This window comes from Tateyamaria sp. LSS28 (genome assembly GCF_059611725.1).
The window spans coordinates 507,601-561,765 of the sequence record NZ_JCAPFI010000004.1; the positions used below are offsets into that span (position 1 = coordinate 507,601).

63 protein-coding genes and 1 riboswitch (2 of these 64 cut by a window edge) are annotated in these 54,165 nt (G+C 60.0%); of the genes, 22 read left to right on the plus strand and 41 right to left on the minus strand.

What is annotated here, in order from left to right; genetic code table 11:
- From AC53L6_RS14990 to AC53L6_RS15000, 3 genes are all read left to right on the plus strand, one after another.
- Positions 1-143 carry the 3' end of a helix-turn-helix domain-containing protein gene (locus AC53L6_RS14990; RefSeq protein WP_299598603.1) on the plus strand. The gene continues 256 nt to the left of window position 1, outside the view, so the window shows 143 of its 399 coding nt (coding positions 257-399); its start codon lies off the left edge, out of view; the stop codon is at positions 141-143.
- Entirely contained in the window at positions 136-402 is a 267-nt protein-coding gene (locus AC53L6_RS14995) for a succinate dehydrogenase assembly factor 2 (RefSeq protein WP_299698985.1), read from the plus strand. The genes AC53L6_RS14990 and AC53L6_RS14995 overlap by 8 nt, the downstream gene beginning before the upstream one ends.
- A gap of 79 nt (positions 403-481) precedes the next feature.
- Positions 482-1,003 (plus strand): MarR family winged helix-turn-helix transcriptional regulator, encoded by a 522-nt coding sequence (locus tag AC53L6_RS15000; RefSeq protein ID WP_472728528.1) that lies wholly within the window; start codon positions 482-484, stop codon positions 1,001-1,003.
- Here AC53L6_RS15000 and AC53L6_RS15005 read toward each other — a convergent pair.
- The 5 genes from AC53L6_RS15005 to AC53L6_RS15025 form a co-directional block, all read right to left on the minus strand.
- Complete coding sequence (locus AC53L6_RS15005) at positions 997-1,752, minus strand: DUF1194 domain-containing protein (RefSeq protein WP_496908416.1); 756 nt, start codon at positions 1,750-1,752, stop codon at positions 997-999. The two genes, AC53L6_RS15000 and AC53L6_RS15005, sit on opposite strands and share 7 nt — an antisense overlap.
- Positions 1,749-2,477 carry a DUF1194 domain-containing protein gene (locus tag AC53L6_RS15010; RefSeq protein WP_496908417.1) on the minus strand — a complete coding sequence of 243 codons (729 nt, stop codon included), beginning with the start codon at positions 2,475-2,477 and terminating at the stop codon, positions 1,749-1,751. The genes AC53L6_RS15005 and AC53L6_RS15010 overlap by 4 nt, the downstream gene beginning before the upstream one ends.
- The gene (locus AC53L6_RS15015; RefSeq protein ID WP_496908418.1) at positions 2,444-2,872 is read right to left on the minus strand and encodes a VOC family protein; all 429 of its coding nucleotides are present in this window, start codon (positions 2,870-2,872) and stop codon (positions 2,444-2,446) included. Before AC53L6_RS15015 ends, AC53L6_RS15010 begins: the two co-directional genes overlap by 34 nt.
- A gap of 70 nt (positions 2,873-2,942) precedes the next feature.
- On the minus strand, positions 2,943-4,322 hold the full coding sequence (locus AC53L6_RS15020; protein WP_496908419.1) for a tetratricopeptide repeat protein: 1,380 nt from the start codon (positions 4,320-4,322) through the stop codon (positions 2,943-2,945).
- Positions 4,323-4,327: 5 nt separating this feature from the next.
- The gene (locus AC53L6_RS15025; protein ID WP_496908420.1) at positions 4,328-5,293 is read right to left on the minus strand and encodes a hypothetical protein; all 966 of its coding nucleotides are present in this window, start codon (positions 5,291-5,293) and stop codon (positions 4,328-4,330) included.
- Positions 5,294-5,500: 207 nt separating this feature from the next.
- Here AC53L6_RS15025 and thyX point away from each other — a divergent pair, with 207 nt between their 5' ends.
- From thyX to AC53L6_RS15040, 3 genes are all read left to right on the plus strand, one after another.
- On the plus strand, positions 5,501-6,406 hold the full coding sequence (thyX, locus tag AC53L6_RS15030) for an FAD-dependent thymidylate synthase (protein WP_496908421.1): 906 nt from the start codon (positions 5,501-5,503) through the stop codon (positions 6,404-6,406).
- On the plus strand, positions 6,403-7,662 hold the full coding sequence (locus tag AC53L6_RS15035) for a hypothetical protein (protein WP_496908422.1): 1,260 nt from the start codon (positions 6,403-6,405) through the stop codon (positions 7,660-7,662). The genes thyX and AC53L6_RS15035 overlap by 4 nt, the downstream gene beginning before the upstream one ends.
- Before the next feature lie 375 nt (positions 7,663-8,037).
- On the plus strand, positions 8,038-8,511 hold the full coding sequence (locus AC53L6_RS15040) for a TraR/DksA family transcriptional regulator (protein WP_496908423.1): 474 nt from the start codon (positions 8,038-8,040) through the stop codon (positions 8,509-8,511).
- Here AC53L6_RS15040 and AC53L6_RS15045 read toward each other — a convergent pair.
- On the minus strand, positions 8,508-8,816 hold the full coding sequence (locus AC53L6_RS15045) for a hypothetical protein (protein WP_496908424.1): 309 nt from the start codon (positions 8,814-8,816) through the stop codon (positions 8,508-8,510). The genes AC53L6_RS15040 and AC53L6_RS15045 overlap by 4 nt on opposite strands.
- Positions 8,817-8,916: 100 nt before the next feature.
- On the opposite strand from AC53L6_RS15045, the gene AC53L6_RS15050 reads away from it, so the two are divergent.
- Entirely contained in the window at positions 8,917-9,204 is a 288-nt protein-coding gene (locus AC53L6_RS15050) for a hypothetical protein (protein ID WP_496908425.1), read from the plus strand.
- A gap of 69 nt (positions 9,205-9,273) precedes the next feature.
- Here AC53L6_RS15050 and AC53L6_RS15055 read toward each other — a convergent pair whose 3' ends face one another.
- Positions 9,274-9,480 (minus strand): cold-shock protein, encoded by a 207-nt coding sequence (locus AC53L6_RS15055; protein ID WP_039682550.1) that lies wholly within the window; start codon positions 9,478-9,480, stop codon positions 9,274-9,276.
- Positions 9,481-9,670: 190 nt separating this feature from the next.
- Here AC53L6_RS15055 and AC53L6_RS15060 point away from each other — a divergent pair, with 190 nt between their 5' ends.
- On the plus strand, positions 9,671-9,988 hold the full coding sequence (locus AC53L6_RS15060; RefSeq protein WP_496908426.1) for an arsenate reductase family protein: 318 nt from the start codon (positions 9,671-9,673) through the stop codon (positions 9,986-9,988).
- Here the strand turns inward: AC53L6_RS15060 and AC53L6_RS15065 are convergent.
- From AC53L6_RS15065 to thrS, 5 genes are all read right to left on the minus strand, one after another.
- On the minus strand, positions 9,985-10,548 hold the full coding sequence (locus AC53L6_RS15065) for a DoxX family protein (RefSeq protein ID WP_299698996.1): 564 nt from the start codon (positions 10,546-10,548) through the stop codon (positions 9,985-9,987). The two genes, AC53L6_RS15060 and AC53L6_RS15065, sit on opposite strands and share 4 nt — an antisense overlap.
- A gap of 4 nt (positions 10,549-10,552) precedes the next feature.
- Positions 10,553-11,311 carry an HvfC/BufC N-terminal domain-containing protein gene (locus AC53L6_RS15070; protein WP_496908427.1) on the minus strand — a complete coding sequence of 253 codons (759 nt, stop codon included), beginning with the start codon at positions 11,309-11,311 and terminating at the stop codon, positions 10,553-10,555.
- 4 nt (positions 11,312-11,315) lie between these two features.
- Positions 11,316-12,176, minus strand: a complete 861-nt coding sequence (gene bufB, locus AC53L6_RS15075; RefSeq protein ID WP_496908428.1) for an MNIO family bufferin maturase — start codon at positions 12,174-12,176, stop codon at positions 11,316-11,318.
- A 76-nt stretch (positions 12,177-12,252) separates the two neighbouring features.
- Complete coding sequence (locus AC53L6_RS15080) at positions 12,253-12,558, minus strand: BufA1 family periplasmic bufferin-type metallophore (protein ID WP_299207321.1); 306 nt, start codon at positions 12,556-12,558, stop codon at positions 12,253-12,255.
- 191 nt (positions 12,559-12,749) lie between these two features.
- The gene (thrS, locus tag AC53L6_RS15085) at positions 12,750-14,708 is read right to left on the minus strand and encodes a threonine--tRNA ligase (protein ID WP_496908429.1); all 1,959 of its coding nucleotides are present in this window, start codon (positions 14,706-14,708) and stop codon (positions 12,750-12,752) included.
- Between the two features lie 270 nt (positions 14,709-14,978).
- Between thrS and AC53L6_RS15090 the strand changes: the two genes are divergently transcribed.
- Positions 14,979-15,191, plus strand: a complete 213-nt coding sequence (locus AC53L6_RS15090) for a hypothetical protein (protein ID WP_299598548.1) — start codon at positions 14,979-14,981, stop codon at positions 15,189-15,191.
- On the opposite strand, the gene AC53L6_RS15095 is transcribed toward AC53L6_RS15090, so the two are convergent.
- From AC53L6_RS15095 to AC53L6_RS15105, 3 genes are all read right to left on the minus strand, one after another.
- The gene (locus AC53L6_RS15095; protein ID WP_496908430.1) at positions 15,176-15,757 is read right to left on the minus strand and encodes a GNAT family N-acetyltransferase; all 582 of its coding nucleotides are present in this window, start codon (positions 15,755-15,757) and stop codon (positions 15,176-15,178) included. The genes AC53L6_RS15090 and AC53L6_RS15095 overlap by 16 nt on opposite strands.
- 81 nt (positions 15,758-15,838) lie before the next feature.
- Positions 15,839-16,255, minus strand: a complete 417-nt coding sequence (locus AC53L6_RS15100) for an MAPEG family protein (protein WP_496908431.1) — start codon at positions 16,253-16,255, stop codon at positions 15,839-15,841.
- 3 nt (positions 16,256-16,258) lie between these two features.
- On the minus strand, positions 16,259-17,032 hold the full coding sequence (locus AC53L6_RS15105) for an ArsR/SmtB family transcription factor (protein WP_299598536.1): 774 nt from the start codon (positions 17,030-17,032) through the stop codon (positions 16,259-16,261).
- 122 nt (positions 17,033-17,154) lie between these two features.
- Here AC53L6_RS15105 and AC53L6_RS15110 point away from each other — a divergent pair, with 122 nt between their 5' ends.
- From AC53L6_RS15110 to AC53L6_RS15140, 7 genes are all read left to right on the plus strand, one after another.
- Entirely contained in the window at positions 17,155-17,904 is a 750-nt protein-coding gene (locus AC53L6_RS15110) for an alpha/beta fold hydrolase (protein WP_496908432.1), read from the plus strand.
- Positions 17,901-18,881, plus strand: a complete 981-nt coding sequence (locus AC53L6_RS15115) for an alpha/beta hydrolase (RefSeq protein WP_496908433.1) — start codon at positions 17,901-17,903, stop codon at positions 18,879-18,881. Before AC53L6_RS15110 ends, AC53L6_RS15115 begins: the two co-directional genes overlap by 4 nt.
- 1 nt (position 18,882) lies before the next feature.
- Positions 18,883-19,311 (plus strand): VOC family protein, encoded by a 429-nt coding sequence (locus AC53L6_RS15120; protein ID WP_496908434.1) that lies wholly within the window; start codon positions 18,883-18,885, stop codon positions 19,309-19,311.
- Positions 19,312-19,329: 18 nt separating this feature from the next.
- Positions 19,330-19,944 carry a hypothetical protein gene (locus AC53L6_RS15125; RefSeq protein ID WP_496908520.1) on the plus strand — a complete coding sequence of 205 codons (615 nt, stop codon included), beginning with the start codon at positions 19,330-19,332 and terminating at the stop codon, positions 19,942-19,944.
- Positions 19,945-20,066: 122 nt separating this feature from the next.
- On the plus strand, positions 20,067-21,134 hold the full coding sequence (locus AC53L6_RS15130) for a peptidoglycan-binding protein LysM (RefSeq protein ID WP_496908435.1): 1,068 nt from the start codon (positions 20,067-20,069) through the stop codon (positions 21,132-21,134).
- Positions 21,134-22,183, plus strand: coding sequence for a transporter substrate-binding domain-containing protein (locus AC53L6_RS15135; protein WP_496908436.1), 1,050 nt, complete (start codon positions 21,134-21,136; stop codon positions 22,181-22,183). Before AC53L6_RS15130 ends, AC53L6_RS15135 begins: the two co-directional genes overlap by 1 nt.
- A 96-nt stretch (positions 22,184-22,279) precedes the next feature.
- Positions 22,280-22,990, plus strand: coding sequence for an alpha/beta fold hydrolase (locus tag AC53L6_RS15140; RefSeq protein WP_496908437.1), 711 nt, complete (start codon positions 22,280-22,282; stop codon positions 22,988-22,990).
- A 486-nt stretch (positions 22,991-23,476) separates the two neighbouring features.
- Here the strand turns inward: AC53L6_RS15140 and AC53L6_RS15145 are convergent, their stop codons facing one another.
- Positions 23,477-28,420 (minus strand): ExeM/NucH family extracellular endonuclease, encoded by a 4,944-nt coding sequence (locus tag AC53L6_RS15145; protein ID WP_496908438.1) that lies wholly within the window; start codon positions 28,418-28,420, stop codon positions 23,477-23,479.
- Between the two features lie 354 nt (positions 28,421-28,774).
- Between AC53L6_RS15145 and AC53L6_RS15150 the strand changes: the two genes are divergently transcribed.
- The gene (locus AC53L6_RS15150) at positions 28,775-29,995 is read left to right on the plus strand and encodes an alpha-D-ribose 1-methylphosphonate 5-triphosphate diphosphatase (protein ID WP_496908439.1); all 1,221 of its coding nucleotides are present in this window, start codon (positions 28,775-28,777) and stop codon (positions 29,993-29,995) included.
- Positions 29,996-30,236: 241 nt separating this feature from the next.
- Here the strand turns inward: AC53L6_RS15150 and AC53L6_RS15155 are convergent, their stop codons facing one another.
- Entirely contained in the window at positions 30,237-30,818 is a 582-nt protein-coding gene (locus tag AC53L6_RS15155) for a DUF6151 family protein (protein WP_496908440.1), read from the minus strand.
- A 3-nt stretch (positions 30,819-30,821) separates the two neighbouring features.
- Positions 30,822-32,096: a polyhydroxyalkanoate depolymerase gene (gene phaZ, locus AC53L6_RS15160; protein ID WP_496908441.1), complete on the minus strand. Its 1,275-nt coding sequence runs from the start codon at positions 32,094-32,096 to the stop codon at positions 30,822-30,824.
- Positions 32,097-32,245: 149 nt separating this feature from the next.
- Between phaZ and AC53L6_RS15165 the strand changes: the two genes are divergently transcribed.
- On the plus strand, positions 32,246-34,051 hold the full coding sequence (locus tag AC53L6_RS15165) for a PHA/PHB synthase family protein (RefSeq protein WP_496908442.1): 1,806 nt from the start codon (positions 32,246-32,248) through the stop codon (positions 34,049-34,051).
- 142 nt (positions 34,052-34,193) lie between these two features.
- Positions 34,194-34,640 (plus strand): phasin family protein, encoded by a 447-nt coding sequence (locus AC53L6_RS15170; RefSeq protein WP_496908443.1) that lies wholly within the window; start codon positions 34,194-34,196, stop codon positions 34,638-34,640.
- Between the two features lie 88 nt (positions 34,641-34,728).
- On the opposite strand, the gene AC53L6_RS15175 is transcribed toward AC53L6_RS15170, so the two are convergent.
- Positions 34,729-35,601: a LysR family transcriptional regulator gene (locus AC53L6_RS15175; protein ID WP_496908444.1), complete on the minus strand. Its 873-nt coding sequence runs from the start codon at positions 35,599-35,601 to the stop codon at positions 34,729-34,731.
- 99 nt (positions 35,602-35,700) lie between these two features.
- On the opposite strand from AC53L6_RS15175, the gene AC53L6_RS15180 reads away from it, so the two are divergent.
- Positions 35,701-36,612: an NAD-dependent epimerase/dehydratase family protein gene (locus AC53L6_RS15180; protein WP_496908445.1), complete on the plus strand. Its 912-nt coding sequence runs from the start codon at positions 35,701-35,703 to the stop codon at positions 36,610-36,612.
- A gap of 53 nt (positions 36,613-36,665) precedes the next feature.
- A complete protein-coding gene (gene phaR / locus AC53L6_RS15185) occupies positions 36,666-37,274 on the plus strand; it encodes a polyhydroxyalkanoate synthesis repressor PhaR (protein ID WP_496908446.1) in 609 nt (202 codons plus the stop codon).
- A 101-nt stretch (positions 37,275-37,375) separates the two neighbouring features.
- Here the strand turns inward: phaR and ureG are convergent, their stop codons facing one another.
- From ureG to cbiE, 18 genes are all read right to left on the minus strand, one after another.
- Positions 37,376-38,002, minus strand: coding sequence for an urease accessory protein UreG (gene ureG / locus AC53L6_RS15190; RefSeq protein WP_299207386.1), 627 nt, complete (start codon positions 38,000-38,002; stop codon positions 37,376-37,378).
- On the minus strand, positions 37,999-38,628 hold the full coding sequence (locus AC53L6_RS15195) for an urease accessory protein UreF (RefSeq protein ID WP_496908447.1): 630 nt from the start codon (positions 38,626-38,628) through the stop codon (positions 37,999-38,001). Before AC53L6_RS15195 ends, ureG begins: the two co-directional genes overlap by 4 nt.
- Positions 38,625-39,080 carry an urease accessory protein UreE gene (gene ureE / locus AC53L6_RS15200; RefSeq protein WP_472728497.1) on the minus strand — a complete coding sequence of 152 codons (456 nt, stop codon included), beginning with the start codon at positions 39,078-39,080 and terminating at the stop codon, positions 38,625-38,627. Before ureE ends, AC53L6_RS15195 begins: the two co-directional genes overlap by 4 nt.
- Positions 39,081-39,096: 16 nt before the next feature.
- A complete protein-coding gene (locus tag AC53L6_RS15205) occupies positions 39,097-39,267 on the minus strand; it encodes a hypothetical protein (protein ID WP_472728496.1) in 171 nt (56 codons plus the stop codon).
- A 222-nt stretch (positions 39,268-39,489) separates the two neighbouring features.
- Positions 39,490-41,250: an urease subunit alpha gene (gene ureC / locus AC53L6_RS15210; protein WP_496908448.1), complete on the minus strand. Its 1,761-nt coding sequence runs from the start codon at positions 41,248-41,250 to the stop codon at positions 39,490-39,492.
- A 367-nt stretch (positions 41,251-41,617) separates the two neighbouring features.
- Entirely contained in the window at positions 41,618-42,013 is a 396-nt protein-coding gene (locus tag AC53L6_RS15215) for a carboxymuconolactone decarboxylase family protein (protein WP_299742832.1), read from the minus strand.
- Positions 42,013-42,834, minus strand: a complete 822-nt coding sequence (locus AC53L6_RS15220; RefSeq protein ID WP_496908449.1) for a cyclase family protein — start codon at positions 42,832-42,834, stop codon at positions 42,013-42,015. The genes AC53L6_RS15215 and AC53L6_RS15220 overlap by 1 nt, the downstream gene beginning before the upstream one ends.
- A 30-nt stretch (positions 42,835-42,864) precedes the next feature.
- Complete coding sequence (locus AC53L6_RS15225; protein WP_299598470.1) at positions 42,865-43,170, minus strand: urease subunit beta; 306 nt, start codon at positions 43,168-43,170, stop codon at positions 42,865-42,867.
- Positions 43,167-43,331, minus strand: coding sequence for an LPXTG cell wall anchor domain-containing protein (locus AC53L6_RS15230; RefSeq protein ID WP_496908450.1), 165 nt, complete (start codon positions 43,329-43,331; stop codon positions 43,167-43,169). Before AC53L6_RS15230 ends, AC53L6_RS15225 begins: the two co-directional genes overlap by 4 nt.
- Positions 43,332-43,351: 20 nt before the next feature.
- Positions 43,352-43,654: an urease subunit gamma gene (locus AC53L6_RS15235; RefSeq protein ID WP_076628231.1), complete on the minus strand. Its 303-nt coding sequence runs from the start codon at positions 43,652-43,654 to the stop codon at positions 43,352-43,354.
- Positions 43,655-43,657: 3 nt separating this feature from the next.
- Positions 43,658-44,491: an urease accessory protein UreD gene (locus AC53L6_RS15240; protein ID WP_496908451.1), complete on the minus strand. Its 834-nt coding sequence runs from the start codon at positions 44,489-44,491 to the stop codon at positions 43,658-43,660.
- Positions 44,492-44,589: 98 nt separating this feature from the next.
- Positions 44,590-45,333, minus strand: a complete 744-nt coding sequence (cobF, locus tag AC53L6_RS15245) for a precorrin-6A synthase (deacetylating) (protein ID WP_496908452.1) — start codon at positions 45,331-45,333, stop codon at positions 44,590-44,592.
- Between the two features lie 54 nt (positions 45,334-45,387).
- The gene (locus AC53L6_RS15250) at positions 45,388-46,065 is read right to left on the minus strand and encodes an energy-coupling factor ABC transporter permease (RefSeq protein WP_299598458.1); all 678 of its coding nucleotides are present in this window, start codon (positions 46,063-46,065) and stop codon (positions 45,388-45,390) included.
- 52 nt (positions 46,066-46,117) lie between these two features.
- A riboswitch (cobalamin riboswitch) is annotated at positions 46,118-46,307 on the minus strand.
- 60 nt (positions 46,308-46,367) lie between these two features.
- Positions 46,368-47,087 (minus strand): uroporphyrinogen-III C-methyltransferase, encoded by a 720-nt coding sequence (cobA, locus tag AC53L6_RS15255; protein ID WP_299598455.1) that lies wholly within the window; start codon positions 47,085-47,087, stop codon positions 46,368-46,370.
- Positions 47,084-48,391 (minus strand): cobyrinic acid a,c-diamide synthase CobB, encoded by a 1,308-nt coding sequence (locus tag AC53L6_RS15260; protein WP_496908453.1) that lies wholly within the window; start codon positions 48,389-48,391, stop codon positions 47,084-47,086. The genes cobA and AC53L6_RS15260 overlap by 4 nt, the downstream gene beginning before the upstream one ends.
- Positions 48,384-49,178 (minus strand): precorrin-4 C(11)-methyltransferase, encoded by a 795-nt coding sequence (gene cobM / locus AC53L6_RS15265; RefSeq protein WP_496908454.1) that lies wholly within the window; start codon positions 49,176-49,178, stop codon positions 48,384-48,386. Before cobM ends, AC53L6_RS15260 begins: the two co-directional genes overlap by 8 nt.
- Positions 49,175-49,531, minus strand: a complete 357-nt coding sequence (locus AC53L6_RS15270) for a cobalamin biosynthesis protein (RefSeq protein ID WP_496908455.1) — start codon at positions 49,529-49,531, stop codon at positions 49,175-49,177. Before AC53L6_RS15270 ends, cobM begins: the two co-directional genes overlap by 4 nt.
- Entirely contained in the window at positions 49,528-50,739 is a 1,212-nt protein-coding gene (gene cbiE / locus AC53L6_RS15275; RefSeq protein WP_496908456.1) for a precorrin-6y C5,15-methyltransferase (decarboxylating) subunit CbiE, read from the minus strand. Before cbiE ends, AC53L6_RS15270 begins: the two co-directional genes overlap by 4 nt.
- Here cbiE and AC53L6_RS15280 point away from each other — a divergent pair.
- Positions 50,738-51,493: a cobalt-precorrin-6A reductase gene (locus tag AC53L6_RS15280; RefSeq protein WP_496908457.1), complete on the plus strand. Its 756-nt coding sequence runs from the start codon at positions 50,738-50,740 to the stop codon at positions 51,491-51,493. The genes cbiE and AC53L6_RS15280 overlap by 2 nt on opposite strands.
- Here the strand turns inward: AC53L6_RS15280 and cobJ are convergent.
- The 4 genes in view from cobJ to cobG are tightly spaced (at most 1 nt apart) and all read right to left on the minus strand, a layout consistent with a single transcriptional unit that may run on beyond the window.
- On the minus strand, positions 51,466-52,218 hold the full coding sequence (cobJ, locus tag AC53L6_RS15285; RefSeq protein ID WP_496908458.1) for a precorrin-3B C(17)-methyltransferase: 753 nt from the start codon (positions 52,216-52,218) through the stop codon (positions 51,466-51,468). The two genes, AC53L6_RS15280 and cobJ, sit on opposite strands and share 28 nt — an antisense overlap.
- Positions 52,215-52,949: a precorrin-2 C(20)-methyltransferase gene (gene cobI / locus AC53L6_RS15290; protein ID WP_496908459.1), complete on the minus strand. Its 735-nt coding sequence runs from the start codon at positions 52,947-52,949 to the stop codon at positions 52,215-52,217. Before cobI ends, cobJ begins: the two co-directional genes overlap by 4 nt.
- Positions 52,949-53,578: a precorrin-8X methylmutase gene (locus AC53L6_RS15295; RefSeq protein WP_496908460.1), complete on the minus strand. Its 630-nt coding sequence runs from the start codon at positions 53,576-53,578 to the stop codon at positions 52,949-52,951. Before AC53L6_RS15295 ends, cobI begins: the two co-directional genes overlap by 1 nt.
- A 1-nt stretch (position 53,579) precedes the next feature.
- Positions 53,580-54,165, minus strand: partial view of a precorrin-3B synthase gene (gene cobG, locus AC53L6_RS15300; protein WP_496908461.1) — the 3' portion only. It continues 533 nt past the right edge of the window; the window shows 586 of its 1,119 coding nt (coding positions 534-1,119); its start codon lies beyond the right edge, outside the window — the gene reads right to left on this strand; the stop codon is at positions 53,580-53,582.

The following is a 54,165-nucleotide window of genomic DNA, read 5'->3' on the forward strand; positions in this document are numbered from 1 at the left end:
TCGAAGAGCCGCTGACCGCCGATATGCGTGATCTGCTGACCGAAGTGCGCGACATGCGTTCGGACATGCTGGCGCGTGCCGAACAGCTAGGGCGGCTTGAGAAAAAGCTGCGCGTCGCGATGCAGACCCCAACCGATGTCTGACGAGCCGCGTGAACATCGCTTGAAGCGGCTGCACATGCGATCGATGCGCCGCGGGATCAAGGAAATGGACCTGATCCTGTCAACCTATGCCGGGCGGCATCTGGCGGACATGACAGATGCCGAACTGGACGTGTATGACACCTTGCTGAACGAGAACGATCAGGATCTGTATCGGTGGGTGACCGGGCAAGAGGCTGCGCCAACACATCTCGCTGATCTGGTCGGTGCGGTGTCACGCACGTTTCAGCCCGAAAAATAAGGGCCCCGGCGCATTTAACTGAATATTTCCGAATCAACCGCATCTTCTGGCCAGAGCAGATGATGTCGGAGAAAAACGGATGAGCATTCAGGACCCTATCGGCCAGGTCCCAGGCATGGCCGACAAAACGGCTTCCAACGCAGGTTTCATGGTGGGTTACCTTGAGGCGCTATCGCTGGTCGAACGGCTGCACCGTTTGCTGCTTGATGTGATCAAGGACGAATTCGAACGGGTCGGTGTGCTCGAAATCAACGCGGTCCAGGCGCTGCTGCTGTTCAATATCGGCGACAACGAGGTGACGGCAGGCGAATTGAAAAGCCGCGGTTATTACCAGGGCTCGAATGTCAGCTACAACCTCAAGAAGCTGGTCGAAATGGGCTACATGCACCACCAGCGGTGCGAAATTGACCGCCGGTCTGTCCGGGTGCGCCTGACGGAAAAGGGGCGCAAGATCCGCGACGTGGTGAACGAACTGTTCCTGCGCCATGCAGATGGCCTGCAATCCAAGGGCGTGCTTGGCCCCGAAGGGATTATTGATATCACCGCGTCGCTCAAGCGCATGGAACGGTATTGGACAGACCAGATCCGCTATATCTATTGATCGTCTTGGCCCGGAATACCGGGCCCTGACGGTGGGGACGCTGCCCCAAGGATCAGCGTTTCCAGTTCCCGTTCCAGCTTGCGGGCCATGGCAGCGGCGTAATCCTCGAAACCCAGCGCGGTTTCAACGAAGCTGTCCGATCCAACAATCACATTGTTCTGGAAATAGGTGGAAAGCGCTGAGATTTCGCCTTGCTGCACATCGCCCATGCCCGGCGCGTCCACCCCGATCACCAGGGCATTGATGGTAATGCCTGTATCTTCCAACTCAGGCTTCACATCCACGGGGCGGATACCAAGGTTCGACTTGCCATCCCCCGACAAGTCCAGCGTACGCTTCCAGCAGTCCGGACGTTGTGCCAGATGCGCCGCGCCCTCGCGCATGGCCAGACCAAGCGCCGTGCCGGGGCTAGCCTGTCGCCGCTCGGTCGCCCGCAACTGACCGATCACAGCATTCAGAACCGCAGTATTGTCAATCGCTGTCCAGGGCAGGATCACTTCCGGGTCTCCCGGCCCACTCCATTCATAGACCAGCAGATGCACAGGCGCGGACGGCACCTGCAACAGGGCCTGGCGCACCTTGCTGCTGTCCAGAGCAGCCGCCAACCCGTCCATCTGCAAACGATACTCCAGGGCATCGACCGATCCCGACACATCCAGCCCCAACGCCAGTGCCTGACGACAGGCCGTCTCGGCTCCGGCACTTGTTGCGGCCATGCACGCGGCCCAGATAAGTGCCGCGCGGATCATCCGTCGCTGCGGTGCAGGTCAAGCGCACCGATCACGGGCGGCGTCAGCTCGCGCTCAAGTTTCCGGCGCATCGCACGCTCGTAGTCCTCAAACCCCTGCGCCACCTCCAGAAAGGCACCGGGGCCACGCAACACCTCACGCTCGTAGAACTCGATCAACATGGTCTCCGATGTAAATTCGGCTGCATTCACAACCAAACCATTCACCGTCACTTCGTCAAAGGCAAACTCGCGATAGGCAAGTTGGGGACCAAAGCCTTCGTTGTTCTGCCCGTCTCCGGCCATATCAATGGTGCGATACAGGCAGGACGGCGCACGCCCCAGCATCTCGGCCCCGAAACCAAGAGCATAGCCCATCGCCGTAGGAAACTCGTTGTGGGACCGCTTGCTCGCGGCGACGGTTTCTGCAGCGCTCAGCAGCGCCGAGGGACTGTCGATCAGGGTCCAGTCCAGCACAACCTCCTGATTGTACCGCCCCGACCATTCGTACACGGCCAGTGCCACGGGCGCATCAACGGCAAAGAAAGCTGCGCGCACCTCGGGGGCCGTCAGGGCAGCCACCAGGCCGCCCCGCTGCAACTGGTCCTCGGTCGCGTCGACGGATGATGACACATCAAGGGCCAACAGCAACGCCAGCCGACACGCCGCCGCGGGGGATGCGGCGACGCAGATGGCCAAAACGGCCGAAATTCTTACCAATGGCCTGTGTTTTCCATGCTGGCCCATGGCTCGGCCGGGGGTAGGGGATCGCCGGCCTGCAACAGCTCGACCGACACGTTGTCAGGCGACCGGACAAAGGCCATGTGCCCGTCCCGCGGCGGACGGTTGATGGTCACACCATTGTCCATCAGGTGTTTGCACGTCTCGTAGATATTATCGACGCGGTAGGCGAGGTGTCCGAAATGACGACTGTCATCGGGCAAGCCTTCATCGCCATCCCAGTTGTAGGTCAACTCGACAGGGCATTCCGGCTGTCCGGGCGGGGCCATGAAGATCAGCGAAAACCGACCGCCTTCGCTGTCATGGCGCCGCGTCTCCTCGAGGCCCAACAGTTTGTAAAATGCCATCGAGGCGTCCAGGTCCTTCACCCGGACCATTGTATGCAGATAGGTCAGTGCCATGTGGGCGGTCTCCGTCAGGGGATTGATGTCGTCCTAACCTAACACACGGCCCCAAAGGGGCCAGCACCTCTCAGAACTTTGATTGGATACCCAGAGTGATGGTGGTTTCGTCGATCTCAAACCGGTTCACATTGGACGACCTGCGGCCCGTGCGAAGGCGGATCGTGGGTGCGAAACCCGCGAAATCATAATCGGCAAAGAACAGGGATACGTCACCATACAGGCTTTCGTCTTGGCGCCCACCGTCCACAGTGCGAACAAGACGGTAGTCCTCGTAATCCGTGTAACCAAATGTCAGGCCAGTCGAAATCTGGATCGGTCCCAGTTGTTTGCCAAATGTATAGTTCGCACGCAGGCTGGCTGTCTGGTAATCGGCATTTACAAAGTCACCCGTAACGTCTTGCACGGTCAAGCCAACGCTGACCTTGTCGCCTCTTTTCAGTTTGTGGCTCACAGTCGCACCCAAAGTCACCACGTCAGTGTCGCGAATTGTTCCACGCGTGGAAAAGCGTCTTTCGGCACCGGTGCGGAGCGTCAGATTGCTTGAAGGCGACAATTTGATTCCGCGGCTGAGGTTCAACTTCAAGAAATCATATGACCGATCACCCCCGAACCAACTGGCCCCCAACGCGCCACCAAGGCGCAAGGAATTCCCCGGCGCACCAAGCGCAAACGCGTGATCGATCCCGGCTTCGACATAAGTCGACGCGAAATCACTGTTTTTCACGTTCGGAGCAATATCCTCGGCACTTTCCGACAGATCGACCCGTCGCGTATACAGGCGTCCCATTACCGACGTCTGGCTTTTTTTACTCTGCGCGATGCGGTACCGCAGCTGAACATCCAGGGTGCCGACAGTCCCGGGCAAGGCGCGCGAACTGCCATTGAATACGCCCAATGTCGGTACGTCGTTGATCACTTCAAGCACATTATCGGTGCCGTTATTCACATTGTCGGATGGGGCAACCGACAGATTGATGTTGAACCGCAGCGGATTGGCCCTGCGCACCTTGGCGTAGTCTCGCGATAGCACTTCTTCCTGCTTGGGATTTTCCGCATGTGTTGCTGCCAGTCGCAACCAGATCTGTGACGCCGTCGGGCGTTCCTGCTGAAACGCAATGCTGGCCGCAGTCCGGGCTGCTCCGAACTTTTGCGCCGGCGTTTCGCTGTGTTTATAGGAAAGGCGCGCCGCCGAGCGCGCCTGCTTGTGGGCTTTTAACCGCGACTGAGCTGCCGCAAGGATACGATAGGCATACGCATCTTCGGGATTGGTACGGACCAACACTGTAGCCACATCCCGTGCCAGATCGAAGCGGCCTGCATAGAGTGCTTGACGCGCAAGGACGCGCGCCTGCTCAACCGTGAAGGTTTGGCTGTCTTCCTTTTTGGGGTCCGTTGCACCTGCTGACGCCAAAAGCGTCAGCAGAGCGGCCAAAAGCGCGCGCTTCATGGGCCTTACGGCTGCAGCGCGTTGACACAGATCGGGTCGGTGTTCCCTGCGACGCAAAGATCAAGAACGAAAACACCGATCTCGATTTCATTGTCGAAGTCTTCGAGCACTTCAGTCACCCGCGTGCCACCGGCCATAAATTCGCCGGACGGCCCGCCAATCACACCTGCAAAGTCCCCGATGTCTTGTCCAGTACCGCTGTCGGGGAAGCTGATGTCGCTTTCGTCAAGCTCGATGTTACCGCTGAACGTGCCTTCGCCGGTCAGCGTCCCGTCGATCAATACGATGTCCTGCATGTCGAAGTTGCCTGCGCCGGTCACGGCAGTGCGGTCGTAGATTTCGCCTTCGACCGACATTTCGTTCAAATCGACGTTCACGAACATCAACCCACGGACATAGGCCGCCTGTTCCGGCGTGTTCACATCTTCGTCCACGCCCGGCGTGGGGAAGATATCTGTTTCAGGGCCCGCTGTGTTTAGGCCAGCTGCATAATTCCCGTAGTACGTGACGTCGAAGCGGCTTTCGGGGGCTGTCGGAGCAACATACGCTCCGGATCGTTCAAAAAACGCACCACCAAAAAATGTGTTGAACTGAGGCCCGGTCAGTACGACACCGGCCTGAACACCGTCACGGCTGGCAACAAAAGCCGTAGCATGACGCCCCAACGGATCGTTCTGCCCCGTAAATGTCTCATAGCCATCGACAAAGCTTGTGCTGACATGCCGATATTCATTCACAAGCGGCACACCGTCCTGGGACAGCCCTGTGACCGTCAGTGTATTGGTCGATGCATCGAAGCTGATGGAGTCCAGATCACCCGCAATGGCCTCTGGAACGGCAAGCGAGTTCGTTGGGTCCGTTGGTGTGGTCGGTGTACCACCGCCATCTGTCTCATCCTCGGTTTCCCGAGGGCCATTGCCACATGCCGCCACCAGAGCGGTCAGTGCGCACACTGCTACTATCCGTTTCATGCCTGAAAACCTTTGCGGTCTATGTCCTGCCTCTTTTGTGGCAAGAAAGCGCCGTAACCCCCCAAAAGTCAACGATTTCGTGGTCACACTGATTCGCACCGCCCGTGAACCGTTGCCAAAAAACGACCCCGATCTAGCGGTTCTCATCAGCCAATCCACAATATAAGGTGTAGGCCTGATAGATTCTGTGGATAAAGGACGCGCCCCATGCCGCTCAGCCCCGAACAGCTTGCCGAAATCGAAGAGCTGCGCAGCCACACGCAGCCCACACTCCGTGCCACCGTCCCAGGGATGGAGGCACATCTCTACAAAGCCCAGCCTGTGCTCGACCACGGCTTTGTCCGCGTCATCGACTACATGGGCGACGACAGCGCCATCTGCCAGGCCGCGCGCGTCAGCTACGGCAAAGGCACCAAATCCGTCCAGAACGACGAAGGGCTGATCCGCTACCTCATGCGCCACTGGCACTCGACGCCCTTCGAGATGTGCGAGATCAAGCTGCACGTCAAACTGCCCGTCTTCGTGGCCCGCCAGTGGATCCGCCACCGCACCGCCAACGTGAACGAATACTCGGCCCGCTACTCGATCCTCGACCGCGAATTCTACATCCCCGAACCGGATGCACTCGCCGCCCAATCGGTCGTCAACAACCAGGGCAGGGGCGAGATGCTGCAGGGCCAAGAAGCCGCCCGCGTCCTCGAAATCCTCAAGGCCGACAGCACCCGCGCCTATGACAATTACGAGGCGATGATCAGTCAGGAGGGGCAATCCGGCCTCGCCCGCGAACTCGCCCGCATGAACCTGCCCGCGAATATCTATACCCAATGGTATTGGAAAGTGGACCTGCACAACCTGTTCCATTTCCTGCGGCTGCGCGCGGATGCGCACGCGCAATACGAAATCCGCGTTTATGCGGATGCGATCTGCGAAATGGTCAAGGATTGGGTGCCTGCGGCGTATTCGGCGTTCGAGGATTATCGCATGGGTGGTGCAACGCTAAGCGCTACAGCTCTTGCGTGTATTCAGAGAATGTTGAAAGGTGAGGAAGTAACGCAGGAGAATTCCGGCATGTCCAAGGGGGAATGGCGGGAGTTTATGGGGGTTATTGGGTGACAGCTGAAATTGCGATTTTAAATCGCTCCGCGATTGCGCTTGCTGCTGATAGTGCGGTAACCATTGGGCGAGATCGCGTATGGAAAAATACGAACAAGCTATTCCATTTGAGTTCGGCATCAGATGTTGGTGTAATGATTTTCGGCTCTGGTGATTTTTGCGGCGTTCCTTGGGATGTTTTAATTAAAGAATACCGACGAAAGATTGAGAATTCAGTGCTAAAGACACTGGAAGAGTATAAGGATTCATTTCTTGATTTTTTAGACGAGTTTAAGATGCCGAACCGTGACGGAGAGATGATCCATCTATATTCCTTTGTGGTAGAAGTCGCCGAAGATCTCTCCTCGCAAATCAAGTCAAGAAACAAACTTGACCGACGAGCGGAATTTTTGAGAGTTCTAGAGGATTTAAAAGACGAACTTAACGAGCAAGAGAAAATCAAAAACACTTCTCCGAAGCGCTATTTTGATGCACAAAATCGCTCAGACATCCGTGATTTACTGACCGAAGTTGTTGGAGCTCATGCTACCAACGAAGTGTGTGATAGGTTTGAAGACGTTTTCTTAGATATCTTATCCACTCCATGCGAGTCGTCGCAATCAACAGGAGTTGTTTTTGGTGGATTCGGGGCAGGAGATGTATTTCCTAAGCTTGTTGAGGTCGTGGTAGATGGCAAGAACTCTAGCGGAAGTAGATACTGGATTCGACGTATTAGAGATCTAAATGAAGAAAACTCACCAAATTCTTTGATAGTACCATTTGCTCAAGCTGACCTGGCTCAAGTGTTCATGGAGGGAGTACTTTCAGACTATATCACGTACTTGCATGGGCTTTTTGAGAAAACTGCGGAGCAGATCATTTCCGAGGTGGTTGAGGCCTATGTCCCGATTGAGGAGAAGGTTGTGGAGAAAGTTCGACAAAATACAGGCGCCAAGGCTGCTGTTGACGCCATGTTTGAAGAGTTTCTAGAGACACGACAGAAGCATTTCATTCAACCCCTCATGAAAGTGGTTGGTTCTTTACCGAAGGAGGAGATGGCAGCAATGGCAGAAGCTTTGGTTGAGATCACCTCACTTCGCAGGAAGATGGACTCGCCGCTGGAGACAGTCGGCGGACCAGTTGACGTTGCCGTGATCTCAAAGTCTGACGGCTTTATCTGGATAAAACGGAAACACTACTTCGATATAGACAGAAACCCAGACTTCATTGATAGAAAGCAATTGCGTCTTCAAGAGGCGGGAGGGCAAAGTGTCTAAGTTCAGGAACATGCTGGGTCAGGCAAGGGTTTCACAACTTGTAGACCCAGAGGGTAACTCATTGTCACTGGAGAGTGTTATTGATGTGTCAGTTGCGAATGTTCTTTCCGCTAGAGCAAAGGCGATGAATGAAACTTCATGCCGAAGCGGCCAGCAGGATGCGCAAGAGGCGGAGACTTAGTATCGGTTTCCCTTGATGTCTTTTTGTCGACAGCAGCCTATCGGTGGCAAAGCGAACGTGGGTTCACGCGCCCACCTCCAGTCCCGTCTCTCGACTCTCGATGCCGAGGCTGCCTTGGCTCCGACGCATTGCAACGCCGCATGATGGTATGAAATCCCTTCTTACAAAGACATGCCAACGGGTCGCATGCCGGGATGAAATCCCGCCCTACCGGGGCAGGCCAACCCACCGTAGGGCGGGATTTTACCCCGCTGTTCACACCCGCCGAACCTTCCACCAAATGCGCCGCGCATCGCCTCACCGGGGATGGCCTTGCGCCATGGACCTTCCAAAGCCTACGCTCCCCCATGGACCCGCGCACCCAACTCCTCGCCCGCCTCGAATCCCTCGATGCCGAGGATGCCGCAGGCGCACACGCCCAGGCCACCGTGGAACTCGACCAGCAGGCTGTTGGCCGTCTTTCTCGCATGGATGCGCTCCAGAACCAGGCCATGGCGCAGGCCCAGGCCCGGATGCGCAATGCCGAACGCCAGCGCATCCACGCCGCCCTCAAACGTATTGATGATGGAGAATACGGTTACTGCACAGATTGTGGCGAAGATGTTGAGCCAAAAAGGCTGGATGCCCACCCGACAATCGCCCGTTGCCTTGACTGCATGCGAGGTTAGGGTGCTGCGCGATCTCGCAATTGGGCCACCAGCACGCCGTTGTCATCTTCCCACATTTTCCACGCCCGATACCCTTCGATCTGCGCCCGCGGTCCGGTCAGATCACCCGCAAAATGCGCTTTCACGGCATGATAATGCCCCATGCAGCGCGCCCATTCCGTGGGCGAGGGGAATTGCGTCTCAGCCGACACTTCGCACGCGTAGTAGAGGGACAGCAGGCGCATCAATTCGGTCATCGGGATACCCGTGGGTTGTGGTGACTGTTTCCAGCCTAGCCACAAACCGACAAATTCCGAGTAAATCATGCGTGCGGTGGTGTGATCCGCCAAAAAAACTGGACTTGTGACCAGCCAAACGGCATCGTTTGCATAGATTTCGTGGTGTGTTGAAGGAATGAGGGAAGATATGCCATTCACCAAAGTGATGACGGCCGCTGCGGCCTTTGCGCTTCTCGGGGCAGGGGCGGCCCTGGCGCAGGATCAAGCCGGCCCCAAGATTTACGCCTTTCACAGCCAGCACAATTACTGCCCAACCGGTCTGCAACCCGTGACAATCGATGGCACCATCTGCTGTGGCCGTCCAAACCAGGACATCAGCTACCAACAGGCGCTGGCCCACGCAGCGGCCAAGAAACGGCATCGCGTGCGCCAAAGCAGCTGCCCGGTCGGTGCAAAGGGCTGCTCGTTCAACTGATCACTGCGCCCACCAATGCAAGCGGCGCAGGATAGGCTCGTGCGCCGCTTTGTCGCTTGTCTCAGGGGGTCAGAGCAGTTTCAGTTCGCCCGCCATCTGGCGCCCATCCCTGCCTTCCAGCAGTTCAAAACTGACTTTTTGATTGTCGGCCAGCCCGGTAAGCCCGGACCGTTCGACGGCTGAAATATGTACAAAAACGTCTTTGCCGCCCTCATCCGGAGCAATAAATCCGTAGCCTTTCGTGGTGTTGAACCACTTCACGGTGCCAGTTGGCATGTTCCCGTGCCTCCTTTACCTTGCAGTCTCCCCCAAACGCGGAACATCGTGCCAGGGGCCGTCATCGCGCCAGCAATATCCAGACGCTGCCGCCACTTAATGAGATTGCACTTATGGCGCGAAATTCAAGGTTGAGGGGTGTAATCCGCGCGGGTTGCCGCTTAATTCAACGCAAAGGGCAGAGGTGGATATGGAAATATACGGATTGAAAACATGCGACACCTGTCGCAAGACGATCAAGGCGCTTCCAGAGGCGCGTTTTGTTGACGTGCGGGCCGATGGCGTGCCCGCAGATGTGATGGCTGCGGCCCTTGCCACGTTTGGCGACAAGCTGGTGAATACGCGGTCCACAACATGGCGCGGCCTGTCGGAGGCTGAGCGTCAGGGAACGCCGCAAGACTTGCTTGGAGCACACCCCACATTGATGAAACGGCCGTTGGTCGCTGATGGCGACACTCTGCACCTTGGATGGACCAAAGATGTGCAGGCGGCGCTCGGCGTGGCCTAGGCTTCGGCAAGCGCAGGTTTCGGGGCAAGGGCGCGGTCAAAGGACAGCGGCCCGGCCCCCTTGACCACCAGCACCAGCAGCAGGAACACCCACAATGAACGCTGGTCCATGATCAGGCTGTTTGATGGCGCATCGAACCACGCCCCCAAAACCAGCCCGTCGCCCCATTTGTCATGGCCATTCAGGTCGGTCAGCGATTGCACCACGATGAAGCCAATCATCCCAAGCGACGCGAGGCGCGTCAGCAAACCCGCGATGATCAGCAAGGGCAATACGAATTCTGCAACCGTGCCTGCCGTGACCACAGCCCAGTGATACAGGCTCAGCTGGGTCACGTCGTAGCCCACATTCTCCATTACCTTGGGAAAGATCTGTGCATAGGCGCCCAGCGAAGGCTGGAAGATGCCAAAGAACCCGTCGCCCAGTTTTGTCATCCCGGAGACCCAGAAATACACCGCAAGCACTGCGGCAAACAGGAAACGGGCCAACGTCGGCAGCAACCAATCAGCGCGTTCAAGCGGGCCAAAGATCGCAGTATGTAGACGGGAAAGGGCGGTCATTGGGTCATTCCTTTGGGGTGATCATGTCAGTAAGGGCGTTGTGCTGGATCAGAAGGGTCAGCAACGGGCCAAGGTCAAACTCGGGGTCCATTTCCGTGGCCGCATCTACGGCCTCTTCCAATGTGGTATTTGCACGGATGGCACTCAGCCATGCGAATTGCGCGTCCGAGATAGCATGGCGTTCCGGGTCGAATTCCGTGCGGGTCACCAATACAGACTGGGCAATCCCGCGCGGCTTCTGCGCGCCGTCTTCCATATTGTAACGCCAGATATCAAGGATCGGCCAGCGGGACGACAACACCTGCACGGCTGGGGCCAGCCTAAGGCGGGTGCGCATCAAGACATCGGGGGCGATTGCCCCCAGTCGGGCCGCGTCCAGCGGTGTACTGTCCGCCGCGTGATAGGATTGGCGCACCGCCAACTCCAATCTTGCGACATCCGAAAGATAGCCGATATGTGCCAGCGGTTCGAACCTGTCGAGAAACGCAGGCAACAGATCTCCATAGTGCATCATCAGCGGGGACGCAGGCGGATGCGCGCGCGCAAAAAACCGGGCCAGTTGGTCAAAATTCTGATCACCCAACAGCTTCACCAGAACCGGAAAACCAGTCCGCATTGCATCGATCAGGGCGACCGTCACGTTGTTGCGATACACCGAAAAGCGGCGGGTCGTTGGGCGCCCATCTCCGTCAGTCAGGCCATCTGGCACCGGACGGTCCGGATCAAGGATGGCCGCGCGAAAGTCGGTTTGCGAGGATGCCATGGCGCTACCCGGCGTTGATCGTGGCCAGCGCGGCCGCGGCACGATCAGCTTCGGCGCGCAGGATGGGCCATTCTGGCACGTCATTGTCCCATTCAACCAGAACAGGGGCAGGGCCCGTGCCTGCCAGTGCATGATCCAGCAGGGCCCAAACAGGCTCTGCGGCCTCGCGCCCATGACTGTCGATCAACAGTGGCGCGCCATGATCATCCTCATCTTCGTCATGGCCGCCAATATGGATTTCACCGACGGCGGACAGGGGATAGGCATCCAGATATGACTGCGGCGTGTAGCCAAGGTTGGTGGCTGAGATGAACACGTTGTTCACATCCAGCAGCAACCCGCAGCCCGTGCGGCGCACCAGTTCAGCAAGGAAATCCGTCTCGGACCACGTGCTTTCGGCAAAGGCCAGATAGCTCGACGGGTTCTCAAGCAGCATCCGGCGGCCCAGTGTCTTTTGCACCTCGTCGATGTGATCCGCAACGCGGGTCAGGGTCGCGTCGGTATAGGGCAGGGGCAGCAGGTCATCCAGAAACTCGGCACCATGGGTGGACCACGCCAGATGCTCGGAAAAGCTGGCGGGTTCCAGCCAGCCGACAAGATGTTTCAAACGGGCAAGGTGATCCGGATCAAGGTGGCCTTCGCCACCGATCGACAGACCCACGCCATGCACAGAGATAGCAAAGTCATCACGTAGTGCGCGCAATTGAGCATGTGGGCGTCCACCGTCGCCCATGTAGTTTTCTGCGTGCACTTCGAGCCACTTGACGGGGCCGGGGGCGGTGCGCAGTTCGGTGAAATGCTGGGCTTTGTAGCCAACGCCGGGGGCGGATGGCAGGCGAGGCGGTGTCAATGTCGCATCCAGCATGTCTGAGCCTCCAGAACGTCGTTGGAAACAGATGCGCCGGACCTGTTCAGGTCCGGCGAAGGCGTGTGACGTCGCCTTATGCGGGCAGGTCGCGGCTGAGTTCTTCCAGCGAACCTTGACGCGGTGTGCCGTCCGCCAGTGCGGGCAGTTCGATCTCGGCACATGTGCCTGCGTCAACAAGTGTCCAGGCGTTGCCCTGGTAATCTACAGTCGACGTGCCGGCGCAGGTGGTTCCAGCGCCTGCGGCACAGTCGTTTTCGCCAGCCAGCGAAATGCCATAGCATTTCTCTTTGCCTGCAGCGGATGCAGTGGTTGTGGAATGTGCGGTCATTGCGGCAGCAACTGCGCCAACAATCGCAACGGATTTCATCGTCTTCGACATCTTCAACGTCCCTTTCGGATATCGGTTACAGTACGGTCGTGAGCCTTACATAGGTCGGCTTGGATGGAAGTTACCACTCACGAGCCGGTGTGTCACAGAGCCGTTATCACTTGTTAGAAAAAGGGCCGAAATCCACGCAGATTTCGGCCCAATTGTTGCAATGCGGTGTGCAGATGTTGCAGGCGCAGGTGTCAGCGCATGTCCGGTGGCGTGGCATCGACGCCAAGTTGCGCCGCGACCTCTGCCAGGGGATGCACACTTGTCCGCTTCTCGCCTAGGCGTCTTACGGACACGGTCTTTTCCTCGACCTCGCGCGCACCGACAGCAAGAATGACCGGCACCTTGCCGACAGAGTGTTCGCGGACCTTGTAGTTGATCTTTTCGTTGCGAATATCGGCTTCGGCCCGCACGCCTGCCGCTTGCAGGGTCTCGACAACCTCGGCCACATAATCATCCGCCTCGGACGTGATCGACGCAACGACGACTTGGCGCGGGGCCAGCCAGAAGGGCAGCTTGCCCGCGTGTTCCTCGATCATGATGCCCACGAACCGTTCGAAGGATCCAAGGCAGGCGCGGTGCAGCATGTAGGGGCGCTGCTTGCTGCCATCGGCGGCGATATAGGTGGCCCCCAGTCGCTCGGGCAAGTTCGGGTCGACCTGGAACGTGCCGCACTGCCAGACCCTGCCAATGGCGTCGGTCAGATAGAAGTCGAGCTTGGGGCCATAAAAAGCGCCGTCGCCCGGCTCCAGCGTGAACTCGCGACCGGTCGCCTTGATCGCACCTTCAAGCGCGCCTTCGACGTGATCCCAGCTTTCATCGCTGCCAACGCGCTTTTCGGGGCGTGTGGCGAATTTGATCTCGAACTTCTCGAAACCCAGATCGGCATAGACATCGGCGAGGTAATTGATGAACTTGGCGCATTCATCTTCGATCTGATCTTCGGTGCAGAAGATGTGGCCATCATCCTGCGTGAAACCGCGCACGCGCATGATGCCATGCAGCGCACCCGAAGGTTCATAGCGTGAACATGATCCGAATTCGGCCAACCGCAGCGGCAGGTCACGATAGGATTTCAGGCCCTGATTGAATACCTGCACATGGCATGGGCAGTTCATTGGCTTAAGCGCGTTGACCGCCTTTTCCTTGGCATGTTCCTCTTCGACCTCGACGATAAACATGTGCTCTTGGTACTTGTCCCAGTGCCCCGAAGCTTCCCAGAGCTTGCGGTCAACGACCTGCGGCGTGTTGATCTCTTTATAGCCGCCAGCGCGTTGTTTGCGGCGCATGTAGTCCTGCAACTCGGTATAGATCGTCCAGCCGTTTGGGTGCCAGAAAACTTGGCCGGGTGCCTCTTCCTGCATGTGGAACAGGTCCATCTCGCGGCCCAGCTTGCGGTGATCGCGCTTGGCGGCCTCTTCCAGCATGTTCAGATGCGCGCGCAGCTTCTCCTTACCGGTAAAGGCCACGCCATAGATGCGCTGCAACATCGCCCGGTTGCTGTCGCCGCGCCAATAGGCACCCGCGATGGACATCAGCTTGAACGAATCCCCCGGCACCTGCCCGGTATGCTGCAAATGCGGCCCGCGACACAGGTCCTGCCAGTCGCCATGCCAGTACATGCGCAGCGGCTCGTCGCCCGGAATGCTTTCGATCAACTCGACCTTGTAGGGTTCCCCACGGTCCTCGTAATACTTGATCGCCACATCACGGTCCCACACCTCAGTGGTGACAGGATCACGCTTGTTGATGATCTCCTTCATCTTTTTTTCGATCAGGCCGAGGTCCTCAGGGGTGAACGGCTCTTCCCGGTCAAAGTCATAGTACCAGCCCTTGTCGATCACCGGGCCGATGGTGACCTTGGTGTCGGGCCAGACTTCCTGCACGGCACGCGCCATGATGTGGGCCAGATCGTGGCGGACCAGCTCATTGGCCTGCACCTCATCTTGCATGGTGTGGATGGCGACCTGCGCATCGGCATCAATGGGCCATTGCAAGTCCCAGTGTTGACCATCGACGGTCGCACTGATGGCTTTCTTGGACAGGCTCTTGGAAATGCTCTCTGCCACGGCGGCAGGGGTTACGCCTGCGTCATAGGCACGCGCATTGCCGTCTGGAAAGGTAAGGGAAATCTGGTGCTGATCTTTGGCCATATCGGCATCCTCGTCAGTTTGGCGCCCACGGAACGCCCGGTTGCTAGGTTATGTTATAAGGCGATGTGACAGGGTGGGCCGATGTCGTCAAGGTTCATGGCATAAGGGCCGCCACATTTTGAGGCGCCATTTGTCCGGCATACAAAGGCATGCCGAAAAAGCGACAAAAAACTGTCGATTTGCGACGGTTTGCACTGGACGCGCGGACGCGAATCCTTAATTACAAGGGTGTTCACTATCGGAAACTTCTGATCGCGAGAGGAACGCGCAGTGCCCAAGTACAACAAGACGTTTGAGTTGTCCGTTGAAGACCTGGACCTGATCGAGGATGCGCTGCGCGCGTCCAAAAACGCTTCTATCAATGACGACCTTGCCGAAAAGGCCGCCAATGACAATGTCCGCCAGATCCACGATCTGCTGGGGCGGTTGCACAATCAAAAGACATTCTACCGCCCCGCCAAAGGGCCTTATGTCGGTGGCTGATCCAGCCGCAGGCTAAAACGAGGGCCGGTGCCACTGCGGCGCAGAAACCCCTCACGTTCATAGAAGCGTCCGGCCTTGCGATTGTCGGGATGCGTGCCCACGGTCATGAAGCTGCAGTCTTGCTCTCGCGCCTCCGTTTGACAGGCGCGCACAAGCGCCGCGCCTACACCGTTGCCCCGTGCATCTCGGCAAACAAACAGGTGGTGCATGTCCATCCCGCGCACGCCGAATTGCAGCTGCGCCATGGGCAAAAGAGCGGCATAACCCAACAACTGCGATCCGCCATCGGCCACCAGAACTGTGGCCCACGGATGGGACCCCAGCGCGTCGCGGGCCAAGCGTTCCACGTCAATATCCGGCACATCGTCGTGGCACGTGGCCAAGCCGTTGATCATGGTCACGACCTCCGGCACGTCGTCCTCGGTCATCTTTCGTATGGTGATGGGCATCTCTGCCTCCTTCTTGTTAAACGCGCCGCGTTCGGGAAGGCAGGGGAAAAGCCGCTCGAACGCGGCTTTGGGTGGTCTAAGCAGGCACACCAAAAGCACGCAGGGAATGCGTGCCATAGTAATACTGATGCGCAATGCGGTTGATCATGGGAGCACTGAAACCGGCAAATCCGCGCCCGTCAAGGGCGCGGACCGGCATTAAGCGGCAAAAAATGCCCAGGCCATCAATAGGCAACACACCCAACCGCCGGTAAAGATCAGCGGTCGGGCTGGGAAACGGGCGGTGCCCGTGATGTAGCCCACGGCATGAGCCACGCGCAGCAGCAGAAAGGCGACGCTGACCCAAAGCGTCATGGCAGTAAATCCGTTCGCCCGGTCCACCAGCAGCACCAGAATGGCAAAAGGCACTGATTGTTCCAGCAGGTTCAAATGCGCCCGGTACGCACGGCGGACCCAGGGACGGTGTACATTCGGATCCGGTGGGATGATGAAGCCATCGGGCGCATCTGCCGGGATTGACCCTTCGGGCGCGGTGTTGATCCCGACGATGTACGGGATCCACAGGGACGCTGCCAAAACGGCCAGAACACCCAGAATGGTAAGCTCGGTTGGCATGTCTTACGCCTCCGCCGCGTCCATGGGGCCGATATGGGCATCCTCGCCTGTCTCAAGCCAGGTTTTCAGGCCCGCCGCCCAGCGCACCCATCCATCCGCGACACCCTCGCCGGGCACGGCAGGTACACCCAGATCATAGTGCTCGATGGTCAGACGGATGAACTCCCCTTCGTTTCGCAGCAGATAGATGACGCGGCTTGCGGGAATGTCGGCGGTGGGGTCCCAATGCGGCTCGAATGTCCATTCCTGGCGGCTTTTGGGGTCTGATGACAGCAGCCGGTTGGTCAACATGGGCGATCCATCGGGAAGGTGCATGGTGATGGCATCACCGTTGCGCGTCGCCTTGCTGCAGATGAAGTGGTAATGCGGGATCGCATCTTCATCCAGCAGCACATCCCACAAACGGTCTTGCGTGGTCTTGATGTACGTCTCCATCACAAAATCGGGTTTCGACATCTCGGGGTCTCCTTCGTCTTCAAGCTGATATTTGAGGTCGAGTACCGCTCGGGCCGCAGGTTTCACCCTGTAAGGGTCGATCCAACGGTCAATCGCTTCCTGCAGGGGCAGGGCGTTGAGGTAGTGATGCTTGAAGCGCCCCACCTTTTTCGTGGTGATCAGTCCGGCCTCTTCCAGAACACCCAGATGCTTCATGACGCCGAACCGGGTCATGTCGAGCAGCCCCTGCAAATCCTGCAGTGTCTGACCGTCTCGATCCCGCAGGCTGTCCAACAGCGTGCGGCGCGCGGGGTCTGACAAGGCTTTGAACAGATCATCCATACAGTGTCTATATGTGATTCTTTAGTCACGTGACAAGATGGTCACGTATAAAAATCCCCTAGCGTCAGGATGGACAGATGCGGTGCGCTTGCAGATGATCCGCCAAACGAAGGGGAGGGGACATGAGCGGACCAGACTATCTCGACACGCCGCAAGGGCGGCGGCTCGCCTATCATCGAAGCGAAGGAACAGGGCCATGGGTTGTGTTCCTCGGTGGTTTGAAGTCCGACATGGAAGGGACCAAGGCGATCCACCTTGAAGCTTGGTGCCGCGCCCAAGGCCGCGCGTTTCTGCGGTTCGATTATTCCGGCCACGGTGAAAGTTCCGGCACCTTCGAGGAAGGCTGCATCGGCGACTGGGCAGAGGACACGGCCCACGCTTTGAGTAGCCTGACCGACGGCAAGTTGATCGTGGTAGGTAGTTCCATGGGCGGCTGGCAATCGCTGCTCTACGCGCGCGCGCACCCGGATCGCATTGCCGGGCTGGTGACCATTGCTGCCGCCCCCGACTTCACCGAAGATGGCTATTGGGCCTCCTTCACCGACGCGCAAAAAGCAACGCTGGAAGCCGAAGGCCAGATCGCTATGCCGTCGGATTACATGGAGCCTTACATCATCACCAAGCGCCTGATCGAAGACGGGCTTAACAACCTCGTTTTGCGCGACCCGCTGCCGCTGCCGTTCCCCGTGCGCTGCCTCCAGGGCACCGCCGACACCGCTGTCACCACCGAAACCGCCATCCGCCTCCTGAACCACGCCGACAGCCCCGATATGCGGCTGACATTGGTCAAGGACGCCGATCACCGCTTTTCCGATGGCCCCTGCCTCGACCTGATCGAAGATGCCATAACTGACATTCCGGAGCGCGCATGAAAACCTTCGGCAAGGCGCTCGGCCGCATCCTCCTGATCCTCGTCCTGCTAATCGCGGGCCTGTGGCTCTTCGGTCCCTACGAAAAGGCGCCACTGACCCCCACGATCACCGAGATCAACGAAGACCTCGACGCACATTTCGCAACCGTCGAAAGCCGGTTCGACGATATCACCCCCGGCACGGAAAAGCGGATCGTCTGGGCCGGCGACACAGGCACTCAAACCGACTGGTCGATCCTCTATGTCCACGGCTTCTCCGCCACCTCCGAAGAAATCCGCCCCGTCCCCGACAGCATCGCCACGGCGCTGGGCGCAAACCTGATCTACACCCGGCTCCAAGGCCACGGGCGCAGCAGCGACGCACTTGCCGAAGGCACGGTGCAGGGCTGGGTCAACGATCTCTTCGAAGGGCTGACCGCCGCGCGCGCCGCTGGGACCAAGGTACTGATCCTCTCCACCTCCACCGGGGCCACACTCGTCACCGCCACGGCCCAAGACGCAGACCTCATGGAAAACGTTGCGGGCATCATCCTCGTTTCACCCAATTACGGGCTCAGCAACCCGCTCGCCAAACTGCTCAGCTGGCCCGCCGCCCGCCACTGGCTGCCCCGGCTGGCAGGTGACCGGCGCAGCTTCACCCCCCGGAACGAAGAACACGGCATCTACTGGACAACCGAGTATCCAAGCGTCGCCGTCATGCCGATGGCGGCCCTGATTGACGCGGTCGCCGACATGGACCATAGCGCCCAAACGATCCCGGCGCTCTTCTGGTACGCGCAAGCCGACGAAGTCGTACGCCCGGACCTGACAGCCCAAGTCGTCCAAGCATGGGGCGCACCCACCCAGACGGTCAACCCGACCATGGGTGCGCAGGACGACCCGGAATCCCACGTCATCTCGGGCAACATCATGTCTCCCGGCCAGACAGACGCGACAGTTCAGGGTATGCTCGACTGGATTGTCACTCTGGAGAACTGATATGGACCAACGCGTCTCGCTTATCACGCTCGGAGCCCGCGACATGGAAAAGCTGGCGGCGTTCTACGTGGCACTGGGCTGGCAACGGGTCGACAGCCCCGATGGGGTCATTGCCTTTGACCTAATCGGGCAGACGCTTGGGCTTTACCCGCTGCAGGCCCTCGCGGACGAGATCGGACTGCCCATCGATCAACTGGGGCGCGGGGCCATAACCCTCGCGCACAATGTCCCGGACAAGTCCGATGTCGCTACGCTCCTCGCGCAGGCCGAGGCCGTTGGGGCCAACATCCTAAAACCGGCCCAAGACGTGTTCTGGGGCGGTCACCACGGGTATTTCGCAGACCCCGAAGGGCACATTTGGGAAATCGCCCACAACCCGTTCTCCCCGCTTGGACCAAAGGGCGAGTTCCAATGGAACGGGGCCGCTTGAATGCGCCGCCCCGGCAGCATGTGGAGCCTTGAAAACCTTGGCCGCGTGCGGCTTTCGAAACATTTCTACATGCGCGATTTCCTCTATTCAGAGATTGGTAACTATCACCAAATTCAGAACCTGCCCCGCGACCCGGACCTTGCCATCGCCAACGGCAAACAGCTCAGCACCGAATTGCTTGACCCGCTGGAAGAGACCTTTGGCCGTCTCGCCATCCGCTCCGGCTACCGCTCGCCTGAACTCAACCAGTACGGCAATGAAAACAAGCTGAACTGCGCCCGCAATGACAATCCCATTGAATGTCACGTCTGGGATTGGGGGCAGGGGGATGCGGCCATCGCGGGCACATCACTGGCGATCCCATGGTTCACCGACCAATACGAACAGGGTCGCGACTGGCGCGATCTGGCATGGTGGATCCACGACCATTTGCCCTATTCCGGCATGTGGTTCTTTCCAAAACTCTGCGCCTTCAACCTTGATTGGCGCCCAACACCACAACGCATGATCGGCAGCTACATAGCGCCCAAGGGTCTGCTCGTGCGGCGTGGTGACGACCCTGCCGAGCCACTGAGGCAAAGACAGCGCCGCTATGCCGATTTCCCACCCTTCCGCGGAATCGCCTACCCTTGATGCAGTGGGTGCGATGCAATATGTGTCAACCTGTATACTTTGCCCCAATATCTGGTTTGTGAGTTGACGTAGCCCAGCAAAATAAGGGATTTTGCGCTCCAATACACCTGGGGGAACAGGCAATGAAACGATTCTTGGGGGCGGCGGCGCTGGCATTGGCAGCGTCGGGCACGACGGTTGCGGCACAGGCATGCGGCGGGATCTACACGGTGGAACGGGGCGACAGCCTGTCCGTGATCGCCGAACAGCAATACAAAAACGCGACCAAGTGGACAGAGGTGCACCGCAACAACCTGTCCGTCATCGGCGAGAACCCCAATGCCCTACTGGTTGGGATGGAGCTGCGGCTGGGCTGTATCGACGGTCTGCCGGTCGGACTTGCCGGTGCAACGACTGCCACCGCCCCGGTCGCGCAGACGGCGTCGACCCCGACACGGCGCAAACTCGAACAGTCGATCAATATCGTCACGGCTGGTGACTTTGCCCCTTTCACCGACCAAGCCCTGGAAAACGAAGGGCTCATTACGGATGTCGTCCACACGGCGATGCGCAGCTCACAATCGAATGACAACTACCGTGTGCATTGGGTTAACGACTGGTCATCGCACCTCGATCCGCTGATGACCAACGCCATGATGGACATGGCTTTTCCCTGGTACAAACCCGATTGCGCAGGCTCCCCGGACAATTACCGCTGTACGAATTTCCACTTCTCGGACCCGATGTTCGAGATGCTGATCCTGCTCTTTGTGGACAAAACCCGGCCCATCCCCTTTGCGCAGGACAGCGATATCGAGGGGCGCACACTTTGCCGTCCGGCAGGGTATTTCACCCATGATCTCGACCGCGCTGACCGGCGTTGGATCACCGATGGCAAAATCACTTTGAAGCAGCCTCAGACCGTGAAGGGATGTTTTGACATGCTGGTCGCAGGTGAGGTGGACGCCGTTGCGATGAACGAATTCACGGGCCGCGCCGCGATCAAGGATCTGGGTCTCAAGGATCAGGTCGAAGTGGTGCAGGGCCGCCCGGTGTCTATCGAAGGGTTGCACGTCCTTGTGCACAAGGATCACCCTAATGCTGACGCGCTCTTGTCCACCATCAACGGTGGCTTGGACGCCATCAAACTTTCTGGTGAATACCAGCAGGTGATCGACCGACACATGTCAAAGATCTGGGCAGATTTCTGATGTTACGTCGTCTCGGTCTCTCCACTGCTGCGGCTTTTGGGTTTGGTTCGGCGGCCATGGCCTGCCAGTCCTCACTGGTTGTTGCGCCGGGCGATACGCTTTTTTCCATTGCCGAAGACCAGCTTGGTGATCTGTCGCGCTGGTCTTTGATTTTCTACAACAATCCCGACATTCAGGGGGGCAGCCTGCTGGACCTGCCTGCGGGCACCGTGTTGTCCATTCCGTGCCGGGATGTGGTTGCACAACCCCAAGCACCAACACCGACAGTGCAGGCGGACCCCAAACCCTTGCAGCAAGAGGTCGAAGCCGAGATCAAGCTGGTTACCGCCTCGAACTATGCGCCATTCACCGATCTGGATTGGCCGGGGCAGGGGATGCTGACCGAATTGGTCAACGCTGCGTTTGAAACCACGCCGAACCCGCTGACTTATTCCATCGAATGGGAAAATGACTGGTCCAAGCATCTCTTTCCAATGCTCGACAGCAAGGAGTTTGACATGGGGTTCCCGTGGTTCAAACCGGACTGCGCGGGCAATCCGTCAAACGAACGCTGCGCCAATTTCCATTTCTCCGAACCGCTTGTCGATCTTGTGATCCTGCTGTTTGCTCGAGCCGAGGACCGGTTCACGTTTGCGCAGGACACGGACTTGCACGGGAAAACCCTGTGTCGGCCTGCCGGGTATTTTACCCATGATCTGGATCGCGCCGACCGCCGTTGGCTGAGCGATGGGTTGGTCACGCTGGCGCAACCCGCCACACCTGACGATTGCTTCAAGATGCTTGTGGCGGGTGACGTGGACGCCGTGGCCTTGAATGAATTTCTTGGCGTGCAAAAGATGTTCGAGATGGGGCTGACGGACAAGGTGGCACCTTTGTCCCGGCCCGTGTCGATCGAGGGGTTGCATGTGTTGATTTCCAAGAAGCACTGGCGGGGAACAGCGCATCTGTATCGTTTCAACGCGGGGCTCGCGAAACTCAAGCAAAGCGACCGCTACAACGAGATTGTCAGCCGGCACCTTGCTCTCTTTTGGGACCAGATCAAGAGTTGACGGACCGGCAGGGCTTGCCGCCGCCCGCGTGGCAGGTCATGGTAAACAAAACGTTAATCAGCAGGCAGCAGATGGCGCGAATGGCAGGGCAGGGGCATGGCTGAGCCCCTTGTTTTTCTTCCCGGAATGATGTGCGACGCGCGGCTCTTTGGCCCGCAGATCGCCGAATTGTCCTCTGAATTTTCGGTCATGGTCTCACCCGTTACCCGCGGGGAACGGATCGAAGAGATCGCAAGCGGCCTGCTGGATGAATTGCCCCAACGCTTCGCGCTTGCGGGACTGTCGATGGGGGGGATCGTCGCGATGGAAATCCTGCGCCGCGCTCCGGATCGCGTCACCCGGCTGGCGTTGATGGACACCAACCCGCTGGCTGAAACACCCCAGGTCGCTGCCGCGCGTGAGCCTCAGATCGTGAAGGTCCGGACGGGGCGGATGGACGAGGTGATGCGGGACGAGATGAAGCCCAACTACCTCGCGCCTGGTCCCTATGTGAACGAGATCCTCGACCTCGTGATGGACATGGCGTCCGCCCTTGGGCCGGAAGTGTTCGTCCGCCAGTCCCGCGCTCTGCAACGCCGCCGGGACCAGCAAGGCACGCTCAGGAAATGCAAGGTTCCGACCCTCGTTCTGTGTGGTGCGCATGATGAATTGTGCCCGGTCAAACGGCATACGTTCATGGCGGAATTGATCCCGGGAGCCGAGCTGAAAGTGTTGGATGACGCGGGGCATTTGCCGACGCTGGAGATGCCAGCGGAGACGACACAAGCGTTGCGAGACTGGTTGAAACAGCCGCTGATTTTGCGTTGAGAACGGGTTTGTCCCCGCGGGGACAAGCTGTTCGGTACAGTGATAAAATCTCAATGACTTCGGAATTGTCCAGAAGAAAGACAGGGTTAGCCCTGCGCACGGTGTGATATGTGCATGTTAACCGGTGGCGAGGCAGACTGACCCCCGAAGGGGGCGGCATTGTGACGGCTGGAATTAAGTCTGTCGCAAAGACCCCACATTGGACTGTTAAGTCGGTACGCCCAGACGCGGGTTTTGTGCAATCCGGCTGAGTGTCTCTCCGAGCCCATCTGAATCATTGCGGCTTTGCATTGCGTACCGTCGCAGCACAAATGACTGCTGCAGTTGCGGGTGATCGCACATCAAATGCCAATGCGCAGAAGCGATGCCTCTTCTGCTCAAATCCGTCGAAGAGGCATCGCACTGTACTTTAAGACCGTTGCCAAACTTCGTGGTCTGGCAAGCGCGTGCGCCAAGATTACAAGGCGCACGCGTCAAAGTGTTGGCTCACCCAACCAGAATGTCATCCGGATTGGTGTTGATACCAATAATCAGCGGATCGTGATCGGACGACGCAAACAGGCTGTCCTCAAAGAAGTTCGCGTTGTTGAAGGCTGAGTTGTAATTCAACAGGTCTGGTTCGTCGGCGTTGATGTGCCACTCGGCTGCACCCGTGATCAATCCGGCCATGTCATCCGAGGCGATGGCATGATCAAGAGAACCCCGCTGACCGTCAAAGACAAAACTGTATGCTTCGTCTTGGCCGATGAACTGATCAATCAGGTCCACCAGACCGGGATCATCGGCAAGCGATTGCACCGGATCTTCCTGTGCGTAGGCGTTGAGATCCCCCATGATGATAAAGTTGGATACACCGCCGCCCATGTAGTCATTTTCGATCCAGGTCTGGACCTCGGCTGCGGCATCGGCGCGAACCTGGTTCCAGAACGCCTGACCGTCCCCCTGATCATAGTTCGGATCGTTGATCAGCGCATCGATATCGGCCTGTGTGATGTCCGTGCCACCGCCGTCCAGATAGTCTTGGGCAGCTTCGACCAGATCGTCCAACCCGCTTGGGCCTTTCGATTTGAAATGGTTTGAAACGATGGTGAACGTCTCGCCGGTCTCGTTATCTTCGAACGTGGCCGCAACCGCAGGACGGTTCCGTTGGAAATCACCAACTTGAGCATCTGACGGCACCACAGCGTTCAAGACCTCTGCCAAGGCAAAGGTTGTCGCGGCTGAACTTTCGTCGAACGCGAGGAATTCGGAATGCACAACCGACACAGCGTTGGCGTCATAGACGATGCCGGTTGTAATCGCATCGGTCCCGATAAAGCCTGCGTCAGTTGTTGGATCGACAAAGGCATAGTTGGCACCTGATCCGGTGTCCGTCGCTTCCACGTTCAGCGCATCGACCAGGGTCGCGACGGCCGAGTCCGCGCCGAAACCGCCGTTCTCGATCTCTTGCAGGGCGAAAACCTCTGCCCCGGTCCCTGTGATGGCGTCCACCAGCTTGTCGGTCTGCCGTTCAAGATCGGCCTCGGTTGAGGCCCCGCGCGGGTCCAGACCATTCGGGCCAGAACCGCCTTCGCCACGCAAGGTGGAGAAGTAGTTCAGCACGTTGACCGATGCGACCTGGATGTTTCCGCCAACGTCCGGTGCTGTGTCTTCACGCGCTCCAGAGTTGGTGCTTTCGTCGATATCCAGCGTCCCTTCGACCAGCATGCGGTATTCGCCAAAGCCAAAACTCATGACGCCGGTGGTCGGCCCGTCAAGCTCTGCGCCAAGGCGCAAAGTCGGTCCATCCTCAGTGAAGGTGTCGCCTGCATCAAGGAAACCATTGCCATTGTCGCCAGCTGTCGTGTTGGCAATGTACTGGAACTCGTCCGGGTTTTGCTCTGACACCCCATCGTCGATCAGCAGCCGGTTGTTTGCATTCTCTTCGGCCAGAGCCGCAACGTCTGCCGCTTCGGTTTGCGCATCAAAAATCTGGGTTGGTTGGGTCTGTATGCCCGCTGAGACGGTGATTTCACCAAAGCGGTCAAGGTTGAAGTTCTCGATCACCGTGATGTTTTCGCCTTCGACACCGCTGTCGAGTGTAAAGCGCATGCCTTCGATGGCCTCAAAGTTCTGCGCGGCACCGCTGAGCAAGACGGTGGCTGCGGTTGGAAGCGCATTGCCCGACGACACGACTTGCATCCGATCCTGGGACAGTTGCGTCTGACCAAAGAATTCGTCGACCACGCCGCGTGTCACGACCAGATCGCCAACAGCCGGTTGGTTCTCTCCCCCGGTGAAAACGAATATCCCCTCCGAGGTCAGGGCGTTGCCGTCGTCATCGGCGTCTTCTTCCTGCAGGAAGTACCCGTTTTCTGTCACGTAGGTGACGATCGCTTCGACCGTGACGACCTGATCCACCAATTCGCTTTCAGCGCCTTCACCCTGAATGTCGGAAATCAGCACCCGGTCGTCATCGTCCAACACTTCGACAGACGCCGTTGGGGTCACGATGTCGCCGCCCACCGGGTTGGTGAGAGTCACGGTGAAGGTTTCGTCGTCTTCGATCACCGTGTCGCCCGTCACTTCGAATGTGACCGTGGCGCAGGTTTGACCCTCGGCAAACTCCACCGTGCCGGTTGGGAGAGTGCCGCCAAAATCCTCGGCATCGACATCACCACCGATGGTGAACTCAACGCTGCCTGCTTCGGACACGTCGCCGTCGCGCGTGATCTCAAAGCTGACTTCCGTCACGCCGTCGTCGCCTTCGAATACATCGCCGCTTAGCGCGGCAACGGCATAGGTGGGGGCTTCGGGTTCTCCTGTTCCGCCGGTGCCCTCGATGACAAGGTTTTGGAAGGCAAACGCCTCGGACCCGCCATCGGTTTCGGCGGTGAAGGTCAGGTTCAGGGTGGACCCGGTGCCTTCGATCGATCCGGTCAGGGTTTGCAACACGTTGGACAGAACCTCGCCCGACCCGGCAAGGGTCAGAGGGTCGCTGAGCGTTTCGACGCTTCCGCCCGCGAGGGTGTAGTCGAGAGACGCGGCTTCGTCGGCGACGAAGTCGAACAGAGACATCTCGGTGCCGCCGTCGATGTTGTAGGTGAAGGTGAAGCTGTCGGAGCTTTCGAAATCGCCCATGGCGCCCGCGTCAATCGACAGCATCAGGTCGCTGAAGCCGGAAATGTCAAAGGCCCATGTGGCTGACACCGGGCCGGATGTGTCGCTGTTGACCGTATCTGTTGCGCCAAAGAACGGGTCGGTGTTGGTGTCGCTGTCGATGATGCCGAGGCTGTCGCCCGGGAAGCTGCTTGCGCTGTCATCGACAAGGCTGAAAGGTATGGACCCGCTTGTGCCCACCTGGAAGACCCCAAATCCGTCACCGGCGCTGGAAAAGTCTGGCGCGTTGTTTGTGAAGGAAATCAGGTTCACATCCGCACCACCCGTCAGGGTCGACGCAACCACTTGGGGGCCAGCGGGTGTCGCCGCTTCGATCACGAGGTTCTGGATGGCAAACGCCTCTGATCCGCCATCCGTGTTGGCCGTCAGAGTGACGTTGAGAACAGACCCGGTGCCCGCAAGATCGGCGCTGAGCGTTTGGAGAACATTGGACAGTACCTCACCCGTTCCGGCCACGGTCAGCGGGTCATCCAGCGTTTCGACGTTGCCGTTCGCCAGCGTGTAGTCCTGCGAGGCATCCTCATCCGCGACGAATTCGAACAGCACAATGTCTGCGCCGCCGTCGATATTGTAGGTGATGACAAAGCTGTCGGTGCTTTCGAAGTCGCCCATGGCGCCCGCGTCGACGCTGAGGCTGAGATCGCTTTCGCCTGCGATGTCGAAGGACCACGTGGCTGTGACATCGCCATCATTGTCGTTGTTTTGCGTATCGGTGGCTCCGAAAAACACATCCGTGTTGGTGCTGCTGTCGATGATGCCGAGGCTGTCGCTTGGGAAGCTGCCGGCGCTGTCATCAACAAGGCTGAAAGGTACAGAGCCTGACCCTGCTTCAAAGAAGCCAAACCCGTCTCCGGCGCTTGTGAAAGTCGGCGCGGAGTTGACGAAATCGAGCAGGCCTAGCGACGCGCTGCCGACCATGTCAAATGCAATCGTGCTGGTTCCGCTGCCGCCGGTTTGAGGGGCGGGGATGACTTGCACTGCGACGCTGCGGGTGGTGGTTTCGGTGCCATCGGACACTGTCAGCTCAAGGTCGTAGATATTGTCGCCGCCTGTATCGAGCGGGTTGTCCACCTCTGGCGGTGCAACAAAGCTGATGGCCCCGGTCTCTGCATCGATTGTGAACAACGCGGCATCGTCGCCTGACAGCGAAAAACTCAGCGTGTCGCCGTCGGGATCGTCCGCGCTTATGACGGCTTGGAACGTGCTGTTGCCTTCGATCAAGCAGATCTGGTCGACGGCCAGCAGGTTTGGCGCTTCGCCTTCACCTTCGATGGTGACGGTGACTGTCGCCGTTACTGTGCTGCCGTTGCCATCAGTGACCATGTAGGTGAATGTGTCGGTTGCGGTTTCTCCGGCACCGAGACTGTCAAACACCGAACCCGGATCATACGTCACCTCGCCGTCAACGAGGCTGACCGTGGCGCCCGAGGCACTGGCTTCCGAAACAGCCGTGATTTCAAGCGCATCACCGTCCGCGTCCGTATCATTGGCCAGCAAAGCGGCCGTCGTTATGGTCAGGACGCCGCTTTCGCTGACGGTTGCAGTGTCATCACCTGCGATGACCGGATCGTTTTCGCCGGTGATTGTAACTGTGACGGTGGCAGTGTCCGTTCCGCCATTTCCATCATCGACGACATAAGTAAACGTGTCCGTGGCGGTTTCACCCGCGCCCAAATTGTCAAAGACTGTGCCCGGATCGTAGCTGATTTCGCCATCGTTGAACGTGACCTGCGCACCGGCTGCGCTGACGGCCGAAACGGAGGTGATCTCGATCATATCGCCGTCGAACTCGCGATCATTGTCCAAGAGCGCGTTGGCCGTGATGGTCAAGGTCGTGTTTTCCAAAGTCGCAACTTCGTCGTCGCCCGCAAGAACGGCGTTGTTCTCGCCGTTCAGGAAAAGGGTATAGTCGTCTGCCGCAAAATAGAGGGCCTCAACACTGTAAAGGGTGTCGCGGCCCGCATCCTCAACACTCGGGTCGATGGAGGATACGGTGGTTGGACCCCACCAGCTGCGTACGTTGATGGAGTAGTCGTCGATCGACCCGGCATACTGTGCCGTATCAAACCCAAAGCCACCAAAGATCCGATCGTTTCCGGCGCCGCCGTTTATGACATCATTTCCGAAACCGGCAAAAATCCGGTCGTTTCCAGCGCCCGACGTGATGGTATCGTTTCCGCCAAATGCGAAAATGTAGTCTCGTCCATCCGTGCCGGTCAGGGTATCATCGCTCCAGGATCCGAATTCAAAATTACGATAGTGGCGGCTCATATCGATTCCCCTTTAGGAAGACGCTTGGATGTTGTGTTCTCATCAAACTGTGAAAGTTTTTGAACAATAGAGCGACAGTATCGGAGGCCGATTTTTTCTCCAACTGGTTGTATTCAAGACGCCGCAGTATCGGCCAAATTCTGCGTGCCTTTTGTGCAGAACCTGAATGGCCTGGACGTGCACGGCGTCCAGCACACGTCTTATGCTCAATAATCCGGCGGTTGCGCCACGCAGAGTGGAGTGTAGGAAGGACGGGAGAGCTTGTTCTCCGGCTTTGCGTGCCGCAAGCTGGAACACCGCGAGCCCGGAAAACCGGGTTCCTACCATTGGCACCTGACTATGGAACGGCTGTAGATGATCACCTTTGAAGGCGCGCAGGTCTATCTGCCGGATGGTATCGCTGAAACCAGCGTAACAATCACCGAGGGCCAGATTGCCGAGATCGGCGGCCCCGCGCAAGGCGTGGTGATTGATGCGCGCGGTCTGATCCTTGCGCCCGCCCTGATCGACGTGCATGGCGATGCGTTCGAGCGGCAGTTGATGCCGCGCCCGGGTGTGTACTTTCCGACCGCAACGGCGGTGATTGATACCGACCGGCAGCTGGCCACGAACGGCATCGCGACAGCCTACCACGCAATCACCCTTGGGTGGGAACCCGGCCTGCGCGATGTGCATCGTGGACACGATCTGATGCAAGCCATGCGCGATCTGGCCCCCCGGCTGACGGTGGAAAACCGGGTGCAGTTGCGGTGGGAAACCTTTGCGTTCGAGGCGCTGGACGTGATCGAATGGGCACTTGCGGGACCGCTGTTGCCATCGATCGCCTTCAACGATCACACGTCCATGACGATGCGCGGCTATGATGTCCCGATCCAGGAACGGGCGTTCGAACTTTCCCCCGAATTCTCGGTTGCCGCGTTGGATGATGACCGCATGAAGGTACGCACCGTTGCAAAGGCCCGTCGTGCAGGGTTGGGCGAGGACGACTACATCGCGCTTCTGGGCGAGGTTTGGACCCGGCGCAGCGCGGTTCCCGATATGATCGCCAAGGTGGCCGAGATGGGCCGTGCGGTGGGCGCACCGATGCTGAGCCATGACGACACGCGCGACGAGACCCGCGCCTATTTCCGGGCCATTGGTGCCGATGTGGCTGAATTCCCGATGGTTTTGGAAGCCGCGGAAGCCGCACGCGCAGCCGGCGACCCGATCGTCTTTGGCGCACCCAACGCGGCGCGGGGCAGCAGCCATATCGGTTCTCTCAGTGCCGGTGATATGGTCGAGGCGGGTCTGTGCGATGCACTGGCCTCGGACTACTTTTATCCTGCCATGCTGGCCGCCATTGCAAAGCTTGATGAAGAGCGCCGCGCGGATCGCCACGCGCTTTGGTCGTTGATCTCAACCGGTCCGGCACGAGCGATGAAGTTGAACGACCGCGGCGAGATCGCAATCGGCAAGCGTGCCGACCTTGTTCTGGTCGACTGGCCGGAAGCGTCTGTTCCGGCCGTGCAGGGGACATGGGTGGCCGGCCGCTGCGCCTATCGTGGTGTGCCTTTTGCGTCGAGCAGTCCGGCGTGACCCGTTGACCCGTAACACAGCTTAACGTCAGTGGATGTTTGGCCGACCCCTTACTCTTCGACAGCAGAAGAGTTTGACGGGCAGTTTGGCGCCTGCTTACCACAATGTGGTTCAGTGATTGAATTGTGGTTTTAGGCTGTCATCCGACAAGGGGAGCCGCCGTGTAGTCGACAAGCAGAACCTCAAATTCATGTCTGCGGTGCACCAATCATGGTCACGCGTGAGGGGTTTCTAGAAAGAGTTAACCCCGGTTGGGATAAAGTCCGGCACTTTCCTTATCCGACACCACGTGGATGTTCCGGACGGGCGTTCCGTCTGCATTAAAAAACGGTGTCTGTTTCCATAAGCCCGTGATCCGCCGCGATAGCGCACGTTTGGCGAAACCGAACATGAATTTCAGACCGCCTTCATGCCCGCGTTTGCCGTTTGGTTTGCGGACAAATGCCCGGGCCACGACTGGCCCAAGTGCGCTGTCATCCTCAAGCCGGTCTGTGCGGAACGAGGCAAAGGGCATCTTGGGGGTGCGCATCGTTTTAAACAGGATGGCGCCGCAGCAGCGGGCTTGCCACTGCAGGAGCCCCTTGTCAGAGAGGGAGAAGACGGCGAGCTGGTCTTTGCCCGCGTCGAACCGCACACGGTCCGGCACGGTTTGATACAGTTGTACACCGCCCGGTGCCGGGTCGGGCTGACCGGCATAAAGTTCGGTCGCACGGCAATCGTGGCAATAGCATTCGACGCGGGTGCCGTTTGTGGGGGACACGCCCAGAAGAGTGCCCCGCAATGTCCCGCAGTCACAGGCGAAGGGAAGATCCGCGCCTGCCATTGCCTACGCAGCTTTGTTTTTGTTGGCCGCCTTCTTCGGAGGTGTCTTGGGCGAGTTCGCGTCGATGAACTCAAGCACAAGGGGGCGGATATTGTTGCGCCAGCTTTTGCCCGCGAAGATGCCGTAGTGCCCCGCGCCGGGTTCCACATGGCTCGCCTTCTTCTCGTCCGGCAGGCCCGTGCAAAGGTCGAGCGCGGCAACGCATTGGCCGGGGGCCGAGATGTCGTCATTCGCGCCTTCGACGGTTTTGACCGCGACGGTCGTGATCTTGCCGATGTCGACCTGTTTGCCGTTTACGGTAAAGATGTTCTTGGCGATCTCGCAGCGTTTGAAGATGCGGTTGACGGTGGACAGGTAGAATTCGGCCGTCATGTCCATCACGGCGAGGTATTCGTCGTAGAAGCGATTGTGCTTGTCGTGGTCGCTTGTTTCGCCCCGCGCGGCGCGCCCGATCTGGTCTGTAAAGGCTTTGGAGTGTTTTTCGGCGTTCATCGACATGAACGAGGCCAACTGTAGAAGGCCCGGATAGACGAGGCGACCGACGCCCGGGTACTTGAAGCCCACGCGCTGGATCATCGTTTCCTCAAGCTGGCCCATGGTGACGCGGCGGCCAAAGTCGGTCACTTCGGTCGGCGTGGCATCGGGATCAATTGGACCGCCGATCAGGGTGAGGGACCGGGGCTGGGCCTTTGGGTCTTCCTCGGCCAGGTAGGCGGTGGCGGCGAGCGTCAGCGGTGCGGGCTGGCAGACGGCGATCACGTGCGTGTCGGGGCCAAGTTCGCGCATGAAGTCGACAAGGTAGAGGGTGTAATCCTCGACATCGAACTTGCCAGCGCTGACGGGGATGTCGCGGGCATTGTGCCAGTCGGTGATATACACCTCGCAATTGACCAGCAGCGATTTGACGGTCGAGCGCAGCAGCGTGGCGTAGTGGCCTGACATGGGTGCCACGAGCAGGATTTTCCGCGGCTGGGTCTCGCGACCGGACACGTTGAAGTGGATCAGATCGCCAAAGGGCTTTTCAACCACCTTGTCGATACTCACAAGGTGATCGCGGCCATCTTCGCATGTGAAGGTGCGAATGCCCCAGTCGGGTTTGGCGACCATTCGTTCAAAAGTGCGTTCCGTCACCTCACCCCAGGCAGACATCATTTGCAGCGCCGGGTTGGGCAGGGCGGCAAAGGCGGGGTAGGCACCAATTGCACGGGCCGTGGCGCCCAGCCACTGGTTCGTGTTCCGCATGGTTTCCATGAAGTCGTAGCTGATCATGTAGCGCATGGCGCTTTCCTTCACTTTGGGGCGGGTACGCACGATCCCGCGTCGGACGGTTTGTCGCTTTGCCCCCTGAAACATGCGACCATAAATAAGCGGCGACTGCCGCGTGCAAACATTGCTGCACGTGCGAACACTACGGGGAAGACCTTAACATGACAACCAACGACACAACCGGTGGTGCTGTCTCGGGGGAAAACCTCGATAAATTGAATAGTAATCTCCGTAAGGTTGAGGAGTTGACGCAACGACTCACCCAGGTTTTGACGCACCGCAGCACGCATAATGCTGCACTCGACGGGCCGAATCAGGAGCTGTTCACAAAGGCGGCCACAGCGTATTGGCACGAAGCCTTCCGCGATCCAGCCAAGGTGCTGGAGCACCAATTGCAGTTCTGGTCGAAATCCGTGACCCATTTTGTCGAGGCGCAGCAAGCGCTGGCGTCGGGCAAGTTGCAAGCCCCGGTCGATCCCGGCCCCAAGGATCGCCGCTTTGCCAATCCGCTGTGGGACACGCATCCCTACTTCAACTACGTCAAGCAGCAATACCTGATCAACGCAGACGCCGTTACCCAAGCGGTCGAGGGCGTGTCGGACCTCGATCCGAAGGAGAAGCAGCGCCTCTCCTATTTCTCGCGTCAGATCGTTGACATGATGGCGCCCACGAATTTTCTGGCGACCAACCCGGATGCGCTGGAAAAGGCAGTGGCCACCGAGGGTCAAAGCCTGATCGACGGGCTTGAGAACCTGATTTCCGATCTGGAGGCCAATAACGGCGAACTGATCGTGAAATTGGCTGACGACAAGGCGTTCGAGCTGGGCGGCAACATCGCCACCACGCCGGGCAAGGTCATCTACCGCAACCGGATGATGGAGCTGATCCAGTACACGCCCACCACCGAGAAGGTGCACAAGACACCGGTGGTGCTGTTCCCGCCATGGATCAACAAGTTCTACATCCTGGACCTCAAACAGCAGAATTCGCTGGTGAAGTGGATTGTCGAACAGGGGCACACGCTGTTTGTCGTGTCCTGGGTGAACCCCGACGCGACCTATGCCGGGGTCGGGATGGAAGACTACATCGAGGACGGATATCTGGCCGCGATCCGCGAGGCCAAGGCCATCACCGGCCAAAACCAGGTGAATGCCATTGGCTATTGTATTGCCGGCACCACGCTGTCCCTAACCCTCAGCCTGCTGAAACAGCGCAAGGACAAGTCGATCAAGTCCGCCACGTTCTTTACTGCGCTGACTGATTTCGGTGATCAGGGAGAGTTCACGCCGTTCCTGACCGATGACTTCATTGACGGGATCGAAGCGGAGACAAAGGACAAGGGTATTTTGCCCTCGGTCATCATGGCGCGAACATTCACTTTCCTACGGTCCACCGACCTCGTCTATACGCCCGCGATCAAGAGCTACATGATGGGCCAAACGCCACCTGCCTTTGATCTGCTCTATTGGAACGGGGACGGGGCCAACCTGCCAGCGAAGATGGCCATGCAGTATTTGCGCGGGCTATGTCAGCGCAATGAGCTGGCAGAGGGCGGGTTTGACCTGATGGGGCATCACCTTGAACTGGGCGATGTTGATGTACCGCTTTGCGCCATCGCGTGCGAGACGGATCACATCGCACCCTGGAAAGACAGCTATCGCGGCGTGCAGCAGATGGGGTCCAAGGACAAGACGTTCATCATGACCCAATCGGGCCACATCGCGGGGATCGTGAACCCGCCCACCAAGAACAAATACGGGCACTACACCAATGAAGATATGAGCCTGGATCACGAGGCGTGGTTGAAGGCTGCGGATTTCCACGAAGGGTCGTGGTGGCCGCGCTGGGGCGCCTGGCTGAAAAAGCGGGGTGGGGCGATGGTGAATGCACGTAAGCCGGGTGATTCTGCCCATCCCGTGCTGGAAGATGCCCCCGGATCCTATGTGAGCGTCAAGGCAAGACCCTGATTTCCCACGTCCTTTCCGCAACGGAAAGCTATTTTTGCTGCAGTGCAGCAAAAGGGTTGATTTGCTGCACTGCAGCATGTATATCTTGTGCAGACGCAGAAACGTGGGGATGGGCCCGCAGCGCTCACAAGGATTGAAGACAATGGCCAAGCAAGCACAAGACATGACCGCGATGTTCAAAGACATGATGGGTGCATTCCCCGTCGACACAGCGGCAATGGAAGACGCATTCAAGACAGCAACGTCGCTGAACGAAAAACTGAGCCACGTCGCCATCGACGCGGCCGAAAAATCCACCGAAATCTCCTCCAAGTGGACCAAAGAAACTCTGTCGAAACTGGGCGACATGTCCAAAGCCAAAGCAGAGCCTGCCGACTACGCCAAAGCGATGACCGACTTCGCGTCGTCCTACGCTGAAGTGACAGCCGAGCACATGGCCGCTTTCGCTGAAGTTGCCAAGAAAGTCCAAATGGACACGGTTGAACTGATGATGGCCGCAGGCAAAGACATCAGCGAAGACGCGCAAGCCGTAGTGAAAAAAGCGACCGGTGACATGACCGCCGCTGCCAAGAAAGCTGCTGCGAAGTAATCGCACACGACATATCGCGCCAACTTTCCTCCCTGAAAGGCGCGGTGACTATGGCGGGTCCCAAGTGGCCCGCCTTTTTCTTTTGTGGTTAGGCGAGGTGTTTGGCCAGCCAATCATAGACCCGGCGCACGCGCGGGATGCGTCGCAGGTCCGGGTGGGCCGTGAGCCAGAGCGGCATGCTGCCCACGTCCATATCCTTTGAGACCCGGACCACGCGTGGATCCGCGTCGCCCACGCGCCGTTGACCAAACCCAATGCCGTATCCTGCCACCACCATGTGCCAGCACAGGACCTGGTCATCGCTGCGGAAGGCAAAGAAGTCGCGGCCTACCTTGAACCCACGCTGGGCAAAGCCATCGATGATCAGGGAGCTGCGGTCGTAGCCGATGATACTGTGGTGCATCAGGTCGTCGAGCGTTTCCGGCGCGCCATGCTTTGCGATGTAGCTGGGGGCGGCATATGCGCCAAGCGGCAGGTCCGCGATGTGTTTGGCGATCACGTCGGGCTGGGTGGGGCGGTACATGCGGAGTGCGATATCCGCCTCGCGTCGCAGCAGGTTCTCGGTTGTATCGGACGCAATCACCTCGATCTCGATCCCAGGATAGGTGGCGTGCAATTCGCACAGGATCGGGGGAAGGATGAAGTTGGCGACAACATGGCTGGCCGTCAGTCGGACGGTGCCTGCAATCTCTTTTCCATGTCCATCGCGGTCCGTCCCAAAGCGGGCTGCGGCGTCGGCCATTGTGGTGGCATGCGCCAGCAGGTCTGTCCCCTCATCTGTCAGGACCATTCCGCCGCTTGAGCGATCGAAAAGGCGGGTGCCCAAGGTCGCTTCGAGCTGGGCGATGTGGCGGCTGAGCGTGGGTTGGCTGCTGTTCTGCGCCCTTGCTGCGGCGGAGAGTGAGCCATGTTCAGCGACTGCGGCGAAGGATTGGATCTGGGACCAGTCTGGTTGGGTCATCTAGTTATTTATGGATGGTTTGTTTTGAATTGACGTGGATCATATTCGAATTTCGTTCCTCTAGATAGGGTCCAGTTCAGAAATCGAGAGGACGAACACATGGCATCAGTCATTATTTTGGGTGCAAAGGGTCGGTTCGGGCGCGCGGCTGCGCAGGCCTTTGCAGAGGCGGGGTGGACAGTAACACGGGCCGGTCGCGGTCTCAGCGGCGCGGATTGTGTTGAGGTGGACGCGACGGACGCACAGGCACTGCAGGAGGTCTGCGTGGGGCAGGATGTGATCGTGAACGCGGTGAACCCGCCCTATGATCAATGGATGCGGACCATTCCTAAGCTGACCGGTGCGGTGATTGCGGCGGCCCGTGCTGTTGGGGCGACCGTGATGATCCCGGGCAACATTTATAACTACGGACGTCTCTTGCCGCCTGTGCTGCGGGAGGACACGCCGTGGATCGCAAATACGCGAAAGGGCGGGATTCGCATTCGTATGGAGCAGACCTATCGTGACAGTGGGGTCCGGACCATCGTGCTGCGCGGCGGCGATTTCATCGATACCCAGCAGTCGGGGAATTGGTTCGAAAGCTACATTGCGCCCAAGGCGTCGCAGGGCAAGCTGACCTATCCCGGCCCGCGGGACTGCGTACATGCCTGGGCGTTTTTGCCGGACATGGCGCGGGCCATGGTGGGCCTTGCGGAGAAACGGGATCAGTTCAGCCCGTTCGAGGAATTCTCCTTTGAAGGATACGCGCTGACGGGCGATGCGCTGATCGCGCATGTTGAAAGAATTATGGGCAAACCGATGCGCGTGTCTCGATTGCCGTGGATCGGGGTTTGGGTGATGGGCCTCTGGTCTCCGTTGATGCGGGAAGTGTTCGAAATGAGATACCTGTGGCGCAGGCCACATGCGATCGATGGGTCCAAGCTGCATGCTGCGTTGCCGGAGTTCCAGGCGACCCCGGTTGAGAAGGCCCTTGCAGTGTATCTGACTGAAAGTACGTATCCGTATGTTTAGGGGCTTTTCACCACCTGAATTGCCGCAGGTGCACACACCCTTTCTTTTTTCCGATGCCGCGCCTAAGCTGCGGTGCAGCACGCGGCACCGGGGAGAACAGGCACGTGACAGACAAACCAGCACCACTGTTGATCAAGCGCTATGCCAGTCGGCGGCTCTACAACACCGAAACAAGCGACTACGTGACGCTTGAGGATATCTCTGGATTTATTCGGGACGGGCGTGAGGTTCAGATCGTGGACCTCAAGACCGGGGATGACCTGACCCGGCAGTATCTGCTGCAGATCATCGCCGAGCATGAGAGCCGGGGCGAGAGTGTCCTGCCGGTTGACGTGCTGAACGATTTGGTGCGCAGCTACATGGGCGGTGGGGCGTCCGTTGTGCCGCAATTCCTGCAAGCCTCCTTTGAAATGCTGCGCGATGGTCAGAGTAAGGTCATGGAGAACATGAACGCCATGAACCCGATGGCCAAGATGCCCGGTTTCGACTTGATGCAGGCGCAGCAGGAAGCATTCATGAAGGCTATGACAGGTGGGTTGGGCACTGGCTGGGGCGCGTCCGGACCTGCACCTGAAGCCGAGGACAAGGATGGTGGCGAAGACCTTGACGCCATCAAGAAACAACTGGCCGAGTTGCAGGACAAACTGTCGAAGCTGTCCTGACACCCGAAGGCACTGATCGCCTCGAAGCGTCAGTGCCTTCTACGGCTCACTCAGGTGAGCGGTTGGGCGTTGTCAACATGTCCCGCGCCGAAACAGTGACGTTACGCTGGCGTCAGCCCCAAGCCGGACAGGGCGCGAATATGGGTGATGATATCCTCCACCCCCTTGCCATGGCGTAGCGCGGCAAAGACGAAAGGCCGCGCGCCCCGCATCCGCTTTGCATCCCGTTCCATAACCTCAAGCGAGGCCCCCACATGGGGTGCAAGATCCGTCTTGTTGATGATCAACAGGTCGGATTTGGTGATCGCAGGCCCGCCTTTGCGTGGGATTTCCTCGCCCGCTGCAGTGTCGATGACATAGAGCGTGATGTCGGCCAGCTCTGGCGAGAAGGTGGCCGAGAGGTTGTCGCCGCCGCTTTCGATCAGGATCGCTTCGACGTCCGGGTGTCGGTCCCGCATCTCCGCCACAGCAGCAAGGTTGATCGATGCATCCTCGCGGATGGCCGTGTGCGGACAGCCTCCTGTCTCAACGCCGATGATCCGGTCTTGTGGCAGGATTTGGCGACGCATCAGTTCCTCGGCATCTTCCTGTGTGTAGATGTCATTGGTGATCACACCAATGGAATGCTGGTCCTTGAGGGCGGCGGCAAGGGCGGCGGTCAGCGTTGTCTTGCCCGCGCCCACGGGACCGCCGATGCCAATGCGAAGGGGGCCGTTGAGTTGTGTCATGTGCGAAAGATCCGAGGCTGGAGGGTTTCGTGGCGCATGGCCGCGATGTCGGCGGCGAAGCTGGTGGAGGAGATCGCGTCAAGCGGCGTCACTTGCGCGTCTCTTGCGGTGGCAGCGATGGTGGGGGCAAGGGCTGCCAGCACCCGCTGGCCGTCAGTTTGGCCGAGGGGCAGGGCGCGTTGGGTGACCGAAACGAGGTTCGACACGAAGGCGTGCAGATAAAGCGGCAGGGCATCGGCCAGCGGAATGTCCATGGCGTGGGCAGCAGTGCCGACGGCAACGGGATAAGTGAGGCCCGTGATCTTGATCCCCCAGACGGTGCGGGCGGTGTCACAGAAAGCCGCGCCCTGCAGGTCGGTTTCCTTGAGCCGTTCTGCACTGGCGGCAAAAGCGCGGGCCGTTGCATCGACATGTGCCGGTGTGTCCGCGTCATAAGCTGCGGACAGCAGGATCGCATCCGCACGGCCAGAGCCATGGGTGAGCAGCGCCTCCAGCCAGTCTTGCAGCGTTTCGGCGTCCGTGACCGTCTCATCCGCGATGACCTGTTCCAACCCATGCGAATAAGCAAACGCGCCCACTGGGAAGGCGGGCGACAGCCATTGCATGAGTGTCAGCGCGTGGCTCATGTGTGGCTGTGTGAATGATCGTGCCCGTGGGTGCGCCCGTGGCCATAGGCACCGCCCTCGGGGGTGAACGGTTCCACCACTTCGCGTGTGGTTGCCCCGATTTTGGCCAACATGTCGGCCATGACGTGATCGCGCTGGATCAGCAGGCGATCCGCTTCGATCTGGCAAGGGGTGTGGCGATTGCCGATGTGCCACGCGATACGGTGCAGGTTTTCGCCGGTGACTTCCAGAAGGGGCTCAGGGGCGGCCTCGATCATGATCTCGGATTTGTCCGTGGCGATGAGCGCACCGCCATGGTCGAGCGATGTGGTCTGGGGCAGGTCAACCAAGAGCTGAGCACCGGAGGCAAGTGTCAGGACTTTGCGCCGCAGAAAGCGGTCTTCGTAGGTGAGCGACACGTGGTCGCTCACCTGACCGTGAGTGTGACTGTGGTAGTGTTGGGCTGTCAGCATGGGGTGACCCCCGCGCTTACGACCAATCCCCGTTGATCATGATCTGATGCGCCGCATCGCGTCGCTTTATTCCGCGGGCTTTCAGTTCCGCGTCCGTCAGGGCGTAAACCGCTTGCGTCTGTGCCAGCGCGCCATGCGGTAGGCTGATGGAACTGATGAAGGCAGCGAGCCGCTGAAAGAGGGTCATGGGACACCTGTTTTGCTTCTCCTTCTGGCATGTAGGCGATGTTTTGCTGCGCGGTCAGATGCGCGCACGCATAGCCGCATTTCGTGAGGCGCATGATTTCAGATTTCTTCAGCGTGGTGAGGGTAGCCCCCGGCCGCGGGTAGCGGAGTAGCCCCCGCCCACGGGGGCGGTCGGGGGCTGCCCGGCTTGAGGCCGGGCGTGACGGATAAGGGCTGGTTCGCCTCAAAACAAGAAATACCGCTGCGCCATCGGCAAAACTTCTGCCGGTTGACAGGTTAGCAATTCGCCATCCGCCCGCACCTCGTAAGTCTCAGGATGTACCTCGACATGCGGTGTTGCATCGTTCAGCTTGAGGTCCTTCTTACCGATATTGCGTGTGTTCTGGACAGCAATAGTGTCCTTCGCCAAACCCAGCGAAGCGCCAATCCCTTCGGCTTGCGCGGCGGCGGACACGAACGTAACGGCGGAGCGTTCGACCGACCGGCCATAGGCCCCGAACATGGGTCGGGTATAGACCGGCTGCGGCGTCGGGATGGATGCGTTCGGATCCCCCATCTGGGCGCATGCGATGGTGCCGCCCAGCAGCACCATCTCGGGCTTCACCCCGAAGAACGCGGTGTTCCACAGGCACAAGTCCGCGCGTTTGCCGACTTCGATCGACCCGATCTCGTGGCTGATCCCGTGCGCAATCGCCGGGTTGATCGTGTATTTGGCGATATAGCGACGTACGCGCATGTTGTCGTTGTCGCCGGTTTCTTCGGGCAGCGGCCCGCGCTGTTTCTTCATCTTGTCAGCCGTTTGCCAGGTGCGGATCAGCACCTCGCCCACGCGGCCCATGGCTTGACTGTCGGATGCGATGATCGAGAACGCGCCCATGTCGTGCAGAATGTCTTCGGCGGCGATGGTCTCGCGCCGGATGCGGCTTTCGGCAAAGGCCACATCCTCGGGGATCGACTTGTCGAGGTGGTGGCAGACCATGAGCATATCGAGATGCTCTTCGAGCGTGTTCACTGTGAAGGGGCGCGTGGGGTTGGTGGAGGAGGGGAGCACGTGTTCTTCCCCGCAGATCTTGATGATGTCCGGCGCGTGCCCGCCGCCCGCACCTTCGGTGTGGAAGGCGTGGATCGTGCGGCCCTTCATGGCGGCGACGGTGTTTTCGACAAAGCCGCTTTCGTTCAGTGTATCGGTATGGATCATCACCTGTACGTCCATGTCGTCTGCGACTGACAGGCAGCAGTCGATGGCGCCAGGGGTGGTGCCCCAATCCTCGTGTAGTTTCATCGCACAGGCGCCTGCCTTGACCTGTTCTTCCAAGGCGGCGGGGAGGGAGGCGTTGCCTTTGCCCGCAAATGCGAGGTTCATGGGGAAGGCATCAGCGGCCTGCAACATACGGCCCAGATGCCAAGGGCCCGGTGTGACCGTGGTAGCAAGTGTACCGTGCGCTGGGCCGGTGCCGCCGCCCAGCATGGTGGTGAGGCCGGAATGCAGCGCATCCTCGATCTGTTGCGGGCAAATGAAGTGGATGTGGCTGTCAAAGCCCCCGGCCGTCAGGATCTTGCCCTCGCCCGCGATGGCCTCCGTTCCCGGCCCGATAATGATGTTGACGCCCGGCTGCGTGTCGGGATTGCCCGCCTTGCCCACGGCAGCGATGCGCCCGTCCTTCAAGCCCACATCGGCCTTATAGATGCCTGTCCAGTCCACAATCAGCGCGTTGGTGATGACGGTATCGACAGCGCCGTCCGCCCGTGTGACTTGAGACTGCCCCATCCCGTCACGGATGACCTTGCCACCGCCAAACTTGACCTCTTCGCCATAGAGCATGGCGTTGTCACCGCTGCCGCCGGTGGAGGCTTGGCCCGCTGCCTCGGCGGTCAGGTCACGCTCAACCTCAATGATCAGGTCCGTGTCGGCAAGCCGCACCTTGTCGCCCGTGGTGGGGCCGAACATGGCGGCGTAGTCGCGGCGGGAGATGGATGTGGGCATGTGTCAACCTTTTGCTGCGTTCAGAAATGCCCGTGCATTGCAGATCCATAAGTATCTGAAAGTCATTGGCTTTCTCGGATTTTGGTAGGGAAAGTGCCGTGCATTGCTCGCCAATACTCGCACCTGTTCAATGACACCATCGCCAATTGAAAAAAGGAAAATACCCTATGTCGAGCATTGAATTTTGGTTGCAGGCCATCGCCTACACGATTTTCTTTACCGTCATCATCGCAAAATACCGTGGTTGGTTTTGAGGTTTGCACCCGGGCCGCGCAGCGGACCGGATCACGCCCGACCCGCCCCCTAGGGCGGGCGTGATACGCCCACCCTCGGGCCGGGCGTGATCCTCTGTTCGGTGTGTGACAGATCATGCTTGGAAAACCTCATCCACCGGCACCTGCATCGCTGTCACCAACCCGTTGGTCTGCATCGCAATGCCAATTACACTCATCAACTCGCCATGCTGGGCCAGCGTCATCCCTTTCGCATTCGCCGCCGCGGTATGGGAGTGGATGCAGTAATCACACCCGTTCGCCACGGACACGGCGATATAGAGCATCTCCTTGACCAGCGGATCGAGTTCCCCCGGACCCATCACCTCTTTCAACCGCGCCCAAGTGGACGCCAGCAGCGCCGGATCATTCGCCAGCGCCCGCCAGAAATTGTTGATGAAATCGGTCCCACGGGTTGCGCGGATGTCATCGAAGACGGCCAGCACCTCGGCGCTGGCCTCCTCGTCCGATATGAGAGGAAGGGTTGCCATCAGACCATCGCAAAGATGCGGGCCGGACCGCCGGTGCCGCCAACATGGTTGGGCGCACCCACCACAAGCGTCGCCCCAGCGGCAGGCACATTGTCCAGCCCGGCCAGATTCTCGATCCCGTAGCGGCCTGACGGCAACCACGCGTAGTGAGTTGCGAAATCAGGAGACGGCCCATGGTCGAGCGACAGCGTGTCCACAGCCATGGCCACCGCCGTGGTTTCCTCGAGCAGCATTTGCGTGGCCTCGATATGGAAGCCGGGGAAGTGTTTGACGTCGTCCGCGTCGTTCCCAACATAGGCTGCCGCATCGCCGGACTTGGCCGCCCAGCCGGAATGCATGGCGATGCACGCCTTGTCCGGGATGTCGCCGTTGGCCGCGATCCATGCCTTCAGGTCATCGGGTGTCACCTGCGCATCGGCATCCTCAGCCGCTTTGGCCGCAATGTCGACAACACACAGAGGGATGACCAGATCACTCACCGGTATCTCGTCCACCGAAGTACCATCTGCGGAAAAGTGCAACGGCGCGTCGATATGGGTCGCCGTGTGCTCGTTGATGGCCAGGTTCATCAGGTTGAATCCGTGTTCCGCAAAGTTGAATTGCTGTTCCATCGAGATGCCGGGCACGCCAAAGAAGGTGGGAAAGTCCGGGCTTAGTTTGTGGGACATATCGACCACGCCGCCGTGGCCTGCCGCCATGGCTGCGGGCGCTGCCGCCATGCCCACCGTCGCTGCTGCACCGACCGCAGCACTGGTCTTGAAAAAATCCCGGCGCGAAAGCATCCGCTTTTTCACCGCATTCATCACGCATACATCACACATCGTCTTTTCCTTCCTAAGGGTTTGCCCTGCTCAAAGGTCGCCCATCACCTGCTGGTTAAACCCGTATACCTTGCGCGCACCGCCGATCGGGATCAACTGTACGTCACGGGCCTGTCCCGGCTCGAACCGCACTGCGGTGCCCGCCGCGATATCCAGGCGCATGCCGCGTGCGGCCTCGCGGTCAAACTCCAGCGCGCTGTTGGCCTCGCCAAAGTGGTAGTGGCTGCCGACTTGCACAGGACGGTCGCCTGTGTTCGCCACATGCAGCGTGATGGCCTGTGCACCGGTGTTCAGTTCGATATTCCCGTCTGCCGTGATGATTTCGCCGGGGATCATTTGCGCCTCCATGCCGCTAGTGCCGCCCCGGCGATCAGCGCGAGGCCCAGGGCAACGATCCATGGCTCTGATCCATGCGGGTGCGCGTGGGCGCCTGAGTGCGCGAGGGCTGGGGTGGCCATGGGCAGCAGTGCGGCGAGGGGGGCAAGCAGTGTCTTCATGGATTTTCCTTCGGGGATTGTCAGCGGATGGGATTATGGACGGTGACCAGTTTCGTGCCGTCGGGAAAGGTCGCCTCGACCTGCACGTCGTGGATCATCTCCGGCACGCCTTCCATGCACTGGTCGCGGGTAATGACCTGCGCGCCGGCTTCCATCATGTCGGCCACGCTGCGTCCGTCGCGTGCACCTTCCACCACCGCATCGGTGATCAACGCGATGGCCTCCGGGTGGTTCAGCTTGACGCCGCGTGCCAACCGCTTGCGCGCGACCTCGGCGGCCATGGCGACCAGCAGCTTGTCCTTTTCGCGGGGGGTGAGTTGCATGGGCTAAAGTCTCCAGCAGATGGGCAGGTGACCACCGGTGAGGTGGTCCAGAATGGGCAGAAGCGTCTTGCGCAGGTGGTAGCCCGAGGGGGCGAGCGTGCGCAGAACAAGGGTGTCATCCGTCAGCAGGCTGGCCCCACCGGTGTCGGGCAAAAGGGCACGGATGGGGGCCAGATGTGCTTCGGCGTCTGGTGCGATGTAGGTCAGGCTGACCATGGCCGTGGCCCTGCCGCCGATGGCGGCGCGCGACATCTGCGCCGTCATATCGCCCGACAGCGTCCACGCATCCAGCACCAAAGGCGCACCGTCGCGGGTAATGGATACACGGTCCGCAAAATGGCCATGCACCGTGTCTTCGCCCATGGCGATGCGGCCGACGCACATCGGCTCAACGATCAAGGCACGGGCGGTTGGGGCAAGATTGCAGGACAGCCGTCGGGTCATGGCGCAGCCGTCAAAGATCAGCGTTTCCTGCGGCAACCACCAAAGCGTTGCATCGTCTTCGGCGGTAAGGCGGGTCTCGACCCGCCCGACCTCGCCCGGTTGCGCGCGGTAGGCGCGTTCGCAGGCCTGCGTGGTCATCGTAAGATGCGTGCCGGCCCCGGCAGTGGCTGCGTAGTCAAACCTGTCCCCGCCCGTCACACCACCGGAGGTGTTCAACAGCACCGCCGTCAAACCGCGGGTGGCGCGCGGAAAGACCACCTTGGCCGCGCCTTTCTGGTACAGTCCGTCAATGACCGTTTGCCCTCCCACCGGCTTGGTCGATAGGCGCACTGACCCGATGGCGCGTGGTTGCGCGCAGGTTGTGGCAGCAGTCAGGGGCAGGTGGGCAGTCATTCGGTTTCGTGGTCGTTCATACCCTTCGATATGACCACTGCGAAACGTGTTCGGCCAGCCTCTGACCCCGGCCTGCGTTCTATTCCTGTGCGGATCGCCTATTTTTCGGGCAGTTTTCGCAGCAGGTAGGTATCCATGATCCAGCCATGGGCCGCGCGGGCCGTGGCGCGGCGCTCCACAATGCGATCCGAGGCATCGGCCAATCGCCCATGATCAAGGATCTGTTCCGGCATGCCCAGGTAGGCCCCCCACCAGATATCATAGGCGTCGCCGTCGAGGGTCTGGAAGGTGCAATCGCCATCCAGCATCACCACCAGCGTTTCGCACCCGTCAGGCCAGCCATGGTCGCGCAGACGCCGCCCGGTCGAGATCGTGACAGGCGCGTTCAGGGTATTAAGCGGAATGGCATGAGCCGCTGTCAGGGCCTGTATCGATGTGATCCCGGCCACCACACGGACCTCCGGCAATGGGTCCAATCGGGCAGCGATGCGCAGGGTGCTGTCATAAAGCGAAGGGTCACCCCAGACCAGCAGCGCGACCTTCCGGGCGGCGGGATATTGCGCCATAGTGGCGGTCCAAAGCGCTGCAATCTCATCATGCCAAGCGTCGACGCGGGCGATGTAGGGTAGGCTGTCATCCCGAACAGGCATGTCAAAGAGAGCGATAGGCGCGTCATCGCGCAGATCGGCAATGATCTGTGTCCGCAGATCGGCCAGATCGGATTTGCCGTCCCCCTTGTGCGGAATTAAAAACAGATCGGCCTCGGCCATCACGCGCCGGGCCTCTCCCGTCAGGTGATCGGGATTTCCGGTGCCGATGCCAATCAAGAAAAGCTGGGTCATGGTGTAAAAAGGGCCGCGCGGTGGCGGCCCCTTCCTTATTCCTATGTTGCGGGATCAAGCCGCGTCATGCAGTCGGTTGGTGAAGATGCCACTGCCTTGCGTGCCGCGCAGCGCCTTGGCGCCCGCCAGAACGGCTAGATCGGCGATGGGCTCGATCAGGATGACCAGCAGATAGGCACCACCGAAGGCCAGTACAGATTGGATGTTCTCGGCACCGACGCCTTGGCCGTAGATCGCCCAGAACGCGACCCAGGCCACAACACCACCTTGGTACACGGCGGACATCTTCAGCACTTGGGCATAGTCGAGATCCACATAGGCCGTGGCGTTCGGTACAATGCGCTTGGCCAGCGCGTGTACAGCGAACAGCGGGAACAGCAGGGTGGTCATGTTGACAAAGAACATGGGCATGTCGGACGGGGCAAAGAACGTGCCCTGCATCAGCAGGCCGAACACGAGGCCGAAGGCAGCGGCGGCAGGGCCGAGCAGCAGGAACAGGGTTGTGCCAAGGATGAAATGCACCTCAGAGACGCCAACAGCGAAATGCGGCAGCACTTCGAAGAACACGAACGTGCCCACGGTCGCCATTACGGCGCGCAAAATGAAGGACGGCACGCTGTGCTGTTTCAGGTCCTCGGCGGCCAGTTTGAAGGAATAGCCCGCGGCAGCTGCGGCAGTGCCGTAGGCCAGTGCCATTTTCGCGCCATCCACGACGCCCGGTTCGATATGCATCTCTCTGTCTCCTCGCCACCAACCCCGGCGGCATTATGGCCGGTGACCCGGCAAGTTTCATTTGTCGATGGCAGGTCTCCTGACTGCCGGGTCGCTGCGGGGCCGGACCTTCCCAACCCCATCTTGGGGCCAGTGGTTCATGCCGGGCCGCTCGCCGGTCACAGTTGCGGGGGCAGTCCGGGACTTTCACCCGGTTCCCTTTTCAGACCCCTTTCGGGGCCACCATCGTCAATCCACGTTTACAATGATTCCCCAGCGGGACAAGTCCGGAAGCGGCATTTGACGACGCGGAAAGGGCGCGCTCAGCTTTCCGCAAGCGCGCCGTACAGGATCAGGGCAGGGGCATCACTAACACCCCGGCCCAGTTCCTCGGCCAGTTCCGAAACCGTTGTGCGGTGCAGCTTCTGCGCGTCGGTGGACACACCCTCGGCCAGAAGCGCGGGTGTATCAGCGGGCAGCCCAGCCTGCATCAACATCTCCGCAAAATTGGGAAAGGTGCGCTGACCCATGAACACAACCGTTGTGGCCTGCGCGTCGGCAAGGGCCGCCATGTTCAGGTCCTCGGGCAAGGCGCCGCGCACATCGTGGCCGGTGACAAATTGAACTCTACGCGCTGTCAGCCGCCGGGTCAGCGGAATGCCTGCTGCCGCCGCAGCCGCACAGGCTGACGGCACACCGGGAATGATCTCGAATGGGATGCCTGCGGCCTTCAGAGCCTCTGTTTCTTCTTCCAACCGCCCGAACGTGCCGCCATCGCCGGATTTCAGCCGGACGATGCGCTGCCCCTCGGTCGCATAATCAACAAGCAACTGGCTGACATGGTGCTGCTTGGGCGATGGGCGTCCGGCCCGTTTGCCCACACCCACAAGGTCTGCACCGCTGCGCGCATGGCCGAGGATGGGACCCGCACTCAGGTCATCGAACAGCACAGCATCCGCGCGCTTCAGCCGATCCACGGCCTTGAGCGTCAAAAGCTCGGGGTCGCCGGGACCGGATCCCACAAAGCTGACAAACCCGGTCATGCCGTTTCCCCGGTGATCAGGTGAAAGAACGTGCCGGTGACATGGCCACGCCGCGACCCGGTCTCAGGCACCGGGTTGCCGTCCGCATCAGACACTTGGGCCAAGGGCTCATCGGGTTCGTCAAGGATTGTTGTATAGTGAAACTCGTGCCCGCGCAGCGCTGCACCGGCGGCAAAGCCAGGCATGGGCGCGTCCAGCACCGCGCGGCGGTAGCCCAAGTGGAACTTCCGCTTTTCAAAGCTGGTTTCAAGGCCAAACAGACCTGCCATCTCGTGCCGCGTGCCGTCCTTGTCGGTCAGACCGGCACCCAGAACCATATAACCACCACACTCACCGTGAACCGGCTTGGTCTTGGCGTGCTTGCACAATCCTGAAAGGAACGTGTGGGCCGCCGCCAGTGTGCCACCATGCAATTCGGGGTATCCGCCGGGCAACCAGACCAGATCGGCATCTGGCACGGGTGCTTCATCGGCCAGCGGAGAGAAGGGCAGCACTTCGGCCCCCGCTGCGCGCCACCCTTCCAGCAGATGCGGGTAGGTAAAGGAAAACGCGGCATCGCGAGCCAATGCGATCCGTTGCGCGGGTGGTGTTGGCAGCGGATGCGTATCAAGGGCCGGACCGGCTTGCGCCACGGCCTTGATCGCATCAAGGTCCACGTTCTCGCGCAGGAAGTCGGCGTATCCAACGATCGCTGCTTCAAGATCGGGATGCTCAACTGCTTGGATCAGCCCAAGGTGGCGTTCGGGCAGCTTCAGATCGCCGCGCCGGGGCAGACAGCCCAGCACCTTCACCCCTGCGCGTTCCATTCCCAACCGGGTCAGCCGTTCGTGCCGGGGACTGGCGACCCGGTTCAGGATCACACCGGCAAAAGGCAGGTCTGGGTTGTAGCTTTTGAACCCCAGCGCTGTGGCCGCCGCCGATTGTGCCTGTCCGCCCACGTCGATGACCAGAATGACGGGCCAGCCCATGGCAAGTGCGGTTTCCGCGCTGGACCCAAAGCCCGACTGACCGCGTGTGGCTACACCGTCGAACAGGCCCATGGATCCTTCGGCCACGCAGATATCGGCCCCCTGCGATTGCGCGGCAACGCCCCCAAGCAAATTGTTGTCCATCGCCCATGTATCGAAGTTGAACGAGGCGCGCCCGGCAGCGGCAAGATGGAATGCCGGATCGATGTAGTCCGGCCCGCTCTTGTAGGGCTGCACGACCATGCCATCATCCCGCAGGGCCCGCAGCAGGCCCAGCATCACCGTCGTCTTGCCCGTGCCTGACGCGGGGGCTGAGATCATAAGGCCCTTAGTCATCGCCATGACTCCAGCTGGCCCATGGACTGTCCGCGCTTTGCGGGCGGTAGCGGCGGTCGTAGTCCGTTGAATACAAACAACTTTCGTCGAAGCCTTCTGCCCCGATGGCATGGCCCACAAGGATCAGCGCAGTGCGGCTGATGCCGTCGTTCATGGCATCCTTCATAGTCGATAAAGTGGCATGGATGATCTGCTCGTCCGGCCAGCTTGCCCGGTAGACGACTGCGACGGGGCAGTTCGCGCCATACGCTGGCGTCAAGTCTGCAATGACTTGATCCAAATTCCCTATGCTCAGATGGATAGCCAACGTCGCGCCCGTGGCTGCAAAGTTTGTCAGCGTTTCGCCCTGCGGCATGGATGTGGCGCGTCCCGGTGTGCGGGTCAGAACAACGGATTGGGCCACGCCGGGCAGGGTCAGTTCGGCACCCAACGCCGCCGCTGCGGCAGAGAAAGAGGGCACGCCTGGCGTCACCGTGAACGGGATACCCGCCGCCTTGATCCGCCTCAATTGCTCGCCCATCGCCGACCAGACCGACAGGTCGCCCGAATGCAGCCGCGCAATGTCATGGCCCGCAGCGTGGGCAGTCTCGATTTCGGCCATGATGGTGTCGAGGTCCATGGAGGCCGTGTTCACGATCTTTGCGCCTTCGGGGCAGTGGTTTAGGATCGCTTCGGGCACCAGCGATCCTGCGTAGAGGCACACCGGGCAGGACGCGATCAGGTCGCGTCCTCGCAGTGTCAGCAGGTCGGGCGCGCCGGGGCCTGCGCCGATGAAATGTACGGTCATGTGTCTGGTCCTTCGGCTATGGCACAGGTGGCCATGCGATCTTGGGATATGGTGCGGGTGCTGATCAACCGCGCGCCGGGGCCTGCGGCGGCAAGGGCGGTGGCCTCGGCCACGCTGGGCGTACCTTTCTCGGCGCTGCTGCGAACCGACTGGGTGCGCGTTGTCTGGCCCGCGGCCTGGTGTTGGGTGACTGCGATGACGGTCAGGTTCATAGATTTCGCAAATGCGGTCAGGCTGTCCGCCTTTTCTGCCATAGTCGCCAGCGCATCGGGGGCATCCGCATGTTGTGCCAACGCGTCGGCAAAGCTGTCTTTGGTCGCCTGTGTGCTGAACCCGAATCCTGCAACAATCATCGGTCGAGGCTCCATTGCACAACCGGATAGGCAGATGCCCAGCCCCGTTTCGGGCCCAAAGGTGCGGCGTGACTGAGCGCGATGCGCATCAGTTCGCCACCGTGGTTTGCCTGTGCCGTGCTGAGCAGGGCTTCGCCTTCGAGTGTAACAGCGTTGACCACAATGCGGGCCGGGGTGGCCAGGGCAGCATCGAGGACGGGCTGGGACAGACCGCCGCCGATGAAGACTGCCTGCGGTTCCTTCAGGCCCGCGAGCGCGTCGGGGGCCGCGCCCTCAATCACCGTCAGCCGGTGATCGAGACCAAGGTCCAGTGCGTTCTGTGCAATCCGCGCGGCGCGATCGGCGCGTGGTTCTACCGTGGTGGCCGTGGTCGAGGGATGGGCCAACAACCACTCCAGCGCGATCGAACCCGAGCCACCGCCGATGTCCCAAAGATGCTCGCCGGGTTTCGGGGCCAATGTGGACAGGGTAATGGCGCGGACGGGGCGCTTGGTGATTTGCCCGTCGCTTTGGAACGTGTCGTCGGCCTGGCCTGATGCGGAGGTCAGGGCAGGTCCATCGCCCGCCACTTCGACTGCAGCGCAGAGCGGGTGTTCGAATGTGCCGGTGATCGTGTCGGCGCGGTGTTGCGTAAGGCGGTCCTGTGGCCCGCCCAAATGCTCCATCACATGCAGAATACTGTCGCCAAAGCCTTGAGTGTCCAGGTAGTTGCCAAGCGCTGGCACGGCATCTCCATCGCGCAGCGTCACGATCAGGCGTGCGCGCCGGGCGAGATGTGGTCGCATCCGGGCCATCGGCGCGGCATGCAGGCCGAGACACGCGGTGTTCTCCAACGGCCAGCCGAGCCGTGCAGCAGCGAGGGAAAAGCAGGAGGGGCCGGGCAGGGCGATCCATTCGTCAGGGCCAAAGCTGCGCGCGATCACGGAGCCTGCGCCGAACCAGAACGGATCGCCCGAGGCCAGCACTGCAACCCTCTGTCCCCGCAGGGATGCAAGGATTGCAATGCCGTCGGCGAAGGGGACGGGCCATGGGATGAGATCTGTCCCCGCGGGGACACTTGTGCTTAAGGGGTTGTTAACCACGAGATCCAGATGGCGTTGCGGCCCCATGATGACCTCAGCCGCCGCCAGAGCGGCTTGACTTGCGGCGCTGAGACCGGCAACCCCGTCCTCGCCTATGCCGATGATGGTCAACCAAGGGTCAGACATGCGCGCCAACCTCCTGATCCTTGCCGGTACGACCGAAGCCACCGCCTTTGCCAACGCTGCCGCAAAAGCGGGGCTGGCCGGTATGGTCAGCTTTGCGGGCCGTGTCGAGAGGCCCAAGCGCCAACCTTTGCCCCAGCGTATCGGCGGATTTGGCGGGGTCGACGGATTGGTTGCGCACATGCGCGATGAACAGATCACCCATGTGATTGATGCGACCCACCCCTTTGCCGCGCAGATGAGTCGGAATGCGGTGGAGGCTTGCGCTAAGGCTGACGTTCCGCTGATCGCACTGACCCGCAAGCCGTGGAGTGCGCAGGCCGGAGATGCCTGGACCCGTGTGCCTGACATTCCGGGTGCTGTGGCCGCCCTGGACCAACCCGCCGTCCGCGTCATGCTGGCCGTCGGTCGGATGCATCTGGCAGAGTTCGCGCCGAATCCGCAGCATTTCTATCTTCTGCGTCTGGTCGATCCACCCAAAGACCTGCCGCCCTTTCCCGATCACCATGCGCTGGTGTCGCGCGGGCCGTTTACCGAAACTGACGACCTTGCACTGATGCAAGAGCATCGCATTGATCTGGTTGTGTCCAAGAATGCTGGTGGTTCCGGTGCCTATGCCAAGATCGCCGCCGCCCGCAGTCTTGGTTTGCCGGTGATCATGATCGACCGACCGGCTGTGCCGGACCGGCATGAGGCGCATTCCGTGGCGCAAGTGATGGATTGGCTGCGTCATTCGGGCGTCGACCTTGGGGTGTAGACAATTGGTGCGCCGTCGCGGGGGATGATCCGGGTGCGGGACGAGCCGACGATGACCATCGTGCGCATGTCCGCCATGTCGGGCGTGGTTTGAGACAGGGGCACGATTTTTATTTCTTCATCGGACTGGGTGACGTTGCGGGCGAAGATCACCGGACGGTCATCGCCACATGCCTCTTTTAACACGTCGAGCGTGCGTACGAACCCTTCCGGTCGGGATTTGGACCGGGGATTGTAGAAGGCCATGGCAAAGTCGCCTTCGGCAGCGAGGCGCAGGCGCTTTTCGATCAAGCTCCATGGTTTGAGGTTGTCAGACAGATTGATCGCGCAGAAGTCGTGGCCCAGCGGCGCGCCGCAGCGGGCGGAGGCCGCGAGCATGGCGGTGATGCCAGGGAGCACCGAGATGTCGAGATTGCGCCAATCTTCGGGCCCATCCTCGACCGCTTCAAACACGGCAGCGGCCATGGCGAAAACGCCGGGATCACCTGAAGAGACGACAACGACGTTCTTGCCTTCGCTCGCCATTTCAAGCGCGTGGCGCGAGCGGTCGATTTCGACGCGGTTGTCAGTGGCATGTAGGGTGAGGCCGGGCCGTTCCGCGACACGCGCAACATACGGGATGTAGCCCACCACATCTGTAGCCTTGGCCAGCACATCCGTGACTTCGGGCGTGATCAGGGCGTCATCCCCCGGCCCAAGGCCCGCGATGCGCACCCAGCCTGTCATGGCCGGCGGCCCTGTCCGTGCACAACGATGATCGAGAAGTAAGGGGCCACTTTCCCCTCGGCCTCGCACAGTTTTTGAACGTTTTGCTTGGGCATGGCGGCGTACTCGATGAGGTAGGCATCTTCGTATTTGCCAGCACGGCGCAGAGCGGTACAGACCTTGTCGATATTGCGCCCGATCTTCATCACCACCAGGGCATCGGCCTGTTCCATGCCAGATACAAGAGTGTCTTCGTCCAGCGTACCCATCAGCACCGTCAGGATGTCGTCGCCCCACGTGATCGGCGCACCGGTGGCCGTCCAAGCGCCGGACATGCCGGTGATGGCGGGCACGACCTGCACTGGCACATGTGGTTCGAGCCGCGTGTAGAGGTGCATGAAGGAGCCGTAGAAGAACGGGTCACCTTCGCACAGAACGACCACATCCTCGCCTTGTTCGGCGAGTTGGCGCAGGTGGGCGGTACAGTCTGCGTAGAATGCGCTGAGGATTTCGTTGTAGCGTGGGTCGTTCAGCGGGATTTCGGTGGTGACCGGGTATTCCATGGGGAACTCGACGGCATGGTTGGCGAGCATGCCGTTCACGATGGTGCGTGCCTGACCCGGACGGCCTGCCTTGCGGAAGAATGCCACGTGTTGGGCGTTTCGCACCAGCCGGTCCGCGCGGACGCTGAGCAGGTCCTGCGCGCCGGGGCCAAGGCCCACGCCGTGCACGGTTCCGGGGGCGGCGGCCATTATTCTTTCCGACTCGCGATGGCATTGACGGCGGCGACGGTGATGGCACTGCCGCCCAGCCGTCCCTGCACGATGCAACAGGGAACGGGTTGATCGGCCCAGAGGGCATCTTTGGATTCCACCGCGCCGACAAAGCCCACGGGGCAGCCAATGATGGCGGCGGGGCGCGGGCAGTTGGGGTCTTCGAGCATGTTCAGCAGATGAAACAGCGCAGTGGGGGCGTTGCCAATGGCGACAACTGCGCCTGCCAGATGGGGGCGCCAAAGCTCGAGGGCGGCGGCGGAACGGGTGTTGCTCATTTCTGCGGCCAGTTCGCGGACGCCGTCATTGTGCAGTGTGCAGATCACCTTGTTGTCAGCGGGCAGGCGCGGGCGTGTGATCCCTTCGCTGACCATGCGCGCGTCACAAAGGATCGGTGCGCCGTTTTCCAATGCCGCGCGGGCGGCAGGCACGAAACCGGGCGAAAAGCGGCAGTGCTGTTCGAGGCCAACCATGCCTGCGGCGTGGATCATGCGGACAGCGACCTGTTCCTCGTCCTTGTCGAAGTGGGCGAGGTCGGCTTCGGCCCGGATCGTGGCGAAGCTTTGCAGGTAAATGGCCGCGCCATTGGTTTCGTATTCGTAGGGCATATTAGCTCGCCGTGGTCAGGAGGTCATTTGGCGTGAGGCCGCGTTGGCGGGGGGCATCCCATGGATGGCCGTTCTCTACAAGGTCGAACGCGCCGTCGCGACCTACGAGCGTAGTGGTGGCGGGGCGCGGGTGGGCGCAGCCTTTTGAGCAGCCCGAGATGTGGAGTGTTCCGCTGTGATGCGGCGCGAGTTGTCGGGCAAGGGCGCGTGTATCGACTGTCGCGGCACTGCAGGCGGGCGCGCCGGGGCAGGCGTGGATGCGCAGGAGCGGATCGGTGCGGCTGGTGACAAATCCGTGCGTATCGCAGGGCTGTGCGTCTTCCAACAGGAAGGTGCGCCAGGGGGTGACGCGAAGGGCGGTCGCTTGGCTGTCCTGGATTAGTCTGGTCATGGCACGCGCGTCGATGCTGCCAAAAGGCGCGCCATAGACAAATCCGCCGGTTACCGCGCCGGGGGTGATGGAAGCCGTGGCGGGCGATGGTTTAGTATCCTGCCACGTGTCTGGAAACGTTCTGGTTTTCAGATGCTTGGACATCCGGCCCGCGGCGACGCCGTCGGATGCGACGAACCATTTTGCCAGTTCGATC

Excerpts from the sequence above, each read along its gene's own strand:
- AC53L6_RS14995 (WP_299698985.1), top strand. The coding sequence starts at position 136 with ATGTCTGACGAGCCGCGTGAACATCGCTTGAAGCGGCTGCACATGCGA.
- AC53L6_RS15000 (WP_472728528.1), top strand. The coding sequence starts at position 482 with ATGAGCATTCAGGACCCTATCGGCCAGGTCCCAGGCATGGCCGACAAA.
- AC53L6_RS15005 (WP_496908416.1), bottom strand. The coding sequence starts at position 1,752 with ATGATCCGCGCGGCACTTATCTGGGCCGCGTGCATGGCCGCAACAAGT.
- AC53L6_RS15010 (WP_496908417.1), bottom strand. The coding sequence starts at position 2,477 with ATGGGCCAGCATGGAAAACACAGGCCATTGGTAAGAATTTCGGCCGTT.
- AC53L6_RS15015 (WP_496908418.1), bottom strand. The coding sequence starts at position 2,872 with ATGGCACTGACCTATCTGCATACAATGGTCCGGGTGAAGGACCTGGAC.
- AC53L6_RS15020 (WP_496908419.1), bottom strand. The coding sequence starts at position 4,322 with ATGAAGCGCGCGCTTTTGGCCGCTCTGCTGACGCTTTTGGCGTCAGCA.
- AC53L6_RS15025 (WP_496908420.1), bottom strand. The coding sequence starts at position 5,293 with ATGAAACGGATAGTAGCAGTGTGCGCACTGACCGCTCTGGTGGCGGCA.
- thyX (WP_496908421.1), top strand. The coding sequence starts at position 5,501 with ATGCCGCTCAGCCCCGAACAGCTTGCCGAAATCGAAGAGCTGCGCAGC.
- AC53L6_RS15040 (WP_496908423.1), top strand. The coding sequence starts at position 8,038 with ATGAAATCCCGCCCTACCGGGGCAGGCCAACCCACCGTAGGGCGGGAT.
- AC53L6_RS15045 (WP_496908424.1), bottom strand. The coding sequence starts at position 8,816 with ATGATTTACTCGGAATTTGTCGGTTTGTGGCTAGGCTGGAAACAGTCA.
- AC53L6_RS15050 (WP_496908425.1), top strand. The coding sequence starts at position 8,917 with ATGCCATTCACCAAAGTGATGACGGCCGCTGCGGCCTTTGCGCTTCTC.
- AC53L6_RS15055 (WP_039682550.1), bottom strand. The coding sequence starts at position 9,480 with ATGCCAACTGGCACCGTGAAGTGGTTCAACACCACGAAAGGCTACGGA.
- AC53L6_RS15060 (WP_496908426.1), top strand. The coding sequence starts at position 9,671 with ATGGAAATATACGGATTGAAAACATGCGACACCTGTCGCAAGACGATC.
- AC53L6_RS15065 (WP_299698996.1), bottom strand. The coding sequence starts at position 10,548 with ATGACCGCCCTTTCCCGTCTACATACTGCGATCTTTGGCCCGCTTGAA.
- AC53L6_RS15070 (WP_496908427.1), bottom strand. The coding sequence starts at position 11,311 with ATGGCATCCTCGCAAACCGACTTTCGCGCGGCCATCCTTGATCCGGAC.
- bufB (WP_496908428.1), bottom strand. The coding sequence starts at position 12,176 with ATGCTGGATGCGACATTGACACCGCCTCGCCTGCCATCCGCCCCCGGC.
- AC53L6_RS15080 (WP_299207321.1), bottom strand. The coding sequence starts at position 12,558 with ATGTCGAAGACGATGAAATCCGTTGCGATTGTTGGCGCAGTTGCTGCC.
- thrS (WP_496908429.1), bottom strand. The coding sequence starts at position 14,708 with ATGGCCAAAGATCAGCACCAGATTTCCCTTACCTTTCCAGACGGCAAT.
- AC53L6_RS15095 (WP_496908430.1), bottom strand. The coding sequence starts at position 15,757 with ATGGCACGCATTCCCTGCGTGCTTTTGGTGTGCCTGCTTAGACCACCC.
- AC53L6_RS15100 (WP_496908431.1), bottom strand. The coding sequence starts at position 16,255 with ATGCCAACCGAGCTTACCATTCTGGGTGTTCTGGCCGTTTTGGCAGCG.
- AC53L6_RS15105 (WP_299598536.1), bottom strand. The coding sequence starts at position 17,032 with ATGGATGATCTGTTCAAAGCCTTGTCAGACCCCGCGCGCCGCACGCTG.
- AC53L6_RS15110 (WP_496908432.1), top strand. The coding sequence starts at position 17,155 with ATGAGCGGACCAGACTATCTCGACACGCCGCAAGGGCGGCGGCTCGCC.
- AC53L6_RS15115 (WP_496908433.1), top strand. The coding sequence starts at position 17,901 with ATGAAAACCTTCGGCAAGGCGCTCGGCCGCATCCTCCTGATCCTCGTC.
- AC53L6_RS15120 (WP_496908434.1), top strand. The coding sequence starts at position 18,883 with ATGGACCAACGCGTCTCGCTTATCACGCTCGGAGCCCGCGACATGGAA.
- AC53L6_RS15125 (WP_496908520.1), top strand. The coding sequence starts at position 19,330 with ATGTGGAGCCTTGAAAACCTTGGCCGCGTGCGGCTTTCGAAACATTTC.
- AC53L6_RS15130 (WP_496908435.1), top strand. The coding sequence starts at position 20,067 with ATGAAACGATTCTTGGGGGCGGCGGCGCTGGCATTGGCAGCGTCGGGC.
- AC53L6_RS15135 (WP_496908436.1), top strand. The coding sequence starts at position 21,134 with ATGTTACGTCGTCTCGGTCTCTCCACTGCTGCGGCTTTTGGGTTTGGT.
- AC53L6_RS15140 (WP_496908437.1), top strand. The coding sequence starts at position 22,280 with ATGGCTGAGCCCCTTGTTTTTCTTCCCGGAATGATGTGCGACGCGCGG.
- AC53L6_RS15145 (WP_496908438.1), bottom strand. The coding sequence starts at position 28,420 with ATGAGCCGCCACTATCGTAATTTTGAATTCGGATCCTGGAGCGATGAT.
- AC53L6_RS15150 (WP_496908439.1), top strand. The coding sequence starts at position 28,775 with ATGATCACCTTTGAAGGCGCGCAGGTCTATCTGCCGGATGGTATCGCT.
- AC53L6_RS15155 (WP_496908440.1), bottom strand. The coding sequence starts at position 30,818 with ATGGCAGGCGCGGATCTTCCCTTCGCCTGTGACTGCGGGACATTGCGG.
- phaZ (WP_496908441.1), bottom strand. The coding sequence starts at position 32,096 with ATGCGCTACATGATCAGCTACGACTTCATGGAAACCATGCGGAACACG.
- AC53L6_RS15165 (WP_496908442.1), top strand. The coding sequence starts at position 32,246 with ATGACAACCAACGACACAACCGGTGGTGCTGTCTCGGGGGAAAACCTC.
- AC53L6_RS15170 (WP_496908443.1), top strand. The coding sequence starts at position 34,194 with ATGGCCAAGCAAGCACAAGACATGACCGCGATGTTCAAAGACATGATG.
- AC53L6_RS15175 (WP_496908444.1), bottom strand. The coding sequence starts at position 35,601 with ATGACCCAACCAGACTGGTCCCAGATCCAATCCTTCGCCGCAGTCGCT.
- AC53L6_RS15180 (WP_496908445.1), top strand. The coding sequence starts at position 35,701 with ATGGCATCAGTCATTATTTTGGGTGCAAAGGGTCGGTTCGGGCGCGCG.
- phaR (WP_496908446.1), top strand. The coding sequence starts at position 36,666 with ATGCCGCGCCTAAGCTGCGGTGCAGCACGCGGCACCGGGGAGAACAGG.
- ureG (WP_299207386.1), bottom strand. The coding sequence starts at position 38,002 with ATGACACAACTCAACGGCCCCCTTCGCATTGGCATCGGCGGTCCCGTG.
- AC53L6_RS15195 (WP_496908447.1), bottom strand. The coding sequence starts at position 38,628 with ATGAGCCACGCGCTGACACTCATGCAATGGCTGTCGCCCGCCTTCCCA.
- ureE (WP_472728497.1), bottom strand. The coding sequence starts at position 39,080 with ATGCTGACAGCCCAACACTACCACAGTCACACTCACGGTCAGGTGAGC.
- AC53L6_RS15205 (WP_472728496.1), bottom strand. The coding sequence starts at position 39,267 with ATGACCCTCTTTCAGCGGCTCGCTGCCTTCATCAGTTCCATCAGCCTA.
- ureC (WP_496908448.1), bottom strand. The coding sequence starts at position 41,250 with ATGCCCACATCCATCTCCCGCCGCGACTACGCCGCCATGTTCGGCCCC.
- AC53L6_RS15215 (WP_299742832.1), bottom strand. The coding sequence starts at position 42,013 with ATGGCAACCCTTCCTCTCATATCGGACGAGGAGGCCAGCGCCGAGGTG.
- AC53L6_RS15220 (WP_496908449.1), bottom strand. The coding sequence starts at position 42,834 with ATGTGTGATGTATGCGTGATGAATGCGGTGAAAAAGCGGATGCTTTCG.
- AC53L6_RS15225 (WP_299598470.1), bottom strand. The coding sequence starts at position 43,170 with ATGATCCCCGGCGAAATCATCACGGCAGACGGGAATATCGAACTGAAC.
- AC53L6_RS15230 (WP_496908450.1), bottom strand. The coding sequence starts at position 43,331 with ATGAAGACACTGCTTGCCCCCCTCGCCGCACTGCTGCCCATGGCCACC.
- AC53L6_RS15235 (WP_076628231.1), bottom strand. The coding sequence starts at position 43,654 with ATGCAACTCACCCCCCGCGAAAAGGACAAGCTGCTGGTCGCCATGGCC.
- AC53L6_RS15240 (WP_496908451.1), bottom strand. The coding sequence starts at position 44,491 with ATGACTGCCCACCTGCCCCTGACTGCTGCCACAACCTGCGCGCAACCA.
- cobF (WP_496908452.1), bottom strand. The coding sequence starts at position 45,333 with ATGACCCAGCTTTTCTTGATTGGCATCGGCACCGGAAATCCCGATCAC.
- AC53L6_RS15250 (WP_299598458.1), bottom strand. The coding sequence starts at position 46,065 with ATGCATATCGAACCGGGCGTCGTGGATGGCGCGAAAATGGCACTGGCC.
- cobA (WP_299598455.1), bottom strand. The coding sequence starts at position 47,087 with ATGACCGGGTTTGTCAGCTTTGTGGGATCCGGTCCCGGCGACCCCGAG.
- AC53L6_RS15260 (WP_496908453.1), bottom strand. The coding sequence starts at position 48,391 with ATGACTAAGGGCCTTATGATCTCAGCCCCCGCGTCAGGCACGGGCAAG.
- cobM (WP_496908454.1), bottom strand. The coding sequence starts at position 49,178 with ATGACCGTACATTTCATCGGCGCAGGCCCCGGCGCGCCCGACCTGCTG.
- AC53L6_RS15270 (WP_496908455.1), bottom strand. The coding sequence starts at position 49,531 with ATGATTGTTGCAGGATTCGGGTTCAGCACACAGGCGACCAAAGACAGC.
- AC53L6_RS15280 (WP_496908457.1), top strand. The coding sequence starts at position 50,738 with ATGCGCGCCAACCTCCTGATCCTTGCCGGTACGACCGAAGCCACCGCC.
- cbiE (WP_496908456.1), bottom strand. The coding sequence starts at position 50,739 with ATGTCTGACCCTTGGTTGACCATCATCGGCATAGGCGAGGACGGGGTT.
- cobJ (WP_496908458.1), bottom strand. The coding sequence starts at position 52,218 with ATGACAGGCTGGGTGCGCATCGCGGGCCTTGGGCCGGGGGATGACGCC.
- cobI (WP_496908459.1), bottom strand. The coding sequence starts at position 52,949 with ATGGCCGCCGCCCCCGGAACCGTGCACGGCGTGGGCCTTGGCCCCGGC.
- AC53L6_RS15295 (WP_496908460.1), bottom strand. The coding sequence starts at position 53,578 with ATGCCCTACGAATACGAAACCAATGGCGCGGCCATTTACCTGCAAAGC.